The 53270-nt window shown below is 74.8% G+C and carries 56 protein-coding genes, 1 other RNA gene, 2 pseudogenes and 1 riboswitch (1 of these 60 running past the window's edge); of the genes and pseudogenes, 31 read left to right on the top strand and 28 right to left on the bottom strand.

Annotated features, from left to right (window positions below; all coding sequences use genetic code 11):
* The 5 genes from ACFVQZ_RS26780 to ACFVQZ_RS26800 all read right to left on the bottom strand — a co-directional run.
* Positions 1-897, bottom strand: an 897-nt coding sequence (locus tag ACFVQZ_RS26780; protein WP_383626756.1) for an ABC transporter ATP-binding protein, incomplete at its 3' end; no start/stop codon positions are given.
* Entirely contained in the window at positions 894-2045 is a 1152-nt protein-coding gene (locus tag ACFVQZ_RS26785) for an energy-coupling factor transporter transmembrane protein EcfT (RefSeq protein WP_030495281.1), read from the bottom strand. The genes ACFVQZ_RS26780 and ACFVQZ_RS26785, both read right to left, overlap by 4 nt.
* Entirely contained in the window at positions 2042-2701 is a 660-nt protein-coding gene (locus tag ACFVQZ_RS26790) for an SCO2322 family protein (protein WP_383626759.1), read from the bottom strand. The genes ACFVQZ_RS26785 and ACFVQZ_RS26790 overlap by 4 nt, the downstream gene beginning before the upstream one ends.
* Positions 2698-3957, bottom strand: coding sequence for a prenyltransferase/squalene oxidase repeat-containing protein (locus ACFVQZ_RS26795; RefSeq protein ID WP_321192824.1), 1260 nt, complete (start codon positions 3955-3957; stop codon positions 2698-2700). Before ACFVQZ_RS26795 ends, ACFVQZ_RS26790 begins: the two co-directional genes overlap by 4 nt.
* 96 nt (positions 3958-4053) lie before the next feature.
* Positions 4054-4130: riboswitch (cobalamin riboswitch) on the bottom strand.
* 71 nt (positions 4131-4201) lie between these two features.
* The gene (locus tag ACFVQZ_RS26800) at positions 4202-5239 is read right to left on the bottom strand and encodes an MBL fold metallo-hydrolase (RefSeq protein ID WP_030495278.1); all 1038 of its coding nucleotides are present in this window, start codon (positions 5237-5239) and stop codon (positions 4202-4204) included.
* Positions 5240-5383: 144 nt separating this feature from the next.
* Here ACFVQZ_RS26800 and ACFVQZ_RS26805 point away from each other — a divergent pair, with 144 nt between their 5' ends.
* The 4 genes from ACFVQZ_RS26805 to ACFVQZ_RS26820 all read left to right on the top strand — a co-directional run bounded on the left by ACFVQZ_RS26805 (position 5384) and on the right by ACFVQZ_RS26820 (position 8102).
* Complete coding sequence (locus ACFVQZ_RS26805; RefSeq protein WP_383626764.1) at positions 5384-5776, top strand: hypothetical protein; 393 nt, start codon at positions 5384-5386, stop codon at positions 5774-5776.
* A gap of 66 nt (positions 5777-5842) precedes the next feature.
* Complete coding sequence (locus tag ACFVQZ_RS26810; protein ID WP_383626767.1) at positions 5843-7303, top strand: aldehyde dehydrogenase; 1461 nt, start codon at positions 5843-5845, stop codon at positions 7301-7303.
* A complete protein-coding gene (locus ACFVQZ_RS26815) occupies positions 7303-7536 on the top strand; it encodes a ferredoxin (RefSeq protein ID WP_030495275.1) in 234 nt (77 codons plus the stop codon). Before ACFVQZ_RS26810 ends, ACFVQZ_RS26815 begins: the two co-directional genes overlap by 1 nt.
* 86 nt (positions 7537-7622) lie before the next feature.
* The gene (locus ACFVQZ_RS26820; RefSeq protein ID WP_383626771.1) at positions 7623-8102 is read left to right on the top strand and encodes a hypothetical protein; all 480 of its coding nucleotides are present in this window, start codon (positions 7623-7625) and stop codon (positions 8100-8102) included.
* Between the two features lie 48 nt (positions 8103-8150).
* Here the strand turns inward: ACFVQZ_RS26820 and ACFVQZ_RS26825 are convergent, their stop codons facing one another.
* Positions 8151-8780 carry a TetR family transcriptional regulator gene (locus tag ACFVQZ_RS26825; RefSeq protein ID WP_383626774.1) on the bottom strand — a complete coding sequence of 210 codons (630 nt, stop codon included), beginning with the start codon at positions 8778-8780 and terminating at the stop codon, positions 8151-8153.
* Positions 8781-9019: 239 nt separating this feature from the next.
* On the opposite strand from ACFVQZ_RS26825, the gene ACFVQZ_RS26830 reads away from it, so the two are divergent.
* The 4 genes from ACFVQZ_RS26830 (at position 9020) to ACFVQZ_RS26845 (ending at position 12894) form a co-directional block, all read left to right on the top strand.
* The gene (locus ACFVQZ_RS26830) at positions 9020-10339 is read left to right on the top strand and encodes a glycosyltransferase family 4 protein (RefSeq protein ID WP_030495272.1); all 1320 of its coding nucleotides are present in this window, start codon (positions 9020-9022) and stop codon (positions 10337-10339) included.
* A gap of 63 nt (positions 10340-10402) precedes the next feature.
* Positions 10403-11137, top strand: a complete 735-nt coding sequence (locus ACFVQZ_RS26835) for a class I SAM-dependent methyltransferase (RefSeq protein ID WP_383626776.1) — start codon at positions 10403-10405, stop codon at positions 11135-11137.
* Positions 11134-12225, top strand: coding sequence for a prenyltransferase (locus ACFVQZ_RS26840; RefSeq protein ID WP_030495270.1), 1092 nt, complete (start codon positions 11134-11136; stop codon positions 12223-12225). The genes ACFVQZ_RS26835 and ACFVQZ_RS26840 overlap by 4 nt, the downstream gene beginning before the upstream one ends.
* A 129-nt stretch (positions 12226-12354) precedes the next feature.
* Entirely contained in the window at positions 12355-12894 is a 540-nt protein-coding gene (locus ACFVQZ_RS26845) for a hypothetical protein (RefSeq protein WP_383626989.1), read from the top strand.
* Positions 12895-12907: 13 nt separating this feature from the next.
* On the opposite strand, the gene ACFVQZ_RS26850 is transcribed toward ACFVQZ_RS26845, so the two are convergent.
* Positions 12908-14023 (bottom strand): alkene reductase, encoded by a 1116-nt coding sequence (locus tag ACFVQZ_RS26850; protein ID WP_030495268.1) that lies wholly within the window; start codon positions 14021-14023, stop codon positions 12908-12910.
* Between the two features lie 66 nt (positions 14024-14089).
* Here ACFVQZ_RS26850 and ACFVQZ_RS26855 point away from each other — a divergent pair, with 66 nt between their 5' ends.
* Positions 14090-14455: a MerR family transcriptional regulator gene (locus ACFVQZ_RS26855; RefSeq protein ID WP_383626781.1), complete on the top strand. Its 366-nt coding sequence runs from the start codon at positions 14090-14092 to the stop codon at positions 14453-14455.
* 67 nt (positions 14456-14522) lie between these two features.
* Here the strand turns inward: ACFVQZ_RS26855 and ACFVQZ_RS26860 are convergent, their stop codons facing one another.
* The 3 genes from ACFVQZ_RS26860 to ACFVQZ_RS26870 form a co-directional block, all read right to left on the bottom strand.
* Positions 14523-15533, bottom strand: a complete 1011-nt coding sequence (locus tag ACFVQZ_RS26860; protein WP_383626784.1) for an LLM class F420-dependent oxidoreductase — start codon at positions 15531-15533, stop codon at positions 14523-14525.
* Between the two features lie 128 nt (positions 15534-15661).
* A complete protein-coding gene (locus ACFVQZ_RS26865) occupies positions 15662-16477 on the bottom strand; it encodes a hypothetical protein (RefSeq protein ID WP_383626787.1) in 816 nt (271 codons plus the stop codon).
* A 101-nt stretch (positions 16478-16578) separates the two neighbouring features.
* Positions 16579-17460, bottom strand: a complete 882-nt coding sequence (locus tag ACFVQZ_RS26870; protein ID WP_030495264.1) for an N-acetylmuramoyl-L-alanine amidase — start codon at positions 17458-17460, stop codon at positions 16579-16581.
* A gap of 138 nt (positions 17461-17598) precedes the next feature.
* On the opposite strand from ACFVQZ_RS26870, the gene ACFVQZ_RS26875 reads away from it, so the two are divergent.
* On the top strand, positions 17599-19689 hold the full coding sequence (locus ACFVQZ_RS26875) for a hypothetical protein (RefSeq protein ID WP_383626790.1): 2091 nt from the start codon (positions 17599-17601) through the stop codon (positions 19687-19689).
* Positions 19690-19693: 4 nt separating this feature from the next.
* Here ACFVQZ_RS26875 and ACFVQZ_RS26880 read toward each other — a convergent pair whose 3' ends face one another.
* Positions 19694-20275 (bottom strand): TetR/AcrR family transcriptional regulator, encoded by a 582-nt coding sequence (locus tag ACFVQZ_RS26880; protein WP_383626792.1) that lies wholly within the window; start codon positions 20273-20275, stop codon positions 19694-19696.
* A 136-nt stretch (positions 20276-20411) separates the two neighbouring features.
* Between ACFVQZ_RS26880 and ACFVQZ_RS26885 the strand changes: the two genes are divergently transcribed.
* Complete coding sequence (locus tag ACFVQZ_RS26885) at positions 20412-21056, top strand: dihydrofolate reductase family protein (protein WP_030495261.1); 645 nt, start codon at positions 20412-20414, stop codon at positions 21054-21056.
* Between the two features lie 27 nt (positions 21057-21083).
* On the opposite strand, the gene ACFVQZ_RS26890 is transcribed toward ACFVQZ_RS26885, so the two are convergent.
* Positions 21084-21719: a class I SAM-dependent methyltransferase gene (locus ACFVQZ_RS26890; RefSeq protein ID WP_030495260.1), complete on the bottom strand. Its 636-nt coding sequence runs from the start codon at positions 21717-21719 to the stop codon at positions 21084-21086.
* Positions 21720-21882: 163 nt separating this feature from the next.
* On the opposite strand from ACFVQZ_RS26890, the gene ACFVQZ_RS26895 reads away from it, so the two are divergent.
* Positions 21883-22257 carry a hypothetical protein gene (locus tag ACFVQZ_RS26895; RefSeq protein ID WP_030495259.1) on the top strand — a complete coding sequence of 125 codons (375 nt, stop codon included), beginning with the start codon at positions 21883-21885 and terminating at the stop codon, positions 22255-22257.
* 72 nt (positions 22258-22329) lie between these two features.
* On the opposite strand, the gene ACFVQZ_RS26900 is transcribed toward ACFVQZ_RS26895, so the two are convergent.
* The 4 genes from ACFVQZ_RS26900 to ACFVQZ_RS26915 all read right to left on the bottom strand — a co-directional run bounded on the left by ACFVQZ_RS26900 (position 22330) and on the right by ACFVQZ_RS26915 (position 25384).
* Positions 22330-22734 carry a DUF4259 domain-containing protein gene (locus ACFVQZ_RS26900; RefSeq protein ID WP_383626797.1) on the bottom strand — a complete coding sequence of 135 codons (405 nt, stop codon included), beginning with the start codon at positions 22732-22734 and terminating at the stop codon, positions 22330-22332.
* 182 nt (positions 22735-22916) lie between these two features.
* The gene (locus ACFVQZ_RS26905) at positions 22917-23702 is read right to left on the bottom strand and encodes an ABC transporter permease (protein ID WP_383626800.1); all 786 of its coding nucleotides are present in this window, start codon (positions 23700-23702) and stop codon (positions 22917-22919) included.
* The gene (locus ACFVQZ_RS26910) at positions 23699-24667 is read right to left on the bottom strand and encodes an ATP-binding cassette domain-containing protein (RefSeq protein WP_383626803.1); all 969 of its coding nucleotides are present in this window, start codon (positions 24665-24667) and stop codon (positions 23699-23701) included. The genes ACFVQZ_RS26905 and ACFVQZ_RS26910 overlap by 4 nt, the downstream gene beginning before the upstream one ends.
* Before the next feature lie 45 nt (positions 24668-24712).
* Complete coding sequence (locus ACFVQZ_RS26915) at positions 24713-25384, bottom strand: DUF4097 family beta strand repeat-containing protein (protein WP_383626806.1); 672 nt, start codon at positions 25382-25384, stop codon at positions 24713-24715.
* A 239-nt stretch (positions 25385-25623) separates the two neighbouring features.
* On the opposite strand from ACFVQZ_RS26915, the gene ACFVQZ_RS26920 reads away from it, so the two are divergent.
* From ACFVQZ_RS26920 to ACFVQZ_RS26950, 7 genes are all read left to right on the top strand, one after another.
* On the top strand, positions 25624-26364 hold the full coding sequence (locus tag ACFVQZ_RS26920; RefSeq protein WP_030498315.1) for a helix-turn-helix domain-containing protein: 741 nt from the start codon (positions 25624-25626) through the stop codon (positions 26362-26364).
* An 88-nt stretch (positions 26365-26452) separates the two neighbouring features.
* The gene (locus ACFVQZ_RS26925; RefSeq protein WP_383626809.1) at positions 26453-28621 is read left to right on the top strand and encodes an acyl-CoA dehydrogenase; all 2169 of its coding nucleotides are present in this window, start codon (positions 26453-26455) and stop codon (positions 28619-28621) included.
* Positions 28622-28632: 11 nt separating this feature from the next.
* Positions 28633-29835, top strand: a complete 1203-nt coding sequence (locus tag ACFVQZ_RS26930) for a beta-ketoacyl synthase N-terminal-like domain-containing protein (protein ID WP_383626811.1) — start codon at positions 28633-28635, stop codon at positions 29833-29835.
* A gap of 69 nt (positions 29836-29904) precedes the next feature.
* Positions 29905-31353, top strand: a complete 1449-nt coding sequence (locus tag ACFVQZ_RS26935) for an MFS transporter (RefSeq protein WP_051788465.1) — start codon at positions 29905-29907, stop codon at positions 31351-31353.
* Between the two features lie 115 nt (positions 31354-31468).
* Positions 31469-32131 carry a DUF998 domain-containing protein gene (locus ACFVQZ_RS26940; RefSeq protein ID WP_321193497.1) on the top strand — a complete coding sequence of 221 codons (663 nt, stop codon included), beginning with the start codon at positions 31469-31471 and terminating at the stop codon, positions 32129-32131.
* A 7-nt stretch (positions 32132-32138) separates the two neighbouring features.
* Complete coding sequence (locus ACFVQZ_RS26945; RefSeq protein ID WP_051788463.1) at positions 32139-33326, top strand: histidine kinase; 1188 nt, start codon at positions 32139-32141, stop codon at positions 33324-33326.
* Positions 33323-34003 carry a response regulator gene (locus ACFVQZ_RS26950; protein ID WP_383626816.1) on the top strand — a complete coding sequence of 227 codons (681 nt, stop codon included), beginning with the start codon at positions 33323-33325 and terminating at the stop codon, positions 34001-34003. Before ACFVQZ_RS26945 ends, ACFVQZ_RS26950 begins: the two co-directional genes overlap by 4 nt.
* A 51-nt stretch (positions 34004-34054) precedes the next feature.
* On the opposite strand, the pseudogene ACFVQZ_RS26955 reads toward ACFVQZ_RS26950, so the two are convergent.
* Positions 34055-34477 (bottom strand): annotated as a pseudogene (locus tag ACFVQZ_RS26955) (response regulator); the annotation flags it as partial.
* 296 nt (positions 34478-34773) lie between these two features.
* Here ACFVQZ_RS26955 and ACFVQZ_RS26960 point away from each other — a divergent pair.
* The 3 genes from ACFVQZ_RS26960 to ACFVQZ_RS26970 are packed head-to-tail and all read left to right on the top strand — an operon-like array spanning position 34774 to position 37695.
* Positions 34774-35628, top strand: a complete 855-nt coding sequence (locus ACFVQZ_RS26960) for a MaoC/PaaZ C-terminal domain-containing protein (protein WP_030498307.1) — start codon at positions 34774-34776, stop codon at positions 35626-35628.
* 21 nt (positions 35629-35649) lie between these two features.
* The gene (locus tag ACFVQZ_RS26965) at positions 35650-36726 is read left to right on the top strand and encodes a Zn-dependent alcohol dehydrogenase (protein WP_030498306.1); all 1077 of its coding nucleotides are present in this window, start codon (positions 35650-35652) and stop codon (positions 36724-36726) included.
* Positions 36727-36750: 24 nt separating this feature from the next.
* Entirely contained in the window at positions 36751-37695 is a 945-nt protein-coding gene (locus tag ACFVQZ_RS26970) for a 3-oxoacyl-ACP reductase (protein WP_030498305.1), read from the top strand.
* Positions 37696-37792: 97 nt separating this feature from the next.
* Here the strand turns inward: ACFVQZ_RS26970 and ACFVQZ_RS26975 are convergent, their stop codons facing one another.
* Both ACFVQZ_RS26975 and ACFVQZ_RS26980 read right to left on the bottom strand, forming a co-directional pair.
* Complete coding sequence (locus ACFVQZ_RS26975; protein ID WP_321193496.1) at positions 37793-37927, bottom strand: hypothetical protein; 135 nt, start codon at positions 37925-37927, stop codon at positions 37793-37795.
* A 58-nt stretch (positions 37928-37985) separates the two neighbouring features.
* Entirely contained in the window at positions 37986-39191 is a 1206-nt protein-coding gene (locus tag ACFVQZ_RS26980) for a hypothetical protein (RefSeq protein ID WP_030498304.1), read from the bottom strand.
* A 242-nt stretch (positions 39192-39433) separates the two neighbouring features.
* Between ACFVQZ_RS26980 and ACFVQZ_RS26985 the strand changes: the two genes are divergently transcribed.
* The 5 genes from ACFVQZ_RS26985 to ACFVQZ_RS27005 all read left to right on the top strand — a co-directional run bounded on the left by ACFVQZ_RS26985 (position 39434) and on the right by ACFVQZ_RS27005 (position 44267).
* Positions 39434-40471: an iron-siderophore ABC transporter substrate-binding protein gene (locus ACFVQZ_RS26985; RefSeq protein WP_030498303.1), complete on the top strand. Its 1038-nt coding sequence runs from the start codon at positions 39434-39436 to the stop codon at positions 40469-40471.
* 98 nt (positions 40472-40569) lie between these two features.
* Positions 40570-41388, top strand: a complete 819-nt coding sequence (locus ACFVQZ_RS26990; RefSeq protein ID WP_383626820.1) for a Nif3-like dinuclear metal center hexameric protein — start codon at positions 40570-40572, stop codon at positions 41386-41388.
* Entirely contained in the window at positions 41385-42128 is a 744-nt protein-coding gene (locus tag ACFVQZ_RS26995) for a C4-type zinc ribbon domain-containing protein (protein WP_321193498.1), read from the top strand. The genes ACFVQZ_RS26990 and ACFVQZ_RS26995 overlap by 4 nt, the downstream gene beginning before the upstream one ends.
* A complete protein-coding gene (locus ACFVQZ_RS27000; protein ID WP_383626823.1) occupies positions 42128-43453 on the top strand; it encodes a bifunctional RNase H/acid phosphatase in 1326 nt (441 codons plus the stop codon). The genes ACFVQZ_RS26995 and ACFVQZ_RS27000 overlap by 1 nt, the downstream gene beginning before the upstream one ends.
* A 1-nt stretch (position 43454) precedes the next feature.
* A complete protein-coding gene (locus ACFVQZ_RS27005) occupies positions 43455-44267 on the top strand; it encodes a GNAT family N-acetyltransferase (RefSeq protein WP_383626825.1) in 813 nt (270 codons plus the stop codon).
* Here the strand turns inward: ACFVQZ_RS27005 and eda are convergent.
* Both eda and yaaA read right to left on the bottom strand, forming a co-directional pair.
* Positions 44254-44892 carry a bifunctional 4-hydroxy-2-oxoglutarate aldolase/2-dehydro-3-deoxy-phosphogluconate aldolase gene (eda, locus tag ACFVQZ_RS27010; RefSeq protein WP_383626828.1) on the bottom strand — a complete coding sequence of 213 codons (639 nt, stop codon included), beginning with the start codon at positions 44890-44892 and terminating at the stop codon, positions 44254-44256. The genes ACFVQZ_RS27005 and eda overlap by 14 nt on opposite strands.
* A 62-nt stretch (positions 44893-44954) precedes the next feature.
* A complete protein-coding gene (gene yaaA / locus ACFVQZ_RS27015) occupies positions 44955-45722 on the bottom strand; it encodes a peroxide stress protein YaaA (protein WP_030498297.1) in 768 nt (255 codons plus the stop codon).
* A gap of 179 nt (positions 45723-45901) precedes the next feature.
* Between yaaA and ACFVQZ_RS27020 the strand changes: the two genes are divergently transcribed.
* A complete protein-coding gene (locus ACFVQZ_RS27020; RefSeq protein WP_030498136.1) occupies positions 45902-47350 on the top strand; it encodes an RNB domain-containing ribonuclease in 1449 nt (482 codons plus the stop codon).
* On the opposite strand, the gene ACFVQZ_RS27025 is transcribed toward ACFVQZ_RS27020, so the two are convergent.
* Positions 47295-48155, bottom strand: coding sequence for a hypothetical protein (locus ACFVQZ_RS27025; protein ID WP_383626832.1), 861 nt, complete (start codon positions 48153-48155; stop codon positions 47295-47297). The two genes, ACFVQZ_RS27020 and ACFVQZ_RS27025, sit on opposite strands and share 56 nt — an antisense overlap.
* Complete coding sequence (locus ACFVQZ_RS27030) at positions 48142-48909, bottom strand: MerR family transcriptional regulator (protein ID WP_383626835.1); 768 nt, start codon at positions 48907-48909, stop codon at positions 48142-48144. The genes ACFVQZ_RS27025 and ACFVQZ_RS27030 overlap by 14 nt, the downstream gene beginning before the upstream one ends.
* Before the next feature lie 78 nt (positions 48910-48987).
* On the opposite strand from ACFVQZ_RS27030, the gene rnpB reads away from it, so the two are divergent.
* Positions 48988-49386, top strand: an RNA gene (gene rnpB, locus ACFVQZ_RS27035) — RNase P RNA component class A.
* Positions 49387-49438: 52 nt separating this feature from the next.
* On the opposite strand, the gene ACFVQZ_RS27040 is transcribed toward rnpB, so the two are convergent.
* The 5 genes from ACFVQZ_RS27040 to ACFVQZ_RS27060 form a co-directional block, all read right to left on the bottom strand.
* The gene (locus ACFVQZ_RS27040; protein WP_383626838.1) at positions 49439-49732 is read right to left on the bottom strand and encodes a DUF6087 family protein; all 294 of its coding nucleotides are present in this window, start codon (positions 49730-49732) and stop codon (positions 49439-49441) included.
* 17 nt (positions 49733-49749) lie between these two features.
* Entirely contained in the window at positions 49750-50913 is a 1164-nt protein-coding gene (tgmC, locus tag ACFVQZ_RS27045; protein WP_383626841.1) for an ATP-grasp peptide maturase system methyltransferase, read from the bottom strand.
* Positions 50910-51875 carry an ATP-grasp ribosomal peptide maturase gene (gene tgmB, locus ACFVQZ_RS27050; RefSeq protein ID WP_383626842.1) on the bottom strand — a complete coding sequence of 322 codons (966 nt, stop codon included), beginning with the start codon at positions 51873-51875 and terminating at the stop codon, positions 50910-50912. Before tgmB ends, tgmC begins: the two co-directional genes overlap by 4 nt.
* Positions 51875-52135, bottom strand: a complete 261-nt coding sequence (gene tgmA / locus ACFVQZ_RS27055; RefSeq protein ID WP_383626845.1) for a putative ATP-grasp-modified RiPP — start codon at positions 52133-52135, stop codon at positions 51875-51877. Before tgmA ends, tgmB begins: the two co-directional genes overlap by 1 nt.
* A 280-nt stretch (positions 52136-52415) precedes the next feature.
* The gene (locus ACFVQZ_RS27060; RefSeq protein ID WP_383626847.1) at positions 52416-52583 is read right to left on the bottom strand and encodes a hypothetical protein; all 168 of its coding nucleotides are present in this window, start codon (positions 52581-52583) and stop codon (positions 52416-52418) included.
* Between the two features lie 183 nt (positions 52584-52766).
* Here ACFVQZ_RS27060 and ACFVQZ_RS27065 point away from each other — a divergent pair.
* Together ACFVQZ_RS27065 and ACFVQZ_RS27070 are read left to right on the top strand one after the other, a co-directional pair.
* Positions 52767-52949, top strand: a pseudogene (locus tag ACFVQZ_RS27065) (multiprotein-bridging factor 1 family protein); the annotation flags it as partial.
* An 87-nt stretch (positions 52950-53036) separates the two neighbouring features.
* Positions 53037-53270, top strand: the 5' portion of a protein-coding gene (locus ACFVQZ_RS27070) for a transcriptional regulator (RefSeq protein ID WP_383626992.1). It continues 753 nt past the right edge of the window; only the first 234 of its 987 coding nucleotides appear in the window; the start codon lies at positions 53037-53039; the stop codon falls past the right edge of the window.

Here is a 53270-nt window from a genome sequence, read left to right on the forward strand (position 1 = left end):
GGGCAGGCGGGTGCGGGCCGGCGGCGCGGCGGCGGCGGCCGGTTCCGGGCGCGCGGGCGCGGCCGGGGCCCGTACCGGCACGGGGGCGGGGCGGTCCGCCAGCCGGGCCTTCAGTCCGCCGGCCCGCCGCCGCGCGTCCCGGACCGTCAGCGGCAGCGGATCCCAGCCCGCGACCCGCCCCAGGCCGACGACCGGCGGGTAGACGGGGGAGACGGCCATGATCTCGGCGGGCGTGCCGAGGACCGCGTCCGGCAGCAGCAGGACGCGGTCGGCGTACTGGACGACCCGCTCCAGGCGGTGCTCCGCCATGAGGACCGTCGTGCCCAGGTCGTGGACGAGCCGCTGGAGCACCGCGAGGACGTCCTCGGCCGCCGACGGGTCCAGCGCGGACGTCGGCTCGTCGAGGACGAGGACCTTCGGGTGGGTGGTCAGCACGGAGCCGATCGCCACCCGCTGCTGCTGCCCGCCCGAGAGGGTGGCGATCGGCCGGTCGCGCAGGTCGGCGAGGCCCAGCAGGTCCAGCGTCTCCTCGACGCGCCGCCGCATGACCGCCGGGGCGAGGCCCAGCGACTCCATGCCGTAGGCGAGCTCGTCCTCGACCGTGTCGGTGACGAAGTGGGCGAGCGGGTCCTGGCCGACGGTGCCGACCAGGTCGGCCAGCTCGCGCGGCGGGTGGACGCGGGTGTCGCGGCCGTCGACGGTGACCCGGCCGCCCAGCGTCCCGCCGGTGAAGTGGGGGACGAGACCGGAGACCGCGCCGAGCAGGGTCGACTTGCCGGTGCCGGACGGGCCGACGACGAGGACCAGCTCGCCCTCGGGGACCGTGAGGTCGACGTCCCGCAGGGCCGGCCCGGCGGCGTCCTCGTACGTCACGGAGACGTGCTCGAAGCGGATCACGCGGACTGCTCCTCACGGGGCTGCGGGGCGGGCGGTACGGGGGCGATCAGGGCCGGCAGCAGACCGGGCAGCACCGACAGGGCCGGCCACAGCGGCAGCTCCGGAGCGGTCAGCGGCACGACCCCCGGGTGCAGGGCCTCCGGTGCCTGGACCCCGGCCCGGATCATGAGGGCGGCCACGGCGGCGCCGGACGCGGCGACCAGCCAGGAACGGGCGCCGAAGCGGTCCGGCCGGTAGCGGGTGCGGACGCTCCGCCGGCCGCCGAGCCGCAGCCCGGCGACGGCCGCGAGGAGCCCGCCGGCCAGCAGCGGCAGCCCGTATCCGGCGCCCTGCGCGGCGAGCAGCCCGTAGGAGCCGGCGCAGACGCCGAGCAGCCCGCCGAGGGTGAGGACGTTCGTGGTGCGGCGGACGGCCGCCGGGACCCGCGCGGTGCGCCCGTACCCGCGGGCGTCCATCGACGCGGCGACGGCGACCGACCGCTCCAGGGCGCCCTCCAGCACCGGCAGGCCGATCTGGAGGACGGCCCGCACCCCGCCGGTGGGCCGGCCGCGCAGCCGCCGGGCGGTGCGCAGCCGGACGACGTCGGCGACCAGGTTCGGCGCGAACGTCATCGCCACGACGACCGCCACGCCCGCCTCGTACAGCGCCCCCGGCAGCGACTTCAGCAGCCGCGCCGGGTTGGCGAGCGCGTTGGCCGCGCCCACGCAGATCAGCAGCGCGGCCAGCTTGAGCCCGTCGTACAGGGCGAAGACCACCTGCTCGGCGGTGACCCGGCCGCCGATCCGGATCCCCTGCGCCCACTCCGGCAGCGGCAGCTCGGGCAGGACGGCCAGCTCGTGCGTGCCCGGGATCGGGGAGCCGAGCAGCACCGAGAACACGATCCGCACGCCGACGACGAACAGCCCGAGCTTGACGAAGGCCCCGTACGACCGGGCCCAGGGCGCGTCGGTGCGGCGCGCCGCGACCACGTATCCGGCGACGCCGACGATCAGTCCGAGCAGCAGCGGGTTGGTGGTCCGGGAGGCGGCGACGGCGAGCCCGAGGGCCCACAGCCACCAGGCGCCCGGGTGCAGCGCGTTGCCCCGGTCCGCCACGGGCGCCAGGAGACGCCCCGGCGGGCCGGGGGTGACGGACGGGGCCTTGCTCATGCGCGGCGGCGGGACTTCCAGACGGCCGCGGCGCCCAGGGCGAGGACGGCGCCGCCGCCGACGAGCAGGCCGGCCGACGGGCCGCCGCCGGAGTCGTCCCGCGCGGCGGCGTCGGGCGTCCCGGCCTCCGCGGCGAACTCGCCGGCCTCGCCGCAGCCGCGCCGCGGGTAGTCCGCGATGCCGCAGAGCATGGCGGAGGCGTCGTAGCGGAGCGGCTTGGCGACGGCCGCCAGCGCGTCCGCGGCCGAGCCGGCCGGGGCGATCACGGCGCAGCCCGACGTGGGCGCGTCCTTCGGTGGGGTCTCGCCCTCCGGGGCGTCCCCGGGGGTGCCGTAGTCGACGACGACGGCGACCCGCTTCTTGCCCGGGGCCGCCTCGACGCCGGCGCAGACCGCGCCGAAGTCCGGCGCGGCGGCCGGCCTGGCCGCGTCGGCGGAGTCCTCGCTGAGCGCGAAGCGGAAGCCGACGACACCGCGGTCGGCGGGCCGGGCGGTCGCCGGGCCCTGCTGGGCGTACGTCCACTTCCCGGCGCCGGCCTCCCAGAACGACCAGTACCGGTAGCCGGCCGCCTGGGCGGGGGCCGCCGCGCCGAGGGCGAGCAGCAGCCCGGCCGTGCCGGCGGCGAGCGCCCCGGCGGCCCTGCTCCGGCGCGTCACTTCTTGCGGCCGCTCAGGAGGAAGCCGATGCCGACGCCGGCGACCATGCCGATGCCGATGATCCACCAGAGGTCGAAGCCGAGGAAGGAGTCCTCGTCGTCGTCCTCGGTGGAGGCGGCGGAGGTGTCGGGGGTCTTGGGGGCGGGGCCGGTGGCGTTCAGCGCCTCGACGAGGTCGGCCTTGCCGAACTCGCGCGGGTCGGCCTCCATCGCGCGGGCGGCGAGGATCAGCTGCGCGTAGGCGGCGGGGCCGGACTGCTTCGCCCACGGGGCGGCGTTCTGCTCCAGCCACTGGAGGGCGGGCTCGGCGAGCCGGGCGGTGCCGGCGGCGGCGAGGGCGACGACGGCGTCGGCGGTGTTGCCGAAGTCCGGCTTCGGCTCGGCGTCGGTGGCGCCGGGCAGCGGCGGGGTGGTCAGGTGGCCGGTCTGCACGAGCGCCTTGGCGAGGTAGGAGGCGCCGTTGAGGGCGGCCCGCTCGACGGTCGGCTCGGAGAGGTCGACGCAGGTCGGGGCCTGCGGCGGGGTGGCCTTCACGGCGGTGATGCCCTTGCCGAGCCCGGCGAGGACGGCGGCGGCGGTCGCGTCCGCGTTGGCGGCCAGCTTGCCGGCCTTGTCCGGCTGGTACGCGAAGGCGCCCGGGCCCTCGTCGTCGGAGCACGGCAGCGCGAGCGCGAGCAGCGCGTCGTAGGGGGTGCGGCCCTGGGCCGAGGTGTACGAGCCGGGCTTGACGCCCGAGGCGGCGAGCGCGCTGACGACGATCGAGGTGGAGTTGGCGTCGCTGGGGCCGCCGGGGGTGTAGCCCCAGCCGCCGTCCTTGTTCTGCACGCCGCGCAGCCAGCCGTAGCCGGACTTGACCGCGGTGTCGATCTTCGTCGGGTCGGCGGCCTCGCGGCGGACCGCGCCGAGGGCCTGGAGGGCGACGGCGGTGGCGTTGGAGTCCCGCATCGTCTTGGCGTCGCAGGGCTTGGTGGTGTCCGCGCGGTAGGAGGCGAAGGAGCCGTCGGCGCACTGCTGGCCGAGCAGCCAGTCCACGGCCTGGTCGGCGGGCTGGTAGCCGGTGGCGCGCTGGGCGAGGAAGGCGAGGGACTGGCGCCAGACGCCGTCGTACGTCGGGTCGCCCTTGCCGTACAGGCCGGGCGGGAGCGCGGCGGCGGAAGCGCTCGGCGAGGGCGCGGCGGCGGCGGTGCCGGTCGCGGCGGTGCTGAGCACGGCTGCCGCTGCGGTGAGCGCGGCGGCGGCGCGGCGGACGCTGATCATGGTTGCCTCTCGTGCGGGCACCGGACACCGGTGCCCCCCGGGGGCCCGCGTCCGGCGCCGTATTCCTCGACGGTGCCGGCGCTCACGTCCCGGGCAGGGCGTTCCGGCTCGCCGCTGAACGGAAGGCGGCTCACGGTTGCGGGTCAGCGCCGGGCTCGCACCGGCTTTCCCCTGCGTTCGGGCATGATGACGACCGGCCCACTGTACCGGCCCGTACGGCCCGGTCCCCGGGGTGGGAGCCGCGTCACACCGCCACGTACGCCACCGGCTCCGTGCCCGGTACGGCCTCGGCGCGGCCCAGCTTCACCAGGCGCCGGATGTGGGCCTCGGCCTCGCTGACGGCGATGTTGCGGGAGCCGTACGGGATGCGGTCCCAGGGCCGGTTCCACTCCATGCGCTCGGCGAGCTGCCACGGGGTGAGGGGGACGGCGAGGAGGGCGAGGAGGCCGGCGAGCCGGTCCTCGTGGTGGGCGAGGAGTTCGCGGACGCGGCCGGCGGCGTCGGGGAAGGCGTGCTGGTGGGCGGGGAGCACTTCGGCGACGCCGAGCCGCCCGATCCGCTCCAGGGAGTCGAGGTAGTCGCCGAGGGGGTCGGTGACGGTGTGGTCGTCGGGGTCCTCGTACAGGCCGATGTGCGGGGAGATGCCGGGCAGCAGGTGGTCGCCGGAGAAGAGCCGGCCGTGGCCGGGGAGCCCGGCGGGGTGCTCCTCCTCCAGGTGGAGGCAGACGTGGCCGGGGGTGTGGCCGGGGGTCCAGACGGCGCGGAGCCGGCGGCCGGCGAGGCCGAGGAGTTCGCCGGGGACGATCTCGCGGTCGGGGAGGGCCGCGCCGAGGCCGGGCAGGGTGCGCATCCCGCCGCCGGCCCGGGCGGCGCGCAGCGGCGCCAGGTGCTCCTCGGGCGCGCCAGCGGCGGCGAGCTTGTCGGCGAGGTAGTCGAGCCAGGCGGCGGGTTCGGAGTCGCGGGTGCGGCGGACGACGGCGGTGTCGGCGGCGTGCATGGCGATCCAGGCGCCGGACTCCTCCCGGACCCGGCCGGACAGGCCGTGGTGGTCGGGGTGGTGGTGGGTGATGACGACGCCGTGGACGTCGCGGACGCCGAGGCCCAGCGCGCCGAGCCCGTCGGTGAGTTCGGTCCAGGCGGCGGGGTCGTCCCAGCCGGTGTCGACGAGGACCGGGCCGCGGCCGGTGTCGAGGACGTGGACGAGGGTGTGGCCGAGCGGGTTGTCCGGGATGGGCACGCGCAGCGACCAGACGCCGCCGCCGTGCTCGGTCACCTGCGTCATGGGCGTCCTCGTCTCTGCGTTCCGGTGCGGCCTCCGTCCACTATAACGAGAGCTGACGGATCGTCAGGGGATGTGGCCGGGCCCGGGTTTGGTACGACGCCGTCGCCGGTTCCGGGAGAGGGGGCGGTGGGGGAGAGTAGGGGGATGGACGCAGACTTCTTGATCGCACACCACGACCGGCTGGCCGCATGGCTGAGCAACGGAGAGGCCGGGAGCCTCGACGCGTTCCTGGGCGCGCACCACGAGTCCTTCGCGCTCGTCACGGCGGAGGGGGAGGTCCTCGGCCTGGAGGCGCTGGCGGAGGCCCTGCGCGGCGCGGGCGGCAGCCGGCCCGGCCTGGCGATCCGGGTGGAGGAGGTCACCGCCGTCGCGCCCGGGGTCTGCCGGTTCCTGGAGCGCCACGTCGTGGACGGCTCCGTCGTGGCCGAGCGTGTGGTGACCGCCGTGGCGCGGGACGGCGCGCTGCTCGCGGTGCAGGAGACGGCCCGGCGTCCGGCGGCGCCGGACGAGGCCGAAGGCGGGTATGGCCAAGTGTGAGGAGAACTGGTATCAGTTCGGGGACAGTTCTGATGCACCGTCAGATCCCTCCGGGAGGCGACCGGCATGAGCGAGCTCGTGGAGCACGGAAAGCTGTTCATCGGCGGGGAGTGGACCGACCCCCTCGGTGACGCGGTCATCGAGGTGGTCTCCCCGCACACCGAGCAGGTCATCGGCCGGGTCCCGCACGCCTCGCGCGCCGACGTCGACCGGGCCGTCGCGGCCGCGCGGCGGGCCTTCGACGAGGGGCCCTGGCCGCGGACGAGCCTGGAGGAGCGGATCGAGGTCGTCACCCGCATCAAGGACGCCGTCGCCGTCCGGCACGAGGAGCTGGCCCGGACGATCAGCTCCCAGAACGGCTCCCCGTACTCCTGGTCCGTCCTCGCCCAGGCGCTCGGCGCGATGATGGTGTGGGACGCGGCGATCACCGTCGCCCGCGGCTTCGCCTTCGAGGAGCGGCGCGACGGCGTCCTCGGACCCCTGCTGGTGCGGCGCGAGCCGGTCGGCGTGGTCGCCGCCGTGGTGCCGTGGAACGTGCCGCAGTTCACCGCCGCCGCCAAGCTGGGCCCGGCGCTGCTCGCCGGCTGCACGGCGGTCCTCAAGCCGTCGCCGGAGTCGCCGCTCGACGCGTACCTCCTCGGCGAGATCGCCGCCGAGGCGGGGCTGCCCGAGGGCGTCCTGTCGATCCTGCCCGCCGACCGGGAGGTCAGCGAGTACCTGGTCGGCCACCCGGGCGTCGACAAGGTCTCCTTCACCGGCTCGGTCTCGGCCGGCAAGCGGGTGATGGAGGTCGCCTCCCGCAACCTCACCCGCGTCACCCTCGAACTCGGCGGCAAGTCGGCGGCGGTGATCCTCCCGGACGCCGACGTGGCGACGGCCGTCGCCGGCATCGTCCCGGCCGCCTGGATGAACAACGGGCAGGCGTGCGTGGCCCAGACCCGCGTCCTCGCGCCCCGCTCCCGGTACGAGGAGATCGCCGAGGCGCTGGCCGCCGCGGCCTCCGCGCTCGTCGTCGGCGACCCGCTCGCCCCCGCCACCCAGGTCGGCCCGCTCGTCACCCGCCGCCAGCGGCAGCGCTCCCTCGACTACATCGCCCTCGGGCAGCGGGAGGGCGCCAAGCTGCTCACCGGCGGCGGCCGGCCGGACGGCCTCGACCGCGGCTGGTACGTCGAGCCGACGCTCTTCGGCGACGTCGACAACGCCATGCGGATCGCCCGCGAGGAGATCTTCGGTCCGGTGATCTGCCTCCTGCCGTACGGGGACGAGGCCGAGGCCCTGCGGATCGCGAACGACTCCGACTACGGCCTCAGCGGCAGCGTGTGGACCGCCGACGCCGAGCACGGCGTCGAGTTCGCCCGCCGGGTCCGCACCGGCACCTTCAACGTCAACACCTTCAGCCTCGACATGCTCGGCCCCTTCGGCGGCTACAAGAACTCCGGCGTGGGCCGCGAGTTCGGCCCCGAGGGCCTGAGCGCCTACCTGGAGCACAAGATGATCCACCTGCCGGCCGGCCACGGGGGCCACTGATGGGCGACCGCTGGCACGTGGAGGTCGACCGGAGCGTCTGCATCGGCTCCGGCATGTGCGTCGTCCACGCCCCCGACGGCTTCCGCCTCGACACCGCCCGGCAGTCCCACCCGGCGGCCCCGGAGGCCGACGCGGGCGAGCGCCTGCTCGCGGCGGCCGAGGGCTGCCCGGTCGAGGCCATCCTCCTCACCCTCGCCGACGGCGGCGAACCGGTCTACCCGCCGGAGGAATGAGGGAGAGGGGGCGCGCTCCCTGTGGAAGACTGCGCCCCCGGATCGCGGGGGCGCAGGGCCGCCGCGCGTGGGGGCGGGGGAGTGCCGTGCGCAAGGTGGGGATGGTGGCCGCGGTCACCGGAGCGGTGCTGTTCGCCGGAGGCTGCGGCGGTGACGGCGAGGACGGCTCCTCGTCCGGCGGATCGGGGCCGCGGCTGACCGCCGCCCAGGTCGACCGGGAGATCGGGGCGGCCGCGGGTGCGGCCGGGTTCACCAAGGCGTCGTTCGACACGGTCGCCCCCAAGCTCAAGGAGTGCATGATCAATTGGGCGGCCGACCAGCCCGGCGAGCTGCCCGATCCTGCCACGTCCTACGCGGACACCCTCGCGGCCCTGGTCAAGGCCGGCTGGACCGAGGGGGAGACCACCCGGCAGGGCGCCAGGGACGTGAAGGTCCTGACGAAGGGCGGCTGGACCCTCCGGGCCGGGTCCGACCTGGGCCCGGGGATCAAGATGGTGGCGTTCGCCGGCGTCCTGGAGACCCCGGAGTGCGCCGACCTCTACGCGGACGAGCTGCTGAAGAAGTAGTCCCGGCGGCCCAGGGGGGCGGAGACGCCCCCCGGCCCCGCCCCGGCCTCAGCGGTCCGGCCGGTCCGGGGCCGTCAGGTCGATGAGGCGGCAGACCGTCTCGATGTCGATCTTGACCTGGGCGATCGAGGCCCGGCCCGAGAGCCAGGTGATGAGCGCCGAGTGCCAGGTGTGCTCGATGACCCGGACGGCCGACAGCTGCTCCGGCGTCGGCTGGTCCGTGCCCATCGCGTCGAGGATGATCGCGGTGGTGAGCCGCGAGACGGTGTCGACCTCGGGACTGACGCCGCGGTCGGCGAAGGTCAGGGCGCGCACCATCGCGTCGGCGAGCTGCGGCTCGCGCTGCAGGGCGCGGAAGGCGCGCATCAGGGTCTCGGCGACCCGCTCCGCCGGGGCGGCGCCGCCGGGCGGCCGTTTCCGGAGGGTGGTGTGCAGGTGCTGGAGCTGGTCCTGCATGGTCGCGACGAGCAGGTGGATCTTGGACGGGAAGTAGCGGTACAGCGTGCCGAGGGCGACCCCGGCCGCCTCCGCGACCTCCCGCATCTGCACCGCGTCGAAGCCGCCCCGGGCGGCGAGCCGGGCGCTGGCGTCCAGGATGCGGCGCCGCCGGGCCTCCTGGCGCTCCGTCAGCGGCGGGGTGGCGGAGGGGCGGTGGTCCGCTCTGCTCTCTGCGGTCATCGGGGTCCCGTTCCGTGCGGTGGGGAGCGCCAGTATGGCGGAGGACGGCCGGGGCGCGAACCTCCGCGGCCGGGTGGTGCGAATCACCTGGTCCGGCGCTCACCCAGAAGCTACCTGCCGGTAGATTCGGTGCCTCTCGGAGGAGTGGGAAGCGCCGAGAACGATCAAGTCTGTAACTTGTTCTACCTTAGCGCCAGCGGTTACGCTCGCGCGAAACGCACGCTCGAAGGGGGTCGCGCATGACCGCTGAGGCCATAGAGGCAAGCCCCCGACAGGGCGTCACCACCTCCGGTGACGGTCCGTTGCGGATCGCTCTCCTCACGTACAAGGGCAACCCCTTCTGCGGCGGCCAGGGCGTCTACGTCCGCCACCTCTCCCGCGAACTGGCCCGCCTGGGCCACACCGTCGAGGTCTTCGGCTCGCAGCCCTACCCCGTCCTCGACGAGGGCGTCACGCTCAGCGAGATCGCCAGCCTCGACCTCTACCGCCAGCCCGACCCCTTCCGCACCCCGAAGCGCGACGAGTACCGGGACTGGATCGACGCGCTGGAGGTCGCCACCATGTGGACCGGCGGCTTCCCCGAGCCGCTGACCTTCTCGCTGCGCGCCCGCCGCACCCTCGCCGCCCGCCGCGGCGACTTCGACGTCGTCCACGACAACCAGACGCTCGGCTACGGCCTCCTCGGCGGCCCGCGCGCCCTCGGCGCCCCCCTCGTCACCACGATCCACCACCCCATCACCGTCGACCGCCGGCTCGAACTCGACGCCGCCGCCGACTGGAAGCGCCGCGCCTCCGTCCGCCGCTGGTACGGCTTCACCCGCATGCAGAAGCGCGTCGCCCGCCGGCTGCCGTCCGTCCTCACCGTCTCCGGCACCTCCCGCGACGAGATCGTCGAGCACCTCGGCGTCCGCGAGGACCGCATCCGGGTCGTCCACATCGGCGCCGACACCGAGCTGTGGTCCCCGGACCCGTCCGTCGCCGAGGTCCCCGGCCGGATCGTCACCACCTCCAGCGCCGACGTCCCCCTCAAGGGCCTCGTCTTCCTGATCGAGGCGCTCGCCAAGCTGCGCACCGAGCGGCCCGAGGCGCACCTCGTCGTCGTCGGCAAGCGCGCCGAGGACGGCCCGGTCGCCCAGGCCATCGAGCGGTACGGGCTCGACGGCGCCGTCCGGTTCGTCAAGGGCATCACCGACGAGGAGCTCGTCGACCTGTACCGCTCCGCCGAGGTGGCGTGCGTGCCCTCGCTGTACGAGGGGTTCTCGCTGCCGGCCGCCGAGGGCATGGCGACCGGCACCCCGCTGGTCGCCACGACCGGCGGGGCGATCCCCGAGGTCGCCGGCACCGACGGCGAGACCTGCCTCGCGGTGCCGCCCGGCGACGCGGGCGCGCTCGCGGCGGCGCTCGGACGGATGCTGGGCGACGCGGAGCTGCGGGCCCGCCTCGGCGCCGCGGGCCGCGCCCGGGTCCTGGACCGCTTCACCTGGGCCCGCGCCGCCCAGGGCACCGCCGAGCTGTACCGGGAGGCCCTGGACCGCCGGGCCGCCGCCCGCCGCCCCTGACCCCGGCCCCCTTCGTACCGCCACCGCACCACCCGAACCCCCGCCACTCGGAAGGGCAGACCCGTGCTGACCGTCGATTTCACCCGCTTCCCGCTCGCCCCCGGCGACCGCGTGCTCGATCTGGGCTGCGGTGCGGGCCGGCACGCCTTCGAGTGCTACCGGCGCGGCGCGCAGGTCGTGGCCCTCGACCGGAACGGCGAGGAGATCCGCGAGGTCGCCACGTGGTTCGCCGCCATGAAGGAGGCCGGCGAGGCCCCCGCCGGGGCGACCGCCACCGCGATGGAGGGCGACGCGCTCAACCTGCCCTTCCCCGACGAGTCCTTCGACGTCGTCATCATCTCCGAGGTCATGGAGCACATCCCGGACGACAAGGGCGTGCTCGCCGAGATGGTGCGGGTGCTGAAGCCCGGCGGCCGGATCGCCATCACCGTGCCCCGGTACGGCCCCGAGAAGATCTGCTGGGCGCTCTCCGACGCGTACCACGAGGTCGAGGGCGGCCACATCCGCATCTACAAGGCCGACGAACTCCTCGCGAAGATCCGCGAGGCCGGCCTCCGCCCGTACGGCACCCACCACGCGCACGCCCTGCACGCGCCCTACTGGTGGCTGAAGTGCGCCTTCGGCGTCGACAACGACAAGGCGCTGCCGGTCCGCGCCTACCACAAGCTCCTGGTCTGGGACATCATGAAGAAGCCCGCCCTGACCCGGGTCGCCGAGCAACTGCTCAACCCGGTCGTCGGCAAGAGCTTCGTCGCGTACGCCACCAAGCCCCACCTCCCGAAGGCCGACGCCCAGTGACGTCTCCCGAGCGGATAGCGGAACACCTGGTCCTGCCGGGCGTCCTCACCGCCGAGCAGGCCGCCGGCACCGTCGCCGGCATCCTCGCCGGCCAGCGCGAGGACGGCGCCGTCCCCTGGTTCCGCGGCCACCACCTGGACCCGTGGGACCACACCGAGGCCGCCATGGCCCTCGACGCGGCCGGCGAGCACGAGGCCGCCGCCCGCGCCTACGCCTGGCTCGCCCGGCACCAGAACGACGACGGCTCCTGGTACGCGGCCTACCGGGACGGCGACGCCGGCGACGTCACCGACCGCGGCAAGGAGTCCAACTTCACCGCGTACGTCGCCGTCGGCGTCTGGCACCACTACCTGTCGACCGGCGACGACGCCTTCCTCGACCGGATGTGGCCGGTCGTCTACGCGGCGGTCGAGTTCGTCCTCCGGCTCCAGCAGCCGGGCGGCCAGATCGGCTGGAAGCGCGAGCCCGACGGCACCCCCGTCACCGACGCCCTCCTCACCGGCTCCTCCTCGATCCACCACGCGCTGCGCTGCGCGCTGGCGATCGCCGAGGCCCGCGAGGAGCCGCAGCCGGACTGGGAGCTGGCGGCCGGCGCCCTCGCGCACGCGATCCGCCGCCACCCCGAGCGCTTCCTCGACAAGTCCCGCTACTCGATGGACTGGTACTACCCGGTCCTCGGCGGCGCGGTCACCGGCGCCGAGGCGAAGGCCCGGATCGACGCCCGTTGGGACGACTTCGTGGTGCCCGGCCTCGGCGTCCGCTGCGTCGTCCCCAACCCGTGGGTGACCGGCGGCGAGAGCTGCGAACTCGCCCTCGCCCTGTGGGCGACGGGGGAGTCCGACCGGGCGCTCACGGTCCTCCAGGACATCGGCCACCTGCGCGCGCCGAACGGCATGTACTGGACGGGGTACGTGTACGAGGCCGCGGACGGGAACGAGCCGGCCGTCTGGCCCGAGGAGCAGACCACCTGGACGGCGGGCTCCCTGCTCCTCGCGGTCGCGGCGCTCGGCGGCGAACAGGCCACCGTCGCCGTCTTCGGCGGCGAGCGGCTGCCGGCCGGCCTCGCCCCGGACTGCTGCGGCGACTGACCCTCCCGGCCGGTGCCGGGAGGGCGGACGGCGGCGCAACCCGGACGGGTCGCTCCGATGGCGGCCCGGTGGGGGGCGGGCGACGCTGGCGGAACCAGTCCCCAGGGAGGTTCCGCTGTGCCCAGAAGCATGTCCCGCGGCGTCGCCGCGCTGATGCTGTCGTGCGCGCTGCTGTTCACCGCCGCGTGCGGGAGCGACAGCACGCAGAGTCTGTCGACGGGGTCGGCCGCGTCGCCGTCCGCGTCGAGCACCTTCGAGAAGCAGAAGCTGGCGAAGACCCGGTTCGTCGCCAACGCCGGGCTCGCCGCCGGCGCCGCGTACCAGTGGATCGTGAAGCCGTACAAGGCCGGCAAGTTCAAGAAGGGCGCCGACGGGCGGACCTTCGCCCTCGTCAAGGCGGGTCTCGCGGGCGCCTTCACCTACAACCGGCTGAAGGCCGCGGTGAACAACGCCAAGGGCGACCCGCTGCTCTCCAAGGCGGTGGCGCCGCTGTCCTCCGGCATCGACTCGCTCAAGGAACTCGGCACCAAACTCCGCAAGGGCGAGGTCGACGCGGCGGACGTCGGCGGCCTGGAGGGCGTCATCAACGGCATCAAGGACGCCGGGAAGTCCGCCGGGGCCGAGGTCAAGGACAAGGTGCCCTCGACCTCCCAGCTCAGCGGCGGCTGATCCGCGCCCCCGCTCACACCAGGGCGGCGGAGCCGGCCAGCGTCGGGTAGTCGTTGTAGCCGGCCTCGCCGCCCGTGTACATCCAGTGCGCCTCCCGCAGCGGGTTGAGCGGCGCGCCGGTCCGCAGCCGCTCGACCAGGTCGGGGTTGGCCATGAACGCGCGGCCCAGCGAGATCAGGTCCGCCCCGGCCGCGAGCAGCCGTTCGCCCGCCGCCTTCCCGCCGTCCTCCGGGAGGGGACCGCCGAAGCCGAGCGCCGGGTTGGCGATCAGCGCGTGCGGCCAGGCCGCGCGGATCCGGCGGAAGAGCGGCCGGTCCGGGTCGGCGAAGATCACGTGCAGATAGACCGGGCCGAGGGCGGCGAGGGCCGGGACGAGCGCCGCGTAGATCTCGTCCGTGTCGCCCTCGTCGATGCCGTTCACCGTGACTCCGGGCGAGATGCGGACGCCGACCCGGTCGGCGCCGATCTCGTCGGCGACGGCCCGGACGACCTCGACCGCGAACCGGACGCGGTGCGCGACGGAGCCGCCGTACTCGTCCGTCCGCCGGTTGGTGTTCTTCGCCAGGAACTGGTGCAGCAGGTGCCCGTTGGCGGCGTGCACCTCGACCCCCTCGAAGCCGGCGTCGACCGCCCGGCGCGCGGCGGCGGCGAAGTCGGCGACGGTCTCCCGTATGTCGTCCGCCGTCATCTCGCGCGGCACCACGGAGTCCTGCCGGCCGCTCGGGGTGTGGATGGTCTCCGGCAGCGGGACCGGCGACGGCGCGAGCGGGAGGTGCCCGCTGGTGTCGGGGTGGCCGACCCGGCCGCCGTGCTGGAGCTGCGCGAACATCCGCCCGCCCGCGGCCCGTACGGCGTCGGTGACCGCGCGCCAGCCGGCCACGTGGGCGTCGTCGTACAGGGCCGGGATGTTCGGGTACGTCTGGCCGACCGCGTTCGGCGTGGTCCCCTCGGTGATGATCAGGCCCGCGGAGGCCCGCTGGGCGTAGTGGGTGACCATGAGGGACCCGGGGACGCCGTCGGCGCCGGCCCGGTTGCGGGTCAGCGGCGGCATCACCAGCCGGTTGGGGAGGGTCAGCGGGCCGAGGGTGGTGGACTCGAAGAGGCGGGAGGCCGCCGTGGTGTGCGTCATGCGGGTACCGTAGGAGTTGACACCAGTGTCAGGTTCAAGTCCCTTCTCCCGGAGGCGAGGCGGCGGATGCGCATCGGTGAACTGGCGGCGCGGAGCGGCGTGAGCGAGCGGTCGCTGCGCTACTACGAGGCGCAGGGCCTGCTGCGGTCCGAGCGGACCGCCGGCGGCCAGCGCCGGTACGGCGACTGGGCGGTGGACCGGGTCGTCCGCATCCAGGCGCTGTACGCGGCGGGCCTGAACAGCCGCACGATCGCCCACCTGCTGCCGTGCATGCGCGACGCGGACGGGGCGCCCAGCGAGACCGCCGACTTCCGGCTGGTCGAGGAGCTGACGGCCGAGCGGTCCCGCATCGACGGCCTCATCGCCGACCTGGTCCGCTCCCGCGAGGTGCTGGACGAGGTCATCGAGACGGCCTCCGCGGTCCGCCGCTGAGCCGTCCCTTCCGGAAGGAACGGCCTCCGCGGTTCGCCGCTGAGCCGTCCCCTCCGGACGGAACGCCCTACCCGGTCAGCTCCGCGAGCGTCCGCAGGGTCTCCCGGTCCGGGGCCGTGACCAGCAGGTCCGTCACCGGGCCGGTCCGCCACTCCTGGAGCCGGTCCGCGATCCGCTCGCGCGGGCCGACCAGGGAGATCTCGTCGGCGAAGGCGTCCGGGACGGCGAGGACGGCCTCCTCGCGGCGGCCCTCGGCGAACAGGCGCTGGATGTGCCGGGCCTCCTCCCCGTAGCCCATGCGGGCCATGAGGTCGGCGTGGAAGTTGCGGGTGGCGTGCCCCATGCCGCCGATGTAGAAGCCGAGCATCGCCTTGACCGGCAGCAGGCCCTTCGGCACGTCGTCGCAGACCTGGGCGCGGACCATCGGCGCGACCCGGAAGCCGTCGGGCAGCCGGTCCGGGAGGGCGTACGCCGCGCGCCAGCGGCCGGGCGACCAGTAGAGCGGCAGCCAGCCGTCGGCGATCTCCAGCGTCTGCGCGATGTTCCGGGGCCCCTCGGCGCCCAGCAGGACCGGGAGGTCCGCGCGGAGCGGGTGGGTGATCGGCTTGAGCGGCTTGCCGAGGCCGGTGCCGTCCTCTCCGGCGTACGGGAAGGAGTGGTGCCGTCCGGCGAGCCGCACCGGCGCCTCGCGGCGGAGCACCTGCCGGACCACGTCGACGTACTCGCGGGTGGCGGTCAGCGGGGAGCGGGGGAACGGCCGCCCGTACCAGCCCTCCACCACCTGCGGGCCCGACAGCCCCAGGCCGAGCCGCATCCGGCCGCCCGACAGGTGGTCCAGGGTGAGGGCGTGCATGGCCGTCGCGGTCGGGGTGCGGGCCGCCATCTGCGCCACCGCCGTGCCGAGCCCGATCCGGCGGGTGTGGGCGGCGATCCAGGTGAGCGCGGTGAAGGCGTCCGAGCCCCACGCCTCCGCCGTCCACACCGCGTCGTAGCCGAGCCGCTCCGCCTCGCGCGCGAGCTCCAGATGGGCGGGGGAGGGGCCGCGGCCCCAGTAGCCGAGCGCGAGTCCCAGGCGCATGACCGGCCGCTCCCTTCTCCTCCACCGCCTGACGGGCCGTCAGATCCGGTGTGCGGGGGACTGTACGACAGCGGCCCCCCGACCGGAAGGGCTTCCGGTCGGGGGGCCGCCGCGACGGTCCGGGAAGGTCAGCCGCGCTGGATGCCGGTGGCGTCCTGGAGGACGCCGCGGCGCCCGTCCTGCGTCTGCGCGACCAGCGCCTGACCGCGCTGCTCCACGGCCAGGTACCAGGTGCCGGGCGCCAGTTCCGCGATCTGCGCGCCGGAGCCGTCCTCCGCGTACAGCGGGCGGGCGACCGGCACGGCGAACCAGAACGGCGTGAAGTCCGAGGCGCCCTGCGCCGCGGCCTGCGGCTCCGGCTGCGGCTGCGGCTGCCCGAACGGCGAACCGCCCTGCGAGGCGTCGTGCGGCGCCGGGTAGGGCTGCTGGCCCTGCTGCGCGCCCGGGTAGCCGTAGCCGCCGGGGACGCCCTGCTGCGGGTGGCCGCCGTACGGCTGCGGGGCCGCCGGACGCGGGGCGCCGACGAGCGGGGCCTTCAGGGCGGGGACCATCGGGGCGGCGAGCGCGGCGGCGGCGCCGAGGAGCGCGCCGATCAGGCCGAGGATCAGGCCGGCGCCGGCGTTCTCGGCCTCGAAGACCCACATCAGGGTGGTCCAGGCGGCGGCGATCGTGAAGGCGGCGCCGACCTGGCCGAGCTCCAGGCCCAGGACCTTGCGCGGCTGCGGCAGGCCGTGGGAGAGGACGACGAGCGCGGCGCCGACGATGCCGAGGAAGAAGGTGCCCCAGCCGAGCGGCGAGGTCTCCCACGAGTTCGCGAAGTCGATCTGGTCGCAGATGGCGGCCGGGCCGTCGCAGCCGGTGGTGTCGAGGAACGAGGCGATGAACAGCACCACCGCAGCACCGATCAGCACGCCATCGCCTCGGGTGAGGGAGCGGATATTCACGTAAGAAGTCCTTCGTCGGGTCGTCGTCGCGTCGGGCGGGCGCCGGTTTCTCGGCACGGGGGCGGCCCCATCGTACGGAGCGAATCTATCGCTCGCCGGTTCTACCCCTGGAGGTAGGTCACGATGCCGTCGGCGATGCCCCGCGCGGCCTTCTGCCGCCACGCCCCGGACGTCAGCAGTGCGGCGTCCTTCGGATCACGCATATTGCCGCATTCGACGAAGACCTTGGGCGCCGTTGACAGATTGAGACCTCCGAGATCCGAACGGACGTCCAAACCGGTACCTCCGCCGAGGTAGTTGGCGGGGGAGGTGCCGGTCGCCCGGCGGAAGCCGGCGACGATCCGCTCGCCGAGCGCGCGCGACGGCGCCACGATCGGACCGGTGTCCGCCGCGCCCTCCTTCACCTTCGCGGGCACGATCACATGGAAGCCGCGGTTCCCCTTCGCGGAGCCGTCGGCGTGGACGGAGACGACCGCGTCGGCCTTCGCCGCGTTCCCGATCCGGGCCCGCTCGTCGATGCACGGCCCGTACGGCCGGTCCGCGTCGTGCGTCAGCACCACCGTCGCGCCCCGCGCCTCCAGCAGGTCCCGCAGCCGGTGCGACACGTCCAGCGTGAAAGCTGCCTCCGTGTACGGGGCCGCGCCGCCGGTCGCGTCCGTCGCCGTGCCGGTGGTGTCGCACTCCTTGCGGGCCGTCCCGATGTCCACCTTCTCGTTGATCTCCCGCGTGTGCCGGAAGTTCCCCGGGTTGTGCCCCGGGTCGACCACCACGGTCCGCCCGGCGAGCGGACGGTCCGCCGGGGGCGTCGCCGTGGCGGAGGGGGTACGGGTCGCGGTGGCGGACGGCGTGGCCGCCGCGCCCGGCCCCCGGCTGCCCTGCGCGGCCTCGGAGGCGGCGCCGCACCCGGCGAGCGCGGCGGAGCAGACGAGCGCCGCGAGCGCGGCGCGGGCGGCGGGCAGGAGGTTCGCGTGGTCGTACGGCACCCCGCGACTCTAGGCCCTCCGGCCGCCGGAACCGCGCACCGCCCGCAATCCGCTGGACGCGTGTGCCGGTCCGGTGAAGGGTATGGGGAACGAGCGGGCGCGGTACGGGTCGCCGCGCCAGGACCACGAGGGGGAACCGTGGCGGGGGAAGAACCGAACGACGCACGCCCGCGAGGCGACGAGGAACCGCAGGACGCACCGCCCCAGGACGCGGCACCGCAGGACCGGGTGCCCCGGGACGACGACTCCTCCGGCGCCACGATCATGATGCGGCCCCGCAGGGACGGCGGCGGAGGTACGGACGCCGGTCCGGGCCCCGCGGCCGGGAGCGGTACGGATCCCTCCGCCACCGGCTCCTTCCGGCTGCCCGCACCGGGGCCGGCCCCCTGGGAGGCGCCGCAGAACGGCGGCTCGCAGGGCACGACCGGCGCCGGCACCGCCGGCGGCGGCTTCGGGCCGCCGACCGAGGGCCACGGCGCGAGCCACGCGGGGCACGGCGGTCAGGGCGGTCAGGGCGGCCACGGCGGCCAGGGCCAGTACGGCGGCCACGGTGCTCCTGACGCGAGCCACGGCGGCTACGGCGGCGCCTACGGCCCCCCGCCCGCGCAGGCGCCCGCGCCCGCGCCCGGCTGGGCCGGGGCCGGGACGCTTCCGCCGCCGCCCACCGCCCCGCCGGGCGGCCACGGCGGCCCGTACGGCGGACCCGGCGGCGGGGCGCCGGGCGAGGCGCGCCCGCTCCAGGCCGTCCTCGTCGCGCTGCTCAACCTCTCCTGCCTCGGGCTCGGTTACGTCGTGCTCCGGAAGTGGCTCTGGGCGGCGCTCTGCTGGGCCGCCACCGCCGGACTCCTCGTCGCGGCGCTGCCGGCCGACGCGGACGGCGTGCCGGGGGCCGCGCTCGCCGGGTACGGCGCCTTCCTGCTGGCCGCCGCCGCCGACGGCGCCCGGCGCGGGCTGCGCGCCCGGCTCGCCTTCGGCACGACGGTCCGCCGCCTGGCGCTGCCGCTCGCCGTCCTGCTGCTCGCCGCACCCGCCGGCGGCGCCGTCGCCTGGGCGGGCGCGCACGAGGACGCCCGCGAGGAGGCCCGCCAGCAGGCGCTGCTGGCCCGGCTCGCCGACGCCGACGCGCTGGTGAGGAGCGGCGCGGCCACGGACTTCGCGACCGCCGAGCCCGGCTACCGCAAGGCGCTCACCACGTACCAGGAGCTGGCCCGGGACCACGCGGGCTCGCGCGCCGCGCAGCGCGTACCGGCCAGTCTCGACGCGTACTACGAGACGGTCTCCGCCCCGTACGACGAGAAGAAGTACTGCGCGGCGATCCTCCCGCTGAAGCACCTGCGGTCGCTGCCGGACACCGTCGACAAGGCGCTGCTCGGCGACCGCCCGGCCGGGACGGACGAGCCGCTGGCCCACTCGCTGTACGAGTGCGGCGCGGGCGCCCTCGGCGGGACGACGACCGCCGCCGCCACCGACCACTTCAACGAGCTGACCGCCACCTTCCCGCAGTCCCCGTACACCGGGAAGGCGACGGCGGCGGTCCGCGACGCGATCCGGGCCAAGGCCGCCGCGGTCGGCGACACGTCCGCCGACCGCTGCGCCGTCACCGAGGAGCTGCGCGCCCTGCGGACGGTCACGACCGGCGTCAAGGGCCTCCCGCTGGACGGGGCGCGGGCGGAGGCGGACCGGGGCGTGCGGAAGGGCGTCTTCGCCTGCGGCACCGACCAGTTCGGCGACAAGGAGTTCGCGGACGCCGCCGCGACCATGGACCGGTACGTCAAGGACTACCCGGACGGCGAGTCGGTCTCCCACGCCCGCTCGATCTCCATCGCCGCGCAGATCGCCGCCGAGGCCCCGGACGCGGGGCGGAAGCTGCCGCCGTCGACGGTGCCCGGCGGCGCCCGGATGACGATGGTGATCAGCAACGACGCCGACGACGAGGTCGAACTCCTCTACACCGGACCGGTCACCGGCAAGATCACCCTCAAGGCGTGCGGCGGCTGCCGCAGCTACGAGCGGCTGGACACCCTCCGGCCCGGCTTCAAGCCGTGCTCCGGCCCGTCCTCGACGTACCCGAAGGCGACGATCCAGCTGCCCGCGGGCACCTACCACCTGCTCCAGAAGCGGGCCGGGTCCGGCTTCTCCACGGCCGGCGACACCAAGAGCAGCAAGGCGACGATCGAGCCGGGCTACTCGTACACCAACTGCCTCTACGTGACGAAGGGCCTGTACTGACCCGTCACCCCCGGGTGAAGACGATCCGGTCGACCGCCGCCGCCACCAGCGCGTCGCGCTCCTCCTCCGAGAAGACGTCGGGGAGGGTCAGCTGCTCCACGATCAGCCAGTTCAGGGTGAGCACGAGCAGCTTGACGGCGGTGGCGTCGCCGGGCAGCCCGGACGCCTCGTGGAAGGTCACGTTCTGCTCGACGTCGGCCCGGATCCGCTCGGTGAGGATCGCGCGGAGCGCGGGCCGGCGGGTGGCCTCCAGGCGGAGTTCCAGGAGCGCGAGGTAGCCGGTGCGGAAGGCGGAGATCCGCCCGACCAGCTCCCGCATGAGCCGCGTGTACGTCGCCTTGTCGTGCGGCGCGGTCCTGGTCCCCTCCATGGTCGCGTCGTCCGGCTGGAGCCGTTCGTAGACGCGGGCGCCGGCCTGGGTGAGCAGGTCGTCGCGGTTGGCGAAGTAGTTGGACGCCGTCCCCGTCGGCACCCCGGCCTCGCCGTCCACCGCCCGGAAGGTCAGGCCCCGGGCGCCGTCGCGGGCCAGCACCTCGATCGCGGCGTCCACGAGCGCGGCGCGCCGTTCCTCGTTCCGACGGGCCATGGAGACCACTCCGTTCGTAGTACTACAACTGAACCCCTTCGCCAGGGTATCCGCCCGCGATGAGTTCGCGCCGCCCGGACGGTCATCACTGCGGAACGCGGAAAGAGCACGGAACGAACACCCCAGGAGGAGCCCCATGCCCCAGCTGCTGAAAGTCCAGAACTTCTCCGTCTCCGCCGACGGGATCGCCGCCGGCGAGGACCAGTCCCTGGAGCGGCCCTTCGGGCACGCCGACCCGGCGAAGCTCTTCGCCTGGGCCGGGGCCACCGCCGGCTGGCCCACCCGCACCGACCCCGGCGGCAGCCGCGGCCTGGACGACTACCTGGTCCGCGACTTCCACCACAACATCGGCGCCGAGATCATGGGCCGCAACAAGTTCGGCCCCCAGCGCGGCCCCTGGCGCGACGAGGAGTGGAAGGGCTGGTGGGGCGAGGAGCCGCCGTTCCACACCCCCGTCTTCGTCCTCACCCACCACGAGCGCCCGTCCTTCACGCTCTCCGACACCACCTTCCACTTCCTCGACGCCGACCCGGCGACCGCCCTGGAACGGGCGAAGGAGGCGGCGGACGGGAAGGACGTGCGCCTCGGCGGCGGGGTGACGACGATCCGCGCGTTCCTGGACGCCGGCCTCGTCGACACCCTGCACGTCGCCGTCGCCCCCGTGAAGCTCGGCAGCGGCCTCAAGCTCTGGGACACGCCCGACGAGCTGACCGACCGCTACCACCTGGACGTCGTGCCGAGCCCGAGCGGCGTCACCCACCACCTCTTCTGGCGGAAGTGACCCGGCCCGGGCGGACCCGGCGCGGGGTCAGGCGGCGGTCCGGCGCAGCACCCGCAGCGAGTCCGTGACCGACACCTCCTCGAAGTCACCGGACTCCAGCGCCCGCAGATAGATCCGGTACGGCGCCTGGCCGCCGTCCGCCGGGTCCGGGAACACGTCGTGGATGACCAGCAGGCCCCCGGGGGCGACCTTGGGGGCCCAGCCCTCGTAGTCGTTCGTCGCGTGCTCGTCCGTGTGCCCGCCGTCGACGAACACCAGCCCCAGCTCACCGGCCCACACCCGCGCGACCTGCGGGCTGCGCCCGACCACCGCGACGACGTGCTCCTCCAGGCCCGCCTTCCGCAGCGTCCGCCGGAACGTCGGCAGCGTGTCCATCACGCCGACCTCCGGGTCCACCACCGTCGGGTCGTGGTACTCCCACCCCGGCTGCTGCTCCTCGCTGCCCCGGTGGTGGTCCACGGTCACCGCGACCGTCCCCGCCGCCCGCGCCGCGTCCGCGAGCAGGATCGTCGAGCGCCCGCAGTAGGTGCCCACCTCCAGCAGCGGCAGCCCCAGCTTCGCGGCCTCGGCCGCCGCCGCGTACAGCGCCAGGCCCTCCCCGACGGGCATGAACCCCTTCGCGGCCTCGAAGGCGGCGAGGATCTCGGCACTGGGCTCGGACATGGCGGTTCTCCTACTGGCGAGTACGTCGGTACGGGCGCCCATCGTGCCCTACCCGCCGCACGCGAACCACACCGTCCCGCACCGCTACGCTCACCTCCGAGCGGCCGCTCCCCGGGGAGGGGAGCCGTCCGCGCCGATCAGCCGCGCCAGGGAGGGGACCACCATGGACGGCACCCGGACTCCGGCGGGCCGCCGACCGATGGCCGCCACCCCGCGCCGGCGCACGCCCGCGAAGAAGGCGGCGTGGACCGCCGTGACCGCCGCCGTGCTCGGCGGGGCGCTGCACGTGTACGGGCTGTCGTACGTGCTGTTCCTCCAGCCGCAGGACTCGTGCTGGTTCAAGGCGGGCCGCCTGATCACCCCGGACAGCCGCAGCGAACTGCCGGTGAGCCTGGTGTGCGGCGGGGAGGAGATCGTGCCGGTGTGGCTGAACCCGGCGCTGCTGCTCCTCGCGGTCACCGCGGTCGGTTCGGCCGTCGCGGCGGTGGTGTGGGGGCTCACCGCCCGCCGGAGAGGCGCCCGAGCGCCGTCGGCGTGAGCCGGAGGCACGCCCAACGAGCCCCACCCGGGCCGCACGGCACGCCCGCGCGAGCCCCGCACCCGGGCCGCGTCAGGCGCCCGCGAGCACGTCCCGCAGTCTCCGCACCCCCGCCTTCCACTCCTCGCCGTCCGACTCCTCCCACAGCTCCAGGAGTTCCGACGGCTCGGCGAGCACCCGGTCCAGCGCGGCGACCGCCTCCGCCCGCAGCGCGGCCGGCAGCTCGCCCAGCGGCTCCTTCGGGGCGTACGAGGTCGTCACCGGCTCCCCGCCCGGGCACTGCGCGGCCACCAGCGCGGCCGACGCGACGGCCTCGGCCCCGAGGTCCGCGTCCAGGTACTCCTCCCCGGTCCCCGTCACCTCCCGGAAGGCGGCGAGCAGCACGTCCGCCTTCCTCCCGTCGGCGGCGTCGTCCACCCGGTATGAGAAGTCGGCCGCGGTGTCGTTGTCGAACGGTCCGATGTCCCAGGTCCCCATGGCGTCCCCGCCCCTTCGCGCTCGTGCGGTCGGTCTGGTCGTCATCGTGACAGGGCCCACTGACAACGCGCGGGACCGCGGCGTCCGGGGACGCCGAAGGGGCGGCCCGTCGCCGGCGTGGTGCCGGGAGGGGCCGCCCCTGGGGGGTGGGTGCGCGGATGCCGGACCGACCGACACCGCGCTTACCGCGGGTCCTTCGCGAAGGTCTTCGCCGACCAGACGTAGCCGAGGACGGCGAGGCCGGCGCACCAGGCGACCGCGAGCCAGCCGTGGTGGCCGATCCCGGTGCCGAGGAGCAGGCCGCGGAGGGTCTCGATGGCCGGGGTGAAGGGCTGGTACTCCGCGATCGGCTGGAACCAGCCCGGCATCTGGGCGACCGGCACGAAGGTGCTGGAGATCAGCGGCAGGAAGATCAGCGGGAGCGCGTTGTTGGACGCGGCCTCGGCGTTGGGGGAGACCAGGCCCATGCCGACCGCGATCCAGGTGAGCGCCGTCGCGAACAGGACCAGCAGACCGAAGGCGGCCAGCCACTCCAGGGCGGTGGCGTCCGTGGAGCGGAAGCCGATCGCCACGCCCACCGCGCCGACGAGGACCACGCTCGCCACCGACTGGAGGACGCTGCCGACGACGTGTCCGACGAGGATCGACGGGCGGTGGATCGCCATGGTGCGGAAGCGGGCGATGATGCCCTCGTTCATGTCGTTGGCGACGGAGACCGCCGTGCCGATCACGGTGGACCCGATCGTCATCAGCAGCAGCCCGGGGACCAGGTAGGCCACGTACGCCGCCCGGTCCGCCCCGCCCATGCCCGCGCTCATCACGTCACCGAAGACGTAGACGAAGAGCAGGAGCAGCATCACCGGGGTGAGGAGCAGGTTGAGGGTGAGGGAGGGGTAGCGGCGGGCGTGGAGGAGGTTCCGCCGGAGCATCGTGGACGAGTCGCGGACGGCGAGGGACAGGGTGCTCATCGGACGTTCTCCTTCGGCTGGGCGGGGACGGTGGGGGAGGTGTCGGTCGCGGTCAGGGCGAAGAAGACGTCGTCGAGGTCCGGGGTGTGGACGGTGAGTTCGTCGGCCTCGACGCCGGCCGTGTCCAGCCGGTCGAGGAGCGCCCGGAGCGCCCGCTGGCTGCCGTCGTTCGCGAGCTGGAGCGCCAGGGCCTCGTCGTCCCGCGCGGCGGCCCCGCCCAGCGCGTCGGCGGCGCTGCGGTAGGCGGTGGGGTCGGTGAAGCGGAGGCGGACGTGGCCGCCGGGGATCTGGCGCTTGAGCTGGTCGGCGGTGCCCTCGGCGACGATGCGGCCGCCGTTGAGGACGGCGATGCGGTCGGCGAGTTCGTCGGCTTCTTCGAGGTACTGGGTGGTGAGGAAGACGGTGACGCCGTCGGCGACGAGGTCGCGGATGATCTGCCACATGGTGTGGCGGGAGCGGGGGTCGAGGCCGGTGGTGGGTTCGTCGAGGAAGATGATCCTGGGGCCGCCGACGAGGGTCATGGCGATGTCGAGGCGGCGTTTCATGCCGCCGGAGTAGGTGGAGGCGGGCTTCCTGGCGGCGTCGACGAGGTCGAAGCGGGCGAGGAGTTCGGCGGCGGTCCTGCGTCCCTCGGTCTTGGTGAGGTGGTGGAGGTCGGCCATGAGGAGCATGTTCTCCTCGCCGGTGATGAGGCCGTCGACGGCGGAGAACTGGCCGGTGACGCCGATGGCGGCGCGGACCTGGTGGGCGTGGGTGGTGAGGTCGTGGCCGGCGACGGTGGCGCGGCCGGAGTCGGCGGAGATCAGGGTGGAGAGGATCTTCACGGCGGTCGTCTTGCCGGCGCCGTTCGGACCGAGCAGGGCGAAGACCGTGCCCTCGGGGACGGACAGGTCCACTCCGTCGAGGACGACCTTGTCGCCGTACGACTTGCGCAGACCGTTCGCCGCGATCGCGGGGTGCGTCATGACGGGCGTTCTCCTCGGTGCGTCGGAAGGGGCGGGGAGGGGCGGTCAGTTGGCGTGGGCGGTGATGTCGCCGTGGGAGGTGGTGGCGTGGATGGTGAGGTCGGCGGCGGTGCCCTTGGCGTTCTGGAGGGTGTTGTGGACGCGGCCGTGGGTGGTGCCGGCGTCGAGGGTGGCGGCGGTGCCGCGGGCGGCGCCGACGGTGATGGAGCCGGAGTGGGTGGTGAGGGTGAGGGTGCCGGTGGTGGCTTCGGTGACGCGGAGGTCGCCGCGGGCGGTGGTGAGGTCGGCGGGGCCGTTGAGGCGGCCGATGGTGATGTCGCCGTCCTGGAGGGTGAGGTGGGCGGTGCCGGCCTCGTCGAGCTTGGCGGGGCCCTGGGCGCTTTCGTAGGTGACGTCTCCGAGGCGGCCGACGCCGCGGAGTTCGGCGGCGGCGGTCTTGGCGCGGACGTGGGAGCCGGCGGGGAGCTGGACGGTGATCTCGACGGCACCGGAGGGGCCGAAGAGCTGGTTCCCGGGCTCGGGGGCGGTGATGGTGAGGATGCCGTCGGCGTAGGTGACGGTGGTGTTCTCGGCGGCCTTGGTGTCGCGGTTCTTGCCGGGGGTGGCGGGGCGGATGTCGACGGTGGTGTCGGTGCGGTCGGCGGCGATGAAGCGGAGGTGGCCGGCGGGGATGTCGACGACGGCGGTGACGGGGGTGGCGGTGGCGAAGGTCTGCATGGTGACGGCTCCTTGGGGAGTGGTGCGCGGTCGGCGTTTCCGACATGAGAAAAGCTACGTTGCTTTCCAAGGTGCGGCAAGAGTGTTGTTGCACTGGATCGGCATCTCTGCAGTTAGATGCCGCTATTTCATTGCAATGAACTGTGGGGTGATGCAACGACATATGCCGGAGCGTTGCAATGGTGGCGCGGTGAACGCTATGCTGGCCCGGTATCGGACCCGTACGGAGGGAGAGGGCGATGCCGGGAGGCAGGCTCACCCAGCAGGAACGTCAGCAGATCGCGCTGGGACTCGGTGACGGGCTCGCGTACGCGGAGATCGCCCGGCGGCTCGACCGGCCCACCTCCACCGTCACCCGCGAGGTCATGCGCAACGGCGGCCCCACCGCGTACCGCCCCGACCTCGCCCACCGCGCCACCGAGACCCGTGCCCGCCGGCGCAAGCCCGCCGCGGGCGGCGCCCGGCCCGTCGCGTCGCGCGGCGACGGGCGCGACGCGACGGCCGTGCGCGACTACGAGGAGGAGTTCGCCACCGTCTTCATGCAGAGCGGACTGCCCCGCATGACCGCCCGCGTCCTCGCCGCGCTGTACGCCACCGACGCGGGCAGCCTCACCGCCGGCGAACTCGCCGACCGGCTCCAGGTCAGCGCCGGGTCCATCTCCAAGGCTGTCGCCTTCCTGGAGGGCCAGAGCCTCATCCGCCGCGAGCGCGACGACCGGCGCCGCGAGCGGTACCTCGTCGACGACGAGCTCTGGTACCAGTCGATGATCGCCGCCGCCCGGGCGAACGAGCAGCTGGTCGAGATAGCGCGCCGGGGCGTCTCCGTCCTCGGCTCCGGTACCCCGGCCGCCGCCCGCCTGGAGAACGTCGCCCGCTTCATGGACTTCGTCAGCGAGGCCATCGTCCGCGCCGCCGAACAGGCCCGGGAGGTCCTGCTGACGAAGCCGGAGGGCGCGGCCGGAGCGGAGGAGCGGGACTGAGGGGGCCTGCGGGGTGCGAGCCCGACGGCTGTGATCCGCCACGTATCTGACCTTCCGTCAGAATGGAACGTGTTCTAATCTGCGCGCCATGGGTATCGCCGTCACGCACGAACAGCGGGACCTCGCCCGGTCCGTCCGCGCCTGGCTCACCCGCGCCGCACCCCCCGGTGAACTCCGCCGGTGGCTCGACGCGCCCGAGCCACCGCCCGGCCGGCCCGCGTACTGGGACGCCGCCGCCGCGCAGGGCCTCCTCGGGCTCCACGTACCCGAGGAGCACGGCGGCGGGGGCGGCGGCCTCGACGACCTCGCCGTCGTCGTCGAGGAGACCGCCCGCGCCCTCCTCCCCGGCCCCTACCTGCCGACCGTCCTCGCCGCCGAACTCCTCCACCGGGCAGGGGCGTCCGCGCTCCTCGCCGACCTCGCCGAAGGCCGCCGCACCGGCGCCGTCGCCCTCGGCGGCACCAACACCCTCACCGCCGTCCGCACCGGCACCGGGTACGTCCTCCACGGCACCGCCCCGCCCGTCCTCGGCGCCCCCCACGCCGACCTGCTCCTCCTCCCGGCCGCCACCGCCGACGGCCCCCTCTGGCTCGCCGTCGACGCCCCCGCCCCCGGCCTCACCGTCCGGGCGCACGCCTCCGCCGACCCCACCCGGCCCACCGGCGAGGTCACCGCTGCCGCCCTCCCCGTCCCCGACGCCCGCGTGCTCGCCCTCGACACCGGGCTCGTCCACGACCTCGCCGCCGTGCTCTTCGCCGCCGACGCCTGCGGCACCGCCGCCCGCGCCGTCGAGACCGCCGCCGCACACGCCCGCACCCGCGAGCAGTTCGGCCGCCCCATCGGACGGTTCCAGGGCGTCAAACACCTCTGCGCCGACATGCTGCTCCGGCTCGAACAGGCCCGCGCCCTCACCTGGGACGCCGCCCGCGCCACCGACGACCCCGCCCGGCCGCTCGTCGCCGCCCTCGCCGCCGCGACCGCCCTCGACGCCGCCCACAGCTGCGCCAAGGACTGCGTCCAGATCCTCGGCGGCATCGGCTTCACCTGGGAACACGACGCCCACGTCCTGCTCCGCCGCGCCCTCGTCGCCCGCCAGCTCCTCGGCACCGGCGACCGGTTCCGCCTCGACGCGCTCCGGCACGCCGCCACCGGCCTGCGCCGCACCCTCCGCCTCGACCTGCCGCCCGCCGCCGAGCCGTACCGCGCCGCCGCCCGCGCCGCCCTCGCCCCCGCCGCCGGACTCGACCCCGCCGCCGCCCGCCGCGTCCTCGCCCCCACCGGCTACGCCGCCCCGCACCTCCCGGAGCCGTACGGCCTCGGCGCCGGCCCCCTCCAGCAGCTCGCCGTCCAGCGGGCGCTCGACGAGGCCGGCATCACCCTCCCCGGACTCGGCATCGCCACCTGGGTCGTCCCCTCCCTCCTGGCCCACGGCAGCCCCGCCCAGCAGGAACGCCACCTCGGCCCCACCCTCCGCGGCGAACAGCGCTGGTGCCAGCTCTTCTCCGAACCCGGCGCCGGCTCCGACCTCGCCTCCCTGCGCACCCGCGCCGAACGCACCGGGGACGGCCGCTGGCGGATCACCGGCCAGAAGGTGTGGACGAGCGCCGCCCGCACGGCCGACTTCGGCATCCTGCTCGCCCGCACCGATCCCGCCGCCCCCAAGCACCGGGGGCTCACGTACTTCCTCGTCGACATGCGGAACACGCCCGGCATCGACATCCGGCCGCTCAAGGAGATCACCGGCGACTCCCTCTTCAACGAGGTCTGGTTCGACGGCGCCCTCCTCCCCGCCGACGCCGTCGTCGGCGACGTGGACGACGGCTGGCGGGTCGCCCGCACCACCCTCGGCAACGAACGCGTCCACATGGCCGACCAGGTCGTCTTCGACACCGGCCTCGTAGCGCTCATCAAGGCCGCCGCCGACGCCGACGGCTCCGTACGCGCCCGCACCGGCGCCCTCCTCGCCGAGGCCCACGCCCTCGCCTGCATCGGCATGCGCACCACCCTCCGCCAGGTCTCCGGACTCGAACCCGGCGCCGGCGCCAGCGTCCGCAAACTCGTCCAGACCCTCCACCAGCAGAAGACCGCCGAACTCGCCCTCGAACTCCTCGGCCCCGACGGCGCCGTGCGCGAGGGCCCCGGCGCGGCGGCCGTCCACGGGTACCTCATGTCCCGCTGCCTCACCATCGCCGGGGGCACCACCCAGGTCCAGCTCAACGTCGTCGCCGAGCGGCTGCTCGGCCTCCCCAGGGACTGAGAGGGCACGCCATGCAGCACACTGCGACGTCGTACATCGCCGGGGTCGGCATGACGCGGTTCGAGAAGCCCGAGACCCGCGACTGGCAGTACTGGGACATGGCCCGCGAGGCCGGCACCGCCGCCCTCGCCGACGCCGGCGTCCCGTACGGGGAGGTCGACCAGGCCGTCGTCGGCTACTGCTTCCAGGCGTCCACCGCCGGCCAGCGGGCCGTCTACGAACTCGGCCTCACCGGCCTGCCCGTCTACAACCTCAACAACAACTGCGCCACCGGCGCCACCGCCCTCATGACCGCCCGCCAGCTCGTCGAGGGCGGCATCGCCGACTGCGTCCTCGCCCTCGGCTTCGAGAAGATGAACAAGGGCTCCCTGGGCGGCGGTTCCGGCGCGGGGGACTTCGCGACCTCGCCCGTCGCCCGGCACTACGGCATCATGGCCGCCGCCCACGGCTTCGCCGCCTCCCCGCCCACCGCGCAGATCTTCGGGAACGCCGCCCGCGAGCACATGGAGCGGTACGGCACCACCGAGGCCCAGCTCGCCGCCGTCGCCGCCAAGAACCACCTCCACTCCTCCCGCAACCCGGACGCCCAGTTCCAGGACGTGTACACCGTCGACGAGATCCTCGCCGCGAAGACCGTCCACCACCCCCTCACGAAGCTCCAGTGCTCGCCCACCTCTGACGGCGCCGCCGCCGCCCTCGTCGTCTCCGCCCGCTTCGCCGCCGCCCACGGCCTGGCGGAACGGGCCGTCGAGATCGCCGGCCAGGCCATGACCACCGACACCCCGGACTCCTTCGCCTCCGGCTCCTGCATCGACGCCGTCGGCCGCCCCCTGTCGCGCGAGGCCGCCCGGCAGGCGTACGAGGCCTCCGGACTCGGCATCGAGGACGTCGACGTCGTCGAACTCCACGACTGCTTCTCCGTCAACGAACTCCTCACCTACGAAGCCCTCGGCATGTGCGGGGACGGCGACTCCGGCGCACTCGTCGAGTCCGGCGCCACCACCTACGGCGGACGCTGGGTCGTCAACCCCTCCGGCGGCCTCATCTCCAAGGGCCACCCCCTCGGCGCCACCGGCCTCGCCCAGGCCACCGAACTCGTCCGGCAGCTCCGCGGCGAGGCCGCCGACCGTCAGGTCCCCGGCGCCCGCGTCGGCCTCGCCCACAACATCGGCCTCGGCGGCGCGGCCGTCGTCACCCTCCTCCGCAAGCCCTAGGACCCCGTGCGCGGGGACGGACCCTCCGCCCGATGTACGGGGCGGAGCCGGTCTGCGACCATGACACGCATGCCGCAGACCGACTCCGCCACCGGAACCGCCACGACCCGACCCCCCATACCCGCCGCCCGCCCCTGGCTCGTCGTCCTCGTCGCCTGCGCCGGGCAGTTCCTCGTCGTCCTCGACGTGTCGGTCATGAACGTCGCCCTCCCCTCCATGAAGGCCGACCTCGGCCTCGGCACCCTCGGCCTCCAGTGGGTCCTCAACGCCTACTCGATCGCCTTCGCCGGCTTCATGCTCCTCGGCGGCCGGGCCGCCGACCTGTACGGGCGCAAGACCATGTTCCTGGCCGGTCTCGGGCTCTTCACCGCCGCGTCGGTCGTCGGCGGCCTCGCCCCCGAGGGCGGCTGGCTCATCGCCGCCCGCGCCGCCCAGGGACTCGGCGCCGCCGCGCTCTCCCCGGCGACCCTCACCCTCGTCACCGCCGCCGTCCCCGCCGGAGCCGCCCGCACCCGGGCCATCGGCACCTGGACCGCCGTCGGCGCGGCCGGCGGCGCCGCGGGCGGGTTCGTCGGCGGCCTCCTCGTCGACCTGCTGAACTGGCGCTGGGTCCTCCTCGTCAACGCCCCCCTCGGCGTGCTCCTCCTCGCCGCCGCCGTGCTCGGGCTCCGCGAGGGCCGCACCACCACCGGCCGCCGCCTCGACCTGCCCGGCGCCGTCCTCGTCACCGCCGGACTCGCCACCCTCGCCTACGGCATCGTGCAGACCGAGCTGTCCGGCTGGACCTCCGCCGCCACCCTCCTCCCGCTCCTCGGCGGCCTCGCCCTCCTCGCCGTCTTCACCGCCGTCGAACGCCGCACCCGCGAACCCCTCGTCCCGCTCGGCATCTTCCGCAACCGCGCCGTGTCCGCCGCCAACACCGGCATCATGCTCGCCGGGGCGAGCTCCTTCGCCATGTGGTTCTTCATGACGGTGTACGCCCAGAACGTCCTCGGCTACCCGCCCCTCCAGGCCGGCCTCGCCCTCGTCCCCAGCTCCCTCGCCGTCCTCGTCGGCTCCAAGGCCGCACCCCGCCTCATGGGCGTCACCGGCGCCCGGAACCTCGCCGTCCTCGGCCTCCTCACCGCCGCCGCCGGCTTCGCCTGGCAGTCCGCCCTGACCGCCGACGGCACCTTCCTCACCACCATCCTCGGCCCCGGCCTCCTCATGATGGGCGGCATCGGCCTCGCCACCACCCCCCTCGCCACCCTCGCCACCTCCGGTGCCGCCCCCGGCGACGCCGGCCTCGTCTCCGGGCTCGTCAACACCTCCCGCACCATGGGCGGCGCCCTCGGCCTCGCCGTCCTCACCACCGTCGCCGCCTCCGCCGCCGGCCACGCCGCCACCTCCGACGGCGCCCACCTGGTGCCCGGCTACGCCCTGGCCTTCCGCGTCTCCGCCGGCGTCCTGCTCACCGCCGCCGTCCTCATGGCGGTGTGGCTGCCCCGCTCCGTACACCGAACGGTGCAGCAGGACTGACCACCTCCACCGTCCGGCGCAGGACCGGGTGACCGCGCCCGGAGGACGCGGCCGGCCCCGTCCCCTCCGTAACTTCCTGAACACCAACGGAAGTTACGACGACGAGGAGGACGGCATGACGACGACGATGACGCGAGCGGCCGGGAGGACGACGACCGCGGGGGTACGGGCCGGGCTCGCCCTGATCGGCGCCGGCACCCTGGCCCTGACGACGCTGGAGCTGGTGAACCCCGGCCATGCCCTGCTGAGCGAAGCCCTGAGTCGGTACGTGCACGGCACCGCCGGCCTGCTCCTCCCCGCCGGCCTCCTTGCGGTCGCCGCCGCCTCCGCCCTCCTCGCGGCACGGCTCACGGGCCACGGGGCCGGCCGGATCGCCGTAGCGGCGTGGACCGCGGGGATCCTGGTCGCCGGGCTCTTCCCCGCCGACCCTCCCGGCCACCACCACCGCCCCTCGCTCTCCGAACTCGTCCACGGCAACGCCGCGTTCCTCGCCTTCGCCGCCCTCCCCGCGGCCGCGCTCCTGCTCCGCCGCAGGCTCGTCGCGGCCCGGCCCCGGCTGCGGACCGCGCTCGACGCCCTCACCGCCGTCTCCCTCCTCGGCACGTCCGCCCTCGCCGTCCTCCTCGCCGACGTCATGGACGGCGGCCCCTCCCTCGGCCTGCTCGGCGCCCCCACCCTCCTCGGGCTCGCCGAACGGATCGTGCTCGCCGCCGACTTCGGCTGGGTCGCCGTCGCGCTCCTCGCGACCGCCGCCGGGGAGCGGGGCCGTCGTGCATGATCGGCACATGGACCGAGCGCTCGCCCGTACGACCGCGGCAGCCCTGCGCGCGATACGCCTCGACGGGCTGCTCGCCGCCGCCACCCTGGTCGCCGTGCCGGCCGCCACCGCCCGCTTCGGCGGCCGGCTGGACGCGGCCGGCGCCCTGCCGCTCGCCGTCTGGCTGGCCCTGCTCCTCCTGGTCCGGCGCCGGTGGCCGCTCGCCGTGCTCCTCCTGTCTGTCCAGGCCGTCCTCGTCCTCCGCACCTCCGGACTCACCGACGCGGGCTGGGTCTGGCCGGTGTCCGCCGCGTACGCCGGGCTGGCCGCCGACGACCGCCCCGGCCGCCCCGGCCTGCCCCGGGCCGCCGCCGTCGGCGCCGCCACCCTCGCGTTCGCCGCCGCCTGGGAGCTGTCCACCGCCGGCACCGGCCCCCGCGAGGCCCTCGCCTCCCTGGGCGCCGAGGCCCTGTGGCTGGCCCTGCTGCTGGCCGCCGCCACCGCCTACCGCAACCGCCTCCGCTGGCGCGCCGCCCTCGACGACCGGCTGCTGCGCGAGGCCCGCGAGCGGGACCTGGAGGCCGGCCGGCGGATCGCCGAGGCCCGCCTGGAGATCGCCCGCGAACTCCACGACGTCGTCGGCCACACCCTCACCGTCGTGGGCCTCCAGCTCCGCGTCGCCGCCGAGGCCCTGGACGACTCCCCGGCCGAGGCACGCGCCGCCCTCGCCACCGCGCAGGAGGTCCGCACCGCCGCCGTACGCGACCTCCGCTCCCTCGTCCACGTCCTGCGCGCGCCGGGAGACGCCCCGGCGGAACCCGCCGGCGGCGTCCCCGAACTCGCCGCCCTCGTCGCCCGCCTGCGCACCCCCTCCCTCGCCATCCGGCTGGAGACCACCGGCGACCCCGCCGTCGTCCCCGCCCCGGTCTCCCTCGCCGTCCACCGGCTCGTCCAGGAAGCCCTCACCAACACCGCCCGCCACTCCGGCGCCTCGCACGCCGAGGTCACCGTCCACTGCGCCCCGGACCGGGTGGAGGTCACCGTCGCCGACGACGGCCCGGCCCCGCCGGGCCCCGCGCCGGCCCCCGGGCACGGCATCCGGGGCATGACCGAACGCGTCCACGCCCTCGGCGGCGAACTCACCGCCGGCAGGCCCGCCGACGGCGACGGATGGCTGGTCCGGGCCGTCCTCCCCGTGCCAGGCTTCCGCCCATGACGATCAAGGTGCTCCTCGCCGACGACCAGGCCCTCGTGCGCGCCGGCTTCCGCAGCCTCCTCGGCCGGGCCCGGGACATCGTCGTCGCCGGCGAGGCCGGCACCGGCGACGAGGCCGTCCGCACCGCCCGCGCCGTCCGCCCGGACGTCGTCCTCATGGACATCCGGATGCCCGGCACCGACGGCCTCACCGCGACCCGGACCCTCGTCGGCGACCCCGACTTGAGCGGCTGCCGGGTCATCGTCCTCACCACCTTCGAGACCGACGAGTACGTCTTCGCGGCCCTCCGCGCCGGCGCCAGCGGCTTCCTCACCAAGGAGACCGAACCCGACGACCTGCGCCAGGCCGTCCGCGCCGTCGCCGCCGGCGACGCGCTGCTCTCGCCGAGCGCCACCCGCCGGGTCGTCGAACAGTTCGCCCACCGCCCGGCCGCCCCCACCGGCACCGCCGAACGCCTCGCCGTCCTGACCGCCCGCGAGCGGGAGGTCACCCGCCTCATCGCCACCGGCCTCTCCAACGACGAGATCGCCGCACGCCTCGTCATCAGCCCCCTCACCGCGAAGACCCACGTCACCCGCGCCCTCGCCAAACTGGGCGTCCGCGACCGCGCCCAGCTGGTGATCCTCGCCTACGAGACGGGCCTGGTCGTCCCCGGCGGCCCCACCGGCGTGAGCTGAGGACCGGCCCGGCGGACAGGCCCCGCGGCCCTAGGCCGGGCCCGGCCGGTCCGCTGCCGCGAGGGCCGGGTCGATGACGGTCTCGCCGCGCAGCACCGCCCGGATGGCCTCCGCCAGCTCCCGCACCGGACCGTCCTTCACCAGGAGCCCGGCCGCCCCGGCCTCCGCCGCCCGCCGCAGGTACCCGGGCCGGCCGGAGGTGGCGAGGATCAGCACCCGGCAGTCCGGCACCTCGTCCCGCAGGTCCGCCGCCGCGTCGAGGCCCGGCCGGCCCGGCAGCTCGGCGTCCAGCAGCGCCACGTCGGGCCGCGCCGACAGCGCCCGCGCCACGACCTCGTCCCCCCGCTCCACCCGGGCGACGACCGCGATGTCCGGCTCCATGCCCAGCAGCAGCGCGAGCCCGCCGCGTACCGCCCCCGGGTCCTCGGCGAGGAGCACCCGGACGGACTTCGACGGCCGGTGGTCCCGCGGCATCTCGTTCACCCTCCGAAGCCTAGGCGCGCCGCCGCGTCCGCGCCGGACGCCACGAGGGCCGGACGGTGGCGTGTCCGGGGCCTCGTCCGGACGGAGGTTCTGACGTACCGTCAGAACAGTGGGGTACGAGGGTTCCCAACCCCCGGGGCCTCCGCTATACATGGGGGACACCGAACTGGAACGCGTTCTAGTGAGTCGCGTACGGGACGGTTCCCGCACGGCCTCGGCGTGACCGACGGTGCGGACGGTCGCGCCGAGGTCTTCCACCCCCGAGGCATCCAAGGAGCAGCAGGCCGATGCCCATTGACGCCGCCAAGGCCCTCGCCGCCGAGCCCCGCAGCGCCGAGATCTCCTGGGACCACAAGGACGTCCAGCTCTACCACCTCGGCATCGGCGCGGGCCGCCCCGCCACCGACCCCGCCGAACTGCGCTACACCCTCGAATCCCGGCTCCACGTGCTGCCCAGCTTCGCCACCGTCGCCGGCGCCGGCATGGGGGTCGTCGGCGGACTGTCCGCCCCCGGCATCGACATCGACCTCGCCGCCGTCCTCCACGGCGGCCAGTCGCTCACCCTGCACCGCCCGCTGCCCGCCGGCGGCCGGGCCGTCTCCACCTCCCGCGTCGCCGCCGTGTACGACAAGGGCAAGGCCGCCGTCCTGGTGCTGCGCTCCGAGGCCGCCGACGCCGACGGCCCGCTGTGGACCTCCGACGCCCAGATCTTCGTCCGCGGCGAGGGCGGCTGGGGCGGCGACCGCGGCCCCTCCGAGCGCCTGGAGGTCCCCGGCCGCGAGCCCGACAAGACCGTCGAGCGCCCGATCCGCGAGGAACAGGCCCTCCTCTACCGCCTCTCCGGCGACTGGAACCCCCTCCACGCCGACCCCGACTTCGCCGCCCTGGCCGGCTTCGACCGGCCGATCCTGCACGGCCTCTGCTCGTACGGCATGACCCTCAAGGCCGTCGTGGACACGGTGCTGGGCGGTGACGTCACCCGCGTCCGCGCCTACCGCACCCGCTTCGCCGGGGTCGTCTTCCCCGGCGAGACCCTGCGCATCCGGATGTGGGCCGGCGACGGCCGCGTCCAGGTGACGGCGACGGCCGCGGAGCGCGACGACGCGCCCGTCCTCGCCGACACCCTCGTCGAACACGCCTGATCTGCTGATGGGAGCCGCACCATGCGCGCAGCCGTACTGCACGAGATCGGCCAGGACAAACTGGAGGTCCTCGACGACGTCGAGGCGGTGGGCTTCGGCCCGGGCAAGGTGCGGATCCGGGTGCGGGCCACCGGCCTGTGCCACTCCGACGTCTCCGCCATGAGCGGCGTCCTGCCGCAGCCCGCGCCGTTCGTCCCCGGCCACGAGGGCGCCGGCGAGATCCTCGACGTCGGCGACGGTGTCACCGGACTGACCCCGGGGCAGCGGGTCCTGCTCTGCTGGCTGCCCGCCTGCGGGAGCTGCGCCGCCTGCCGGCGCGGCCAGACCCAGCTCTGCCTCGCCGGCTTCATGAACGCCGGTACCCCGAACTTCCGGCGCCCCGGCGGCGACGTCTTCGGTTTCGCCGGCACCGGCACCTTCACCGAGGAGGTCGTCGTCGACGCCGGCTGCGCCGTCCCCATCCCCGACGACGTGCCCTTCGACATCGCCGCCCTCATCGGCTGCGGCGTCACCACCGGCCTCGGGGCCGCCCTCAACACCGCCAAGGTGGAGGCCGGTGCGTCGGTCGCCGTGATCGGCTGCGGCGGCGTCGGCATCTCCGCCGTCCAGGGCGCCCGGCTCCAGGGCGCCGCCCAGATCGTCGCCGTCGACCCCGTCGCGTCCCGCCGCGAGGCCGCGCTCCGCTTCGGCGCCACCGAGGCCGTCGCCCCCGAGGCGCTGGCCGACGCCAAGCAGCGGATCACCGCCGGCGAGGGCTTCGACTACGTCTTCGAGGTCGTCGGCAGGTCCGCCACCGCGCGAACCGCGTACGAGACCACCCGGCGCGGCGGCACGCTGTGCGTGGTCGGCGCCGGTGCCATGGACGACCACCTCCAGCTCAACATGTTCGAGCTGTTCTTCGACGAGAAGCGGATCCTGCCCTCCCTGTACGGCGGCGGCGACGTGCTCCGGTCGTACGAGCGGGCCATCGCGCTCTGGCGGGCCGGCCGCATCGACCTGGAGTCGCTGATCACCCACCGGGTCCCGCTGTCGGGCGTCAACGACGCCCTGGAGCAGATGCGGACCGGCACGTCGCTCCGCACCTGCATCGAGATCTGAACCGTGATCCGGGAGGACCCCGCCATGTCACTGCCGCTCCAGGGGCTGAGCGCGATCGTCACCGGCGCCGGACGCGGGCTCGGCCGCGCCGAGGCGCTCGAACTGGCCCGCCTCGGCGCCGCCGTGGTCGTCAACGACTACGGGCAGCCCGGCCGGGACGGCTCCGGCGAGGCGTCGGCCGCCCCCGCCGAGGAGGTGGCCGCCGAGATCACCGCCGCCGGCGGCCGTGCCGTCGCCCACCTCGGCGACGTCTCCGACTTCGCGACCGCGCGCGGCCTGGTCGACCTGGCCGTCGCCGCCTTCGGCAAGCTGGACGTCCTCGTCAACAACGCGGGCATCCTGCGCGACCGGATGATCTTCTCGATGAGCGAGGACGAATGGGACTCGGTCATCCGCGTCCACCTCAAGGGCCACTTCAACACCACCCACTTCGCGGCCGCCCACTGGCGCGGACGCGCCAAGGCGGGGGAGACCGGCGTCTACGGCCGGATCGTCAACACCTCCTCCGAGGCGTTCCTCGCCGGCTCCGCCGGGCAGCCCAACTACGCGGCGGCCAAGGGCGGCATCGTCGGCCTGACCACCTCGACCGCCCTCGCCCTCGCCAAGTACGGCGTCACCGCCAACGCGATCTGCCCGCGCGCGCGGACCCGCATGACGGAGGACGTCTTCGCCGGCTTCGCCGAACCGTCCGGCGAGGACGCGCTCGACCCGCTGTCGCCGGAGCACGTGGCGCCGCTCGTCGGCTACCTCGCCTCCCCGGCCGCGGCCCGGGTCAACGGACAGCTGCTCGTCGTCCACGGCGGAATGGTCGCCGTCGTCGAACGGCCCCGGGTGGCCGCCCAGTTCGACACCGCCAAGGAGGTCTTCGGCTTCGGGGAACTGGACGGGCTGCTCACCCCGTACTTCGCGGAGCGCCCGCCGAACGAGACCTTCGCGGCGGCCGAGGTCCTGGGCCTGAAGAAGCGCTGACCGCCACCGGCACGGGGGCGGTGGGGACGGGGGGACGGCGAAGGGCCCCGGGGGAGCGCATCCCCCGGGGCCCTTCGCCACGCGCGCGTGGCGGAAGCTAGCGCTCGTCCGCCTCGCGCCGGTGCCGGCCGTGCGGGGCGGAGGGGGACTCCTCCGCCGCCGCCGCGCCGCGGTGCCGTCCGGCACCCGACTCCTGCGGCTCCTGCGTCGTCTCCGTGCTGTTCTGCGTCATGGTCGTACTCACCCCGTGGGACGTGCTGATGCTGTGCCGGCGCTGCGGCGGGGAGAGTTTAACCGCCGGGCTGAGCAGCGGGTTTACGGTCCGCCAGGGGCGCCTGCTGGAGCGGCACCGGCCGGTACGCGCGCGCGTGCCCGCCCTTCGCGCCGGGGCCGGCCGCCGCCTCCCCGCCGGGCCCCGACGCGGACGCGGACGCGGACTCCGGACCGGGCTCCGGCTCCGGCGGCACCGTGAGACCCGCCAGCGCGCACGGCAGCTCCTCCGTCGAACACGGCAGCCGCAGCACGCCCTCCGGCGTCCACGTCCCGGCGCCCGCCACCCACCCGGGCGGCGCCGCCACCTGGTGCATCCGCCGGCCCGCCGGCCGCCACAGGCCGACCCAGCTGCCGGCCGCCGCGTCGATCCGCAGCGCCACACCGCAGCTCTCCGGCATCAGCACCTGCCCCGGCTGGACCGCGAACGGCGTCACCGCCGCGTCGTCCAGCCGCAGGCACTCCGGGAACCGCACCGGCAGCAGACTGCCGAAGACCCCCCAGCCCAGCCGCTCGTGCCCCGGCGACGGCGCGTCCGACCGGATCAGCAGCAGCCCGCTGTCCGGGTCCGCGAGCAGCAGCCGGTCCTGGCTCTCCTCGGTGATCTGGAGCAGCGGGGACACCTCGCCGCCCCGCTCCAGGTCCACCGTCACCGTCTTCACCGGCCCGTCGCCGAGCCGCCGGTCGAGCGCCAGGATCCGCCCCGTACGGTCCAGCCAGACGCCGCCCGCGCAGTGGCCGGGCAGCTCCGCGACCCGCTCCGGGCCGAAGGCCCCGCCCGCCACCAGCCAGAGCGTGGTGGTCTCCGGGCCGGCGTGCATCGCGTAGGCGCAGATGCCGTCCGGGGACGGAGGCAGCAGCTCCACCAGGCCCGGGCCCGGGGCCTCCACCGAGCCGAGCCGCAGCTCGCCGGTGCCGGGACCGGTCGGGTACAGGAGCGAGAAGGTGTGGCGCCGCCCGTCGACCCGGCGGCACACCAGGACCCGTCCGTCGGCCAGCGGCAGCAGCCGGGTGTCCGGCTCCTCCGGCTGGTCCAGCGGGAGCGGGACGGCGTACGGCTCCGGGCCGTCGAGCGTCCACCGCTCCGCGTACAGGGCGTCCCCGGAACCGGCGAGCCGGGCCCCGTACGCGCCGTTCGCCGTGATCGCGAACCCCGCCGGGGGGTGGACGGCCGTCCCCTCGTGGTCGCCGTCCTCGGCCGTGGTCTCGATGGCACACGCTGTCATCGACTCGTCACCTCCGGCCACGAAGCTAGTTTTCGCACTTCCAGCCGAACAACACGAGCCCCCGCACTTCACACATAAGGGTGGCGGTCGGTGCGTTCGATTGAGGGGGAGGGGCCGGTTGTGCTGACGGGGCCGGCGGTACGTAAGGTAAGGCGAGCCTAAGCGGAGCCTGTGGGTCCGCCGCGGGTCCGTCCCCTCGTCGTCCCCCACGCGACGTCCGCCATCGAAGAGGAGCCCTCCCGATGTCCCTCCGCCGCCGCGGCACCGCCGCCGCCGTCGCCCTCACCGCCGCGCTCTCCCTCGCGGCCTGCGGAGGAGGCGACGGCTCGTCCGACACCTCCGCCGCGAAGGAGGACACGGCGAAGAAGAAGGACGTCGCCACCGGCGGCAAGGACTTCGGCGACGCCGCCGCCAAGACCGCCGCCATGGGCACCGACGCCAAGCCCGGCCAGTTCCCGCGCACCCTCACCCACGCCATGGGCACCACCGAGGTCAAGGCCGCCCCCAAGCGCGTCGTCGTCCTCGACGTCGGCGAGCTCGACAACGTCGTCTCCCTCGGCGTCAAGCCCGTCGGCTACGCCCCCTCCGAGGGCGACGACGGCATCCCCGGCTACCTCGCCAAGGACGCCGGCGCCCCCAAGTCGGTCGGCACCATCAACAACCTGAACCTGGAGGCCATCGCCAACCTCCAGCCCGACCTCATCCTCGGCAGCCAGCTCCGCGCCGCCGACAAGTACGACGAGCTGGCGAAGATCGCCCCGACCGTGTTCTCCATCCGCCCGGGCTTCACCTGGAAGGAGAACTACCTCCTCAACGCCGCCGCGCTCGACAAGACCGCCGAGGCGAAGGAGAAGCTGGCCGCCTACGAGACCAAGGCGAAGAAGCTGGGCGAGGACGTCGGCCCGAACAAGCCGACCATCTCCATGGTCCGCTACCTCCCCGGCAAGATCCGCCTCTACGCCAAGGCGTCCTTCATCGGCACCATCCTGGAAGACGCCGGCCTGCCCCGCCCGAAGAACCAGCAGATCGACGAGCTGGCCGCCGAGATCAGCCCCGAGAAGATCGACCAGGCCGACGCCGACTGGATCTTCACCGGCGTCTACGGCGACGCCAAGGCGACCAAGAAGGACGCCGCCCAGGGCAACCCGCTGTGGAAGAACCTGAAGGCCGTCAAGAACGGCCAGGCCAAGGACGTCCCGGACGAGACCTGGTACCTCGGCCTCGGCGTCACCGCCGCGAACAGCGTCCTCGACGACCTGCGCGCCGACCTGGTCAAGTAGGACGGACGGGACCGGGCCGGGTGACGCGAAACGCGGCCGGAGCCCGGTTGTCCACAGGCCAGAACGGCGGGGCACGGAGGACAGGTAGCCTTTCCTCCGTGCCCCGTCTGTCTGAAGTCATCGCCGAGCTCGACGCCCTCTGGCCACCGGAGCGCGCCGAAGCGTGGGACGCCGTCGGCACCGTCTGCGGCGACCCCGACGCCGAGGTGCGCCGCGTCCTCTTCGCCGTCGATCCCGTCCAGGAGATCGCCGACGAGGCCGTCGACCTCGGCGCCGACCTGATCGTCACCCACCACCCGCTCTACCTGCGCGGGACGACGACGGTCGCCGCGGACCACTTCAAGGGCCGCGTCGTGCACACGCTGATCAAGCACGACATCGCCCTGCACGTCGTGCACACCAACGCCGACACCGCCGACCCCGGCGTCTCCGACGCCCTCGCCGGCGCCCTCGGCCTGCGCGTCACCGGCCCGCTCGTCCCCGAGAACAACCTCGGCCGGATCTGCGAGCTCGACCACCCCGAGACCCTCGCGGAGTTCGCCGCCCGCGCCGCGCGGCGGCTGCCGGCCACCGCGCAGGGCATCCGGGTCGCCGGCGACCCGGAGCTGACCGTCCGGCGCGTCGCCGTCAGCGGCGGCTCCGGGGACAGCCTCTTCGGCGCCGTGCGGGCCGCCGGGGTGGACGCCTTCCTCACCGCGGACCTGCGCCACCACCCCGCGTCCGAGGCCACCCAGCACTCCCCGCTCGGCCTCGTCGACGCCGCCCACTGGGCCACCGAATGGCCCTGGTGCGAGCAGGCCGCCGCCCAGCTCGACGCGATCTCCGACCGTCACGGCTGGGACCTCCGCGTCCACGTCTCGACGACGGTCACCGACCCCTGGTCCTCCCACCACACTTCCTCTGGAGCCCCCAACTGAACGCCGCGCCCGCCGACCAGATCCGCCTCCTCGACGTCCAGGCCCTGGACGTCCGCCTCCAGCAGCTCGCCCACAAGCGCAGGGCGCTGCCCGAGCACGCGGAGATCGAGGCGCTGACCAAGGACCTCACCCAGCTGCGCGACCTGCTCGTCGCCGCGCAGACCGAGGAGAGCGACTGCGCCCGCGAGCAGACCAAGGCCGAGCAGGACGTCGACCAGGTCCGCCAGCGCGCCGCCCGCGACCAGCAGCGGCTCGACTCCGGCGCCGTCTCCTCCCCGAAGGACCTGGAGAGCCTCCAGCGCGAGATCACCTCGCTCGCCAAGCGCCAGGGCGACCTGGAGGAGATCGTCCTGGAGGTGATGGAGCGCCGCGAGTCCGCGCAGGAGCGCGTCGCCGAGCTCACCGACCGCGTCGCCGCCGTCCAGGCCAAGGTCGACGACGCCACCACCCGCCGGGACACCGCCCAGGCCGGCCTCGACGAGGAGGCCGCCGGCGTCGCCAAGGAGCGCGAGGTCGTCGCCGGCACCGTCCCCGCCGACCTGCTGAAGCTGTACGACAAGCTCCGCGAGCAGCAGGGCGGCGTCGGCGCGGCCCGCCTCTACCAGCGCAAGTGCGAGGGCTGCCACATCGAGCTCAACATCACCGAGCTGAACGAGGTGCGGGCCGCCGCCAAGGACGCGGTCGTGCGCTGCGAGAACTGCCGCCGCATCCTCGTCCGCACGGCGGAGTCCGGCCTGTAATGCGCGAGCTCGTGGTCGAGGCGGACGGCGGCTCCCGGGGCAATCCGGGACCCGCCGGGTACGGTGCCGTCGTCCTCGACCCGGCCACGGGCGAGACGCTCGCGGAGGCCGCCGAGTACATCGGCGTCGCCACCAACAACGTCGCCGAGTACAAGGGCCTCATCGCGGGCCTCCGCGCGGCCCTGGACCTGGCGCCCGACGCCGTGGTCCGGGTCAGGATGGACTCCAAGCTCGTCGTCGAGCAGATGTCGGGCCGCTGGAGGATCAAGCACCCCGACATGAAGCCGCTGGCGGCGGAGGCGGCCCGCGTCTTCCCCGCCGACCGGGTCCGCTACGAGTGGATCCCGCGCGAGCGCAACAAGCACGCCGACCGGCTGGCCAACGAGGCGATGGACGCGGGCGGGCGCGGCGAGCAGTGGTCGCCGCGCGACACCTCCGCGGCCCGCGTCGCGGCCACCCTGCCGGCCTCGGGCCCGCCCGGCGACGCGAAGGCGGGCGCGGCCCGCGCCCGCGCGGCCCTGTCAGCCGCCGGCATCACCCCCGCCGCCGGCACAGCACCTGTCACCGGCACCGCCCCTGCCGCCGGCATCGCACACGCTGCCGCGCCCGCACCCGCCGCCACGCCCGCACCCACCGTCGGCACCGCACCCACCGTCGGCACCGCCGGCACCGCACCCGCCGCCGCCCCGCCCGATCTGGGCGCTCCCGCCACCTTCGTCCTGCTCCGGCACGGCGAGACCGCGCTCACGCCCGAGAAGCGGTTCTCCGGGAGCGGGGGTTCCGACCCCGAGCTGTCCGAGGCCGGCCGGCGGCAGGCCGCCGCCGTCGCCGACGCGCTCGCCGCGCGCGGCACCGTCCAGCACATCGTCACCTCGCCGCTGCTCCGCTGCCGGCAGACCGCCGAGACCGTCGCCGCCCGCCTCGGCCTCGACGTCGTCGTCGACCAGGGGCTGCGCGAGACCGACTTCGGCGCCTGGGAGGGGCTGACCTTCGCCGAGGTCCGCGAGCGGCACCCCGAGGACCTCGACGCCTGGCTGGCGTCCCCGAAGGCCGCCCCCACCGGCGGCGGCGAGAGCTTCGCCGCCGTCACCCGCCGGGTCGCCGCCGCCCGCGACCGGCTGGCCGCCGCCCACGGGGGCCGCACCGTCCTCCTCGTCAGCCACGTCACCCCCATCAAGACCCTGGTCAGACTGGCGCTCGGCGCCCCGCCGGAGTCCCTGTTCAAGATGGAGCTGTCCGCCGCCTCGCTCTCCGCCGTCGCCTACTACGCCGACGGCAACGCCTCCGTGCGGCTCCTCAACGACACCTCGCACCTCAGGCGCTGACGTGGCACGCACCGGCCGCTGGCACTTCACCGCCGATCCCGCCGTCTTCCGCGCCGCCGCCGGCGCGCACCTCGCCGCCGACCCGGCCCGCAACACCTCCGTGCTCACGCTCATGGCGACGGCGGACCGGCTCGGCTGGTGGACGGAGCCGGACGGCCGGGTCACCGGCGTCGTCGCGATCCCGCGCCCCGGCCTGCCGTCCCTCGGCGCGACCACCCCGGAGGCGGCCCGGGCGCTGACGCTGCCCGACGGCGCCGAGCCGGCCGAGCTGCGCGGCGAGACGGCGGCGGTGGAGGCGTACCTCGACGCCACCGGACGCCCCTGGACCCCGCTCACGCGCCTGCGGCTCTTCCGGCTCGGGCAGCTCACCCCGCCCGACCCGGCGCCGGCCGGCCGCGCCCGGTGCGCGACCGAGGCCGACCTGCCGCTGCTCGCCGGCTGGACGTCGGACTTCGCCCGGGCCATCGGCGAGGAACCCGCCGCCGACTACACCGGCTTCCTCACCGAACGCGTCACCGAGCGCCGCCTCCACCTCTGGGAGGACGCCGGCGGGCGCCCGGTGTCGATGGCCGCCGTCTCCCGCACCGTCGAGGGCCAGGCCCGGGTCCACCTCGTCCACACCCCGCCCGCAGAGCGCCGCCGGGGGTACGCGGCGGGCGCCACCACCGCCGTCAGCCGGGCCGCCCTCGCCTCCGGCGCCACCCAGGTCCTGCTCTTCACCGACCTCGCCAACCCCACCAGCAACGCGTTGTACCGGCGCCTCGGCTACCGCCCGGTGACCGACCACCTCGCGGTGCGGCTCACCGGCGGCTGAGCCCCGCCGCCTCGCGCGCCAGCGCCTCCACCCGCCGCCAGTCGCGGGCGGCGAGCGCGTCCGGCGGCAGCATCCAGGTGCCGCCCACGCAGGCGACGTTCGGCAGCGCGAGGTAGCCGGGGGCGGAGGCGGCCGAGATGCCGCCCGTCGGGCAGAACCGGGCCTGCGGCAGCGGCCCCGCCAGCGACTTCAGATACGGGACGCCGCCCGCCGCCTCCGCCGGGAAGAACTTGAGCTCCGTCACGCCCTCCTCCAGGAGGGCCAGCACCTCGGACGCGGTCGAGAAGCCCGGCAGGAACGGCACGCCCGACTCCCGCAGCGCCCCCAGCAGCCGCCCCGAGCACCCGGGGCTCACCAGGAACCGCGCCCCGGCCCGTACCGCGTCCGCCGCGCCGGCCGCCGAGACCACCGTCCCCGCGCCGACCACCGCCTCCGGCACCTCGGCCGCGACCGCCCGCACCGCGTCGAGCGCGGCCGGGGTCCGGAGGGTGAACTCGATCAGCGGCAGCCCGCCGGCCACCAGGGCGCGGGCCAGCGGCACGGCGTCGGCGGCGTCCTCGATGACGACGACCGGGACGACGGGGGCGTGCGGGGCGAGCGCGAAGAGACCGGGGGTGCGGGACATGACCTCATCCTGCCCAGCACCTCCAGCCCACGCAACGCTCGTTGCACAGAGCGCAACAGCGCTCAGTGGATCTCGTCCACCAGCACGTCCAGCGCCCCCGCCTTCGCGCCCGTCTCCACCACGTAGCCGAGGTCGCCCAGCGCCTCCGCCAGCTCCGCCGGGGTGGCCGGGGCCGCGCCCGCCTGCAGCAGGCTGCGGACGATCCGGCCCTTGGTCGCCTTGTTGAAGTGGCTGACGACCTTCCGGGTCGGCGCGTGCAGCACCCGTACCGTCGCCGTCCGCGCCGCCACCTCGCCCTTCGGCTTCCACGCCGCCGCGTACGCCGACGAGCGCAGGTCCAGCACCAGCCCGTCCCCGGCCGCCTCCGGCAGCACCGACGCCATCGCCCCCCGCCAGTGCGCGCCCAGCGCGCCGAGCCCCGGCAGTTTGACCCCCATCGAGCAGCGGTACGACGGGATCCGGTCGGTCACCCGCACCGCGCCCCACAGCCCGGAGAAGACCAGCAGCGAGGCGCCCGCGCGCTTCCGGGCCGCCGCGTCCAGCGTCGCCAGCCCCAGCGCGTCGTACAGCACGCCCGTGTAGACCTCCCCGGCCGGCCGCGCGCCCGCCGTCCGCAGCCCGGCGTTCTTCGCGACCTCGCCGCGCAGCCCCTCGCTCAGGCCCAGCACCTCGCGCGCCTTCTCCTCGTCGGCCAGGCACAGCTCGACCAGCTCGTCCAGCACCGCCGCGCGCGCCTCCGCGAGCCCCGGCAGCGACAGCGACTCCGGCTTGAGCGGCGCCCCGGACCCGGAGGGTGCCTTGCCTTCGGACGGCGGCAGCAGCACGAGCACGGTGGTTCTCCTTCATACGTACGGGAACGGGGATGCGGCCCCGGCATGCCAGCGTACGAGGTCCGGCCCCCACCCCCACCGCCCGCTCCGCCGCCCCCCCCACACCCCCGCCCTGCCTTCCCCCGCCCCCACGCCGCCACGACGTGCCGCCCGCCCCGGCCCGCCCTACGCTCGGTTCCATGCCCCGCCGCCACATCCGCGTGACCGGCGCAGCCGAGGCTCCGCTGCGGGCCGCCCTGCGCGCACTCCGTACCGAGCTCGCCGTGCCCGAGGGCTTCCCGCCGGCCGTGCTCGCCGAGGCCGAGGCCGCCGCGAAGAACCCCCGGCTGCCCGCGTACGACGCCACCGACCTGCCGTTCGTCACCATCGACCCGCCCACGTCCACCGACCTCGACCAGGCCCTGCACCTGGCCCGGCGGGCCGACGGCGGCTACCGCGTCCACTACGCCATCGCCGACGTCGCCGCCTTCGTCACCCCCGGCGGGGCCGTCGACGCCGAGGCCCACCGGCGGGTCCTCACCCTCTACTTCCCCGACGGCAAGGTGCCCCTCCACCCGCCGGTCCTCTCCGAGGGCGCCGCCAGCCTGCTGCCCGGCGAGCCGCGCCCGGCGCTGCTGTGGCGGATCGACCTCGACGCCGACGGCCGCCGGGTCGCCACCGACCTGCGCCGCGCCCTCGTCCGCAGCCGCGCCAAGCTCGACTACGCGGGCGTCCAGCGGCTCATCGACTCCGGCACCGCCGAGGAACCCCTCGCGCTCCTCCGCGACATCGGCCGGCTCCGCGAGGAGCGCGAGATCGAACGCGGCGGGATCTCCCTCAACGTGCCCGAGCAGGAGATCGTCGAGGTCCCCGGAGACTCCTCGTACGCGCTCGCCTACCGGGTCCCGCTGCCCGCCGAGGGCTGGAACGCGCAGATCTCCCTGCTCACCGGCATGGCCGCCGCCGACCTGATGACCGCCGCCGGTACCGGCGTGCTGCGCACCCTGCCGACCGCCCCGGACGGCGCCGTCGCCCGGCTGCGCCGCTCCGCCGAGGCGCTCGGCGTCCCGTGGCCGCACCACGTGCCGTACGCGGAGGTGGTCCGGAACGCCGACCCCGCCGACCCGCGCCAGGCCGCCTTCCTCCAGGAGTGCACCACCCTGCTGCGCGGCGCCGGCTACACCGTCTTCACCGACGGGCGGCTGCCCGACCCGGCCGTGCACGCGGCCGTCGCCGACGAGTACACCCACTGCACCGCCCCGCTGCGCCGGCTCGTCGACCGGTACGCCTCCGAGCTGTGCGCGGCGGCGGTCGCCGGGAACGAGCCGCCGGAGTGGGTGCGGGCCGCGCTGCCCGGCCTGCCCGACACGATGGCCGCCGGGTCGCGGAAGGCCGGCACGGTGGAGCGGGAGAGCGTCGACATCGTCGAGGCGGCGCTGCTCGGCGACCGGGTCGGCGAGCTGTTCGACGCGTACGTGATCGACGTGAAGGAGCGGGAGCCGTCCGTCGGCACCGTGCACCTCGACGACCCGGCGGTCGTCGCCCGGGTCGAGGGCGGCACGGCCCCGCTGCCGCTGGGCGAGTGGCTGCGGGTCAGGCTCGCGGCAGCGGATCCGGGGCGGGCGAAGGTGCTGTTCGCGCCCGCGTGACGGCGTCGCGGACCGCCGCGTGCAGCGCCGCCGGGTCGTCCGCGTGCAGCCGTACGGTGGTCACCCGCCGCACCGAGCCGAGCAGCCCGACCACGTCCACCGGCCCGGTCAGCTCCAGGGTCACCGAGGTCTGCGAGCCGACCGGGAGGTTCAGCTCGCCGTCCTTCCGCTTCTCATGGGTGAAACGGTTCTCCCGGCGGACGGCCGCGATCCGGTCCAGCCGCACCGGCACGTCGACGTGGGCCGCCTGGCGCACCCGCAGCACCCCGCCGGCCAGCACGTGCGGCCGGGTCACCGAGGCCGCGTGCAGCCCCAGCACGAACAGCACCGTGTACACGTCCAGCACGAGGACGACCTCGTGCGCCACGGGCACGTCCGCGAGCAGCCACGTCATGCCGACCGTCTCGACCACGCACACGAAGGCGAAGCCGTACATGAGGGCGGCCTGGTCCCGCGCGTGCGGGAACACCCCGTCGGCGCCCGCCGTGCCGTGCGGCCGGCGCGCCGCCCACCGCCCGAGGCTCGCCATCAGCCGCAGCTCGTGCCCGACCAGCCGCAGCACCCGCTCCGGTACGAGCTCCGCCAGCGCCTCCCGCCGCGACAGCCCCCGCCGCCGCAGCCGCACCCACACGACGGCCTCCGCCGCCAGCAGCGCGCCCATCAGCACCTCGGCTGCGGCCAGGACGGCACCCGGCACCCGCACCCCGCCGAACAGCAGCACGAGGACCACCACCTCGGCCGGCAGCGCCGCGTACGCCACCCCGCGCAGCACCCGCAGCACGGCCCCCCGCTCAGTCCCCGCCACGACGCTCCCCTCCCTCGGCACGCTCCGCCACCCGCTCCAGGGCCCTCCTGACGGCAGCCGCCTGGGCCGGCGCGAGATCCGCGAAGAACACGTCCGCCAGCCCGCCCGCCCCCTCCGCCGGCAGCTCGAACCCGCCGATGCCGTCCGGCAGCACCCCCGCCAGCGCCCGCGCGGCCTCCTCGGCCCGCGGATCGTCCACCGGGGCCTTGGCCAGCGCGTCCAGGAGCCCGTACACCTCCCCGGCGCTCCCCGCCACCTCGTGCATCAGACCCATCAGCCGCGCCCGCTCCCCGGCCGGCACGACGGTGTCGAGCAGCGCGAGGATCTCCCGGTCCTTCACCGCCATCGGCGAGTCCGGCAGCTCCCCGACCCCCGCCAGCAGCGCCGCCAGCTCCGGCGACACCGGCCCCTCGGCAATCAGCCGCCCGGCCCGTGCCTCCGCGAGCAGCCCCGCCAGCCGCGCCCGCCGCTCCCGGACGACCGCCTCCTGCCGGGCGAGGTCCGCGTCCAGCTCCTCCAGCACCTCCACCAGCTCCCGCCCCTCGTCATCCGCCAGCACGTCCCGCACCTCGTCGAGCCCCAGGCCCAGCTCGGTCAGCCGCCGCACCCGCGCGAGCAGCACCGCGTCCCGGATGCCGTACGCGCGGTAGCCGTTGGGCAGCCGCGCGGGCTCGGGCAGCAGCCCCAGACGGTGGTAGTGCCGCACGGCACGGGGGGTGACCCCGACCAGCGCGGCGAGTTCTCCGATACGCATGGCTCCATGAGAAACCTTGACGCCGCGACAAGGTCAAGAGCCGTCGCTCCCGGCAGGTAGCATGGTCGGCACGGCAGACGAGCCGGGCGGGCGGCCGCGTGGAGGTCTTCGGACCTCCCCGAGGAACGTCCGGGCTCCACAGAGCAGGGTGGTGGCTAACGGCCACCCGGGGTGACCCGCGGGACAGTGCCACAGAAAACAGACCGCCGGGGGCCTCGGCCCTCGGTAAGGGTGAAACGGTGGTGTAAGAGACCACCAGCGCCTGAGGTGACTCAGGCGGCTCGGTAAACCCCACCCGGAGCAAGGTCAAGAGGGGACACCCCGGTGTCCCTGCGCGAATGTTCGAGGGCTGCTCGCCCGAGTTCGCGGGTAGACCGCACGAGGCCGGCGGCGACGCCGGCCCTAGATGGATGGCCGTCACCCCGACGACCGCGAGGTCCCGGGGCACAGAACCCGGCGTACAGCCCGACTCGTCTGCCCCACCCAGGGCCCCTCACGGGGCCTTTTTCCGCATGCGGCGGCAGACCCGTCAGGACGTCGGCGGCTTCCGGTGCCTGCCGGTCCCAGGGCCGAGCTTCGGTGACGCCTCACGAGTGGCGGCGGCCTCGGCGTGGGGAAACAGGATGCGCCGTGCTTCCGCGAGATTCGCCGCGAAGCCGTGCGGCTCCCACAGATGGCCGTTCCACCGTTGGATCGCGCGGGGAGCATCGGGGTTCAGATGCGATGCCCTCGGGCCGTCGCCGGTCACGAGGGGGACAGCACGGAGCTGCCCGATCCTCGCGTCGCGACGCTCGGCCCACTGGGAGAGCGGTTCGTCGTCCATGTCCGGAGGGTAGTGGGTCAGGTGATCCGGTGCTCCCAGCACAGGGACGGTGCCTGGTCGATCCAGTACCGGTGGGACGCGGGCGTCACGTGGAGCCGTACGGAGTCGATTTCCGGGGCCCCGGCGTCCTGCCAGGCGACAAGGGAACGCTCCACTTCGTCCCACAGGGCCACCGGCCCGCCCTGGCGCACGGTCCAGCCCCCGTCACCGACGAGGAACTCGGCGAACGACTCCCGTTCCGGATCGAACAGGTACCGCAAGGGCGAGCCGTCACCGCCCGTCGCGCGGACGAACTGCGCGCCGGGCGCCGCCAACTGCGCCAGGAAGGCGGGCATCCACTGCTCAAGGACAAGGGGGGATGCCCGAGTGGGCCGCTCGCTGTCCGCGTACGCGGTCCGGGCGGAGAGATCGCCGGCCACGGGGCCCACCGCCTGGGCCCGTGCCTGCATGAAGGAGGAGCGTCCGACGATGCTGCCCACGGCGGTGCCGTCATCGCCGACGGCGAGTTTCGCGAGGCCGGTTCCCCACGGCCACGAGCCGACCGTACCGAGGACAACGCCTCCGGGCCTCGTCTGCCTGATCCACGTGTACGGGATGCGGCGGACCGCGCAGGTGGCGATGACCCGGTCGTACGGTGCCCGGTACGGGTGGCCGAGGAGCCCGTCGCCCGTCACCGTCCATGTCGAGAAGCCGGCGGCTTCGAGAGCAGCATCCGCCCGGGTGGCCACCTGTGTGTCCACCTCGACCGTGGTGACGTTGTCCTCGCCGAGGTAGTGGCACATCAGAGCTGTGGAGTAGCCGGTGCCCGTACCGATCTCCAGGACTCGGTGACCCGCCGTGAGGTCCAGGGTCTCGATCATGCCGACGACGGTGGCCGGGGCGGTCGAGGAGGACGTGGGCACGCCCACGACGGGTTCACCGGCCTGGTCGGCGGTGAGGTGGCCGTCGAGCTGGGTGGTGAGGGTGTCGACGCTGTATGCGATCTTCAGCCACTCGTCCGGGTCCGTGTCGGCGGCGGTGACGGGCCGCCAGGTCCGTCCCTCGTCCAGGAACACTCCTGGGCAGAGGAACCGCTCACGGGGGACGGTCTCGACGGCCGCACGCAGCCAGGGGGATTTCAGGACGCCTTCGTTCACGAGCAGGGTGGCCATGCGGCGTCGCTCGGATGCCGGATCGGTCATCGGCGGTCTCCTTGTGCGAGCAGGTCGGCGAAGGCAGCGGACATCGGGAGGCCGGTCTCGGTCTCCAACCACCCCCACTGTCCGTTGGGATTCAGTTCCAGCCACCAGTAGTCCCCCGCCCGGTCGACCGCGAGGTCGAAGCTCCCCGACACCAGATCCAGTCGGTCCAGGTAGGCGCGCAGTGCCTGGTCCACCCGGTCGGGAAGGTGCTCAACGGTGTAGATCAGGGCGCTGTAGTCCCTGCGCCAGTCCAGGAGGTCGGAGTCGATGCGTACGGCGAACGTATGCCGACCTACGAGCAGTACGCGAACGTCGGCGACCTTGTCCACGCGGGCCTGGAACAGGTGGGGCGCGACCCGAACGCTGTCGTCGATCTCGTCGGGGGCGACAGGGGAAGCCCATCCCGTCACCGGCACGCCGTCACGCGTGTAGGGGGTCCATCGCAGCGTCTTGAAGATCGCCTGCCTATGGGCCTGGACGAACTCGCGTGCTTCGTCCGGGTCGTTGGTGACCAGGGTGGGAGGGATGGTGAAGACGAGTTGCCGGGCGAGGACGAGTTGCGCGGGTTTGTAGTCGGCTGCGGCAATGCGCAGCGGGTGGTTGACCCAGAGCGGGCCGCCCAGGGCGTAGAGGACGCCTCCGAGTCCGTAGCGGACCTGCGCCGCCGCGAACCGGGAGTCATCGGCGGACAGGTGGGGAAACGTGGGCCATTCCGGGCGACGCCAGTACACCGAGCGGACCCGGGTCACCTCAGCGGTTCTCGACGGGGTGCGCACCTGCCCGACCACCGGGGCCGGGCAGGTGCCGAACCGTGCCGAGACCGTGAGGTTTTCGCCGATGTCGGCAGGGTTGAACCGGACCACCGGCACATCGCGCCGGTTCAGCTCGGTGATCACCATGTCGGCGGTGATGTCGTCCGCCTCGGTGGCCACCAGAACCGGCCTCTCCTCGGTCGTAGTCATCAGTCCTGCGTGCTGTCCTGGTCGTGACCCTGGTCGTTCCGGGAGTCCGAGTTCGTGGTCGTGGAGGTCTCGGTGCCGGAGCTGGTGCCGTGCTTGCCCATCTCGACCACTTGCCCGACGCGGTCGCGGAACACCCCGAGCTGCGTCACGGGGTCGATGGCGACCGTGACGTGGGGTCGGCGGACGACCGTCGGGTAGGGCGCGAGCCGGCCCGCACCCCACGGCCGCGTGGGGGAGGGGAGAGCGGCAGAGGCGATCATGGGACTCCTTGGGTTGAAGGGAAGTGGTGCGGAATTCATCCGAGCCGGAGGGTGCGGACGGTGATCTGCCGGCCGCGGCTCAGGGGCGAGCGGCCTGGATGTTGTCGGCCGCGGTCGTCCACTCGACTCCGGACGCGGGCCGAATGTGCGCTGCGGACCGTGCCGTGGGTGTGGAGCTCGTGTGTGACGGCGACGAGCACACCCTCCCCGCGCGAGGCGATGTCACGGACACGCGTGTCCAGGAGCGGGTGATGCTCGTAGCCGTCGGAACCGACCGGGTTCACTCCTCCGGCTCCTGCCGGGCCTCGACGCGGCGCATGAACCTCTCCCAGCCGCCGGCCGCCCGTACCCGCAGGGCCCGGCTCGGCGCACCAGGCCGGGGCTCCGGCGGTGTGTACGTACGGCCACTGGCGCCGGGCGTCCTGCGGGGCAGTCCGGAATGCGTCACGAGGTCGCTCCTCTCCATGGGATGCCGCCCGGAGGGACCTACGACCTCCGAGCGCAGTGTGACCAGTGAACGACGATCCGTTACCTTCTCCCACAGTGGACGTCGCGCAATACCCAGGCGTTTTCCGGGCGTTGGCGCATGGCGGGTGGGAGCGCGTGAAAGGGTTCTCGCGAGGGGAGACCTATGACGTCGAGGCGAAGGCATTTTGCGGAACGGCGCGCGGTCCGGGGTTACTCTCAGGAGGAATTCGCAGAAGCACTCTCGGTGGCCACGTCCACCGTGGTTCGTTGGGAGAGTGGTCGCGCCACCCCGCGCCCTCACCAACGGCCGAGGATCGCAGGGCTGTTGGGAGTGACCCTCCCTGAGCTGGAGGCCCTTCTCTCCGACGAACGGCCGGCCGAGACAGCCGGGTTCTCCGCCGCTCCACCCCTCCTCCATGGTGATGATGACGACATGAAGCGCCGCGAAGTCCTGGGTCTGCTCGCCGTTACGGGTGCGCTGGTCGCTCTTCCCGATTCCGGGGATGCCGCCCGGGGGCGTGCGGCGTCGACGCTCCTGGAGACGGGGGACGACGTGCATCGCAGCCTCTGGCAGGTCTACGCGCTGTCGGACGCCAAACAGGTCGTCTTCCCTGCGGTGCGCGCACAGCTCGATGTGATGGCGAAGGGGTTCACCGAGACCCGTACA

It is taken from the genome of Streptomyces sp. NPDC057854, assembly GCF_042797055.1.
Lineage (GTDB): Bacteria > Actinomycetota > Actinomycetes > Streptomycetales > Streptomycetaceae > Streptomyces.

What these genes read in the sequence shown, in the direction of transcription:
- ACFVQZ_RS26785 (WP_030495281.1), bottom strand. Translation starts at nt 2,045, where the DNA reads ATGAGCAAGGCCCCGTCCGTCACCCCCGGCCCGCCGGGGCGTCTCCTG.
- ACFVQZ_RS26795 (WP_321192824.1), bottom strand. Translation starts at nt 3,957, where the DNA reads ATGATCAGCGTCCGCCGCGCCGCCGCCGCGCTCACCGCAGCGGCAGCC.
- ACFVQZ_RS26800 (WP_030495278.1), bottom strand. Translation starts at nt 5,239, where the DNA reads ATGACGCAGGTGACCGAGCACGGCGGCGGCGTCTGGTCGCTGCGCGTG.
- ACFVQZ_RS26805 (WP_383626764.1), top strand. Translation starts at nt 5,384, where the DNA reads ATGGACGCAGACTTCTTGATCGCACACCACGACCGGCTGGCCGCATGG.
- ACFVQZ_RS26810 (WP_383626767.1), top strand. Translation starts at nt 5,843, where the DNA reads ATGAGCGAGCTCGTGGAGCACGGAAAGCTGTTCATCGGCGGGGAGTGG.
- ACFVQZ_RS26815 (WP_030495275.1), top strand. Translation starts at nt 7,303, where the DNA reads ATGGGCGACCGCTGGCACGTGGAGGTCGACCGGAGCGTCTGCATCGGC.
- ACFVQZ_RS26825 (WP_383626774.1), bottom strand. Translation starts at nt 8,780, where the DNA reads ATGACCGCAGAGAGCAGAGCGGACCACCGCCCCTCCGCCACCCCGCCG.
- ACFVQZ_RS26830 (WP_030495272.1), top strand. Translation starts at nt 9,020, where the DNA reads ATGACCGCTGAGGCCATAGAGGCAAGCCCCCGACAGGGCGTCACCACC.
- ACFVQZ_RS26845 (WP_383626989.1), top strand. Translation starts at nt 12,355, where the DNA reads ATGTCCCGCGGCGTCGCCGCGCTGATGCTGTCGTGCGCGCTGCTGTTC.
- ACFVQZ_RS26850 (WP_030495268.1), bottom strand. Translation starts at nt 14,023, where the DNA reads ATGACGCACACCACGGCGGCCTCCCGCCTCTTCGAGTCCACCACCCTC.
- ACFVQZ_RS26855 (WP_383626781.1), top strand. Translation starts at nt 14,090, where the DNA reads ATGCGCATCGGTGAACTGGCGGCGCGGAGCGGCGTGAGCGAGCGGTCG.
- ACFVQZ_RS26860 (WP_383626784.1), bottom strand. Translation starts at nt 15,533, where the DNA reads ATGCGCCTGGGACTCGCGCTCGGCTACTGGGGCCGCGGCCCCTCCCCC.
- ACFVQZ_RS26880 (WP_383626792.1), bottom strand. Translation starts at nt 20,275, where the DNA reads ATGGCCCGTCGGAACGAGGAACGGCGCGCCGCGCTCGTGGACGCCGCG.
- ACFVQZ_RS26885 (WP_030495261.1), top strand. Translation starts at nt 20,412, where the DNA reads ATGCCCCAGCTGCTGAAAGTCCAGAACTTCTCCGTCTCCGCCGACGGG.
- ACFVQZ_RS26890 (WP_030495260.1), bottom strand. Translation starts at nt 21,719, where the DNA reads ATGTCCGAGCCCAGTGCCGAGATCCTCGCCGCCTTCGAGGCCGCGAAG.
- ACFVQZ_RS26895 (WP_030495259.1), top strand. Translation starts at nt 21,883, where the DNA reads ATGGACGGCACCCGGACTCCGGCGGGCCGCCGACCGATGGCCGCCACC.
- ACFVQZ_RS26900 (WP_383626797.1), bottom strand. Translation starts at nt 22,734, where the DNA reads ATGGGGACCTGGGACATCGGACCGTTCGACAACGACACCGCGGCCGAC.
- ACFVQZ_RS26905 (WP_383626800.1), bottom strand. Translation starts at nt 23,702, where the DNA reads ATGAGCACCCTGTCCCTCGCCGTCCGCGACTCGTCCACGATGCTCCGG.
- ACFVQZ_RS26910 (WP_383626803.1), bottom strand. Translation starts at nt 24,667, where the DNA reads ATGACGCACCCCGCGATCGCGGCGAACGGTCTGCGCAAGTCGTACGGC.
- ACFVQZ_RS26915 (WP_383626806.1), bottom strand. Translation starts at nt 25,384, where the DNA reads ATGCAGACCTTCGCCACCGCCACCCCCGTCACCGCCGTCGTCGACATC.
- ACFVQZ_RS26920 (WP_030498315.1), top strand. Translation starts at nt 25,624, where the DNA reads ATGCCGGGAGGCAGGCTCACCCAGCAGGAACGTCAGCAGATCGCGCTG.
- ACFVQZ_RS26925 (WP_383626809.1), top strand. Translation starts at nt 26,453, where the DNA reads ATGGGTATCGCCGTCACGCACGAACAGCGGGACCTCGCCCGGTCCGTC.
- ACFVQZ_RS26930 (WP_383626811.1), top strand. Translation starts at nt 28,633, where the DNA reads ATGCAGCACACTGCGACGTCGTACATCGCCGGGGTCGGCATGACGCGG.
- ACFVQZ_RS26935 (WP_051788465.1), top strand. Translation starts at nt 29,905, where the DNA reads ATGCCGCAGACCGACTCCGCCACCGGAACCGCCACGACCCGACCCCCC.
- ACFVQZ_RS26940 (WP_321193497.1), top strand. Translation starts at nt 31,469, where the DNA reads ATGACGACGACGATGACGCGAGCGGCCGGGAGGACGACGACCGCGGGG.
- ACFVQZ_RS26945 (WP_051788463.1), top strand. Translation starts at nt 32,139, where the DNA reads ATGGACCGAGCGCTCGCCCGTACGACCGCGGCAGCCCTGCGCGCGATA.
- ACFVQZ_RS26950 (WP_383626816.1), top strand. Translation starts at nt 33,323, where the DNA reads ATGACGATCAAGGTGCTCCTCGCCGACGACCAGGCCCTCGTGCGCGCC.
- ACFVQZ_RS26960 (WP_030498307.1), top strand. Translation starts at nt 34,774, where the DNA reads ATGCCCATTGACGCCGCCAAGGCCCTCGCCGCCGAGCCCCGCAGCGCC.
- ACFVQZ_RS26965 (WP_030498306.1), top strand. Translation starts at nt 35,650, where the DNA reads ATGCGCGCAGCCGTACTGCACGAGATCGGCCAGGACAAACTGGAGGTC.
- ACFVQZ_RS26970 (WP_030498305.1), top strand. Translation starts at nt 36,751, where the DNA reads ATGTCACTGCCGCTCCAGGGGCTGAGCGCGATCGTCACCGGCGCCGGA.
- ACFVQZ_RS26975 (WP_321193496.1), bottom strand. Translation starts at nt 37,927, where the DNA reads ATGACGCAGAACAGCACGGAGACGACGCAGGAGCCGCAGGAGTCGGGT.
- ACFVQZ_RS26980 (WP_030498304.1), bottom strand. Translation starts at nt 39,191, where the DNA reads ATGACAGCGTGTGCCATCGAGACCACGGCCGAGGACGGCGACCACGAG.
- ACFVQZ_RS26985 (WP_030498303.1), top strand. Translation starts at nt 39,434, where the DNA reads ATGTCCCTCCGCCGCCGCGGCACCGCCGCCGCCGTCGCCCTCACCGCC.
- ACFVQZ_RS27000 (WP_383626823.1), top strand. Translation starts at nt 42,128, where the DNA reads ATGCGCGAGCTCGTGGTCGAGGCGGACGGCGGCTCCCGGGGCAATCCG.
- eda (WP_383626828.1), bottom strand. Translation starts at nt 44,892, where the DNA reads ATGTCCCGCACCCCCGGTCTCTTCGCGCTCGCCCCGCACGCCCCCGTC.
- ACFVQZ_RS27020 (WP_030498136.1), top strand. Translation starts at nt 45,902, where the DNA reads ATGCCCCGCCGCCACATCCGCGTGACCGGCGCAGCCGAGGCTCCGCTG.
- ACFVQZ_RS27030 (WP_383626835.1), bottom strand. Translation starts at nt 48,909, where the DNA reads ATGCGTATCGGAGAACTCGCCGCGCTGGTCGGGGTCACCCCCCGTGCC.
- ACFVQZ_RS27040 (WP_383626838.1), bottom strand. Translation starts at nt 49,732, where the DNA reads ATGGACGACGAACCGCTCTCCCAGTGGGCCGAGCGTCGCGACGCGAGG.
- tgmC (WP_383626841.1), bottom strand. Translation starts at nt 50,913, where the DNA reads ATGACCGATCCGGCATCCGAGCGACGCCGCATGGCCACCCTGCTCGTG.
- tgmB (WP_383626842.1), bottom strand. Translation starts at nt 51,875, where the DNA reads ATGACTACGACCGAGGAGAGGCCGGTTCTGGTGGCCACCGAGGCGGAC.
- tgmA (WP_383626845.1), bottom strand. Translation starts at nt 52,135, where the DNA reads ATGATCGCCTCTGCCGCTCTCCCCTCCCCCACGCGGCCGTGGGGTGCG.